Annotated in this window: 64 protein-coding genes, 2 tRNA genes and 1 other RNA gene (2 of these 67 only partly in view); 35 read left to right on the forward strand and 32 right to left on the reverse strand. The window is 56.9% G+C overall.

What is annotated here, in order from left to right; all coding sequences use genetic code 11:
- Positions 1-607, reverse strand: the start of a protein-coding gene (locus DXY29_RS06095; protein ID WP_115023762.1) for an amidohydrolase family protein. Its footprint begins 674 nt before the window's first position; the window shows 607 of its 1,281 coding nt (coding positions 1-607); the start codon lies at positions 605-607; the stop codon falls past the left edge of the window.
- The gene (locus DXY29_RS06100) at positions 604-1,035 is read right to left on the reverse strand and encodes a DUF4359 domain-containing protein (RefSeq protein WP_371411068.1); all 432 of its coding nucleotides are present in this window, start codon (positions 1,033-1,035) and stop codon (positions 604-606) included. Before DXY29_RS06100 ends, DXY29_RS06095 begins: the two co-directional genes overlap by 4 nt.
- Positions 1,036-1,077: 42 nt before the next feature.
- Here DXY29_RS06100 and DXY29_RS06105 point away from each other — a divergent pair.
- Positions 1,078-1,150 (forward strand) — tRNA-His (locus DXY29_RS06105).
- 5 nt (positions 1,151-1,155) lie between these two features.
- Here the strand turns inward: DXY29_RS06105 and DXY29_RS06110 are convergent.
- Together DXY29_RS06110 and DXY29_RS06115 are read right to left on the reverse strand one after the other, a co-directional pair.
- Positions 1,156-2,238, reverse strand: coding sequence for a DUF1611 domain-containing protein (locus DXY29_RS06110; RefSeq protein ID WP_115023764.1), 1,083 nt, complete (start codon positions 2,236-2,238; stop codon positions 1,156-1,158).
- A 40-nt stretch (positions 2,239-2,278) separates the two neighbouring features.
- Complete coding sequence (locus tag DXY29_RS06115) at positions 2,279-3,364, reverse strand: dipeptide epimerase (RefSeq protein ID WP_115024305.1); 1,086 nt, start codon at positions 3,362-3,364, stop codon at positions 2,279-2,281.
- 74 nt (positions 3,365-3,438) lie between these two features.
- Here DXY29_RS06115 and miaB point away from each other — a divergent pair, with 74 nt between their 5' ends.
- The 5 genes from miaB to ftsZ all read left to right on the forward strand — a co-directional run bounded on the left by miaB (position 3,439) and on the right by ftsZ (position 8,431).
- Positions 3,439-4,833, forward strand: a complete 1,395-nt coding sequence (miaB, locus tag DXY29_RS06120; RefSeq protein WP_115023766.1) for a tRNA (N6-isopentenyl adenosine(37)-C2)-methylthiotransferase MiaB — start codon at positions 3,439-3,441, stop codon at positions 4,831-4,833.
- A gap of 51 nt (positions 4,834-4,884) precedes the next feature.
- Entirely contained in the window at positions 4,885-5,937 is a 1,053-nt protein-coding gene (locus DXY29_RS06125) for a D-alanine--D-alanine ligase family protein (RefSeq protein ID WP_115023768.1), read from the forward strand.
- A 23-nt stretch (positions 5,938-5,960) separates the two neighbouring features.
- On the forward strand, positions 5,961-6,371 hold the full coding sequence (locus DXY29_RS06130) for a hypothetical protein (RefSeq protein WP_115023769.1): 411 nt from the start codon (positions 5,961-5,963) through the stop codon (positions 6,369-6,371).
- A gap of 50 nt (positions 6,372-6,421) precedes the next feature.
- Positions 6,422-7,204 carry a cell division protein FtsQ/DivIB gene (locus DXY29_RS06135; protein ID WP_244279326.1) on the forward strand — a complete coding sequence of 261 codons (783 nt, stop codon included), beginning with the start codon at positions 6,422-6,424 and terminating at the stop codon, positions 7,202-7,204.
- Between the two features lie 117 nt (positions 7,205-7,321).
- On the forward strand, positions 7,322-8,431 hold the full coding sequence (gene ftsZ, locus DXY29_RS06140; RefSeq protein WP_115023773.1) for a cell division protein FtsZ: 1,110 nt from the start codon (positions 7,322-7,324) through the stop codon (positions 8,429-8,431).
- A 42-nt stretch (positions 8,432-8,473) separates the two neighbouring features.
- Here ftsZ and ffs read toward each other — a convergent pair.
- An RNA gene (gene ffs, locus DXY29_RS06145) (signal recognition particle sRNA small type) lies at positions 8,474-8,570 on the reverse strand.
- 43 nt (positions 8,571-8,613) lie between these two features.
- Between ffs and panB the strand changes: the two genes are divergently transcribed.
- Positions 8,614-9,423, forward strand: coding sequence for a 3-methyl-2-oxobutanoate hydroxymethyltransferase (gene panB / locus DXY29_RS06150; RefSeq protein WP_115023775.1), 810 nt, complete (start codon positions 8,614-8,616; stop codon positions 9,421-9,423).
- Between the two features lie 453 nt (positions 9,424-9,876).
- On the opposite strand, the gene DXY29_RS13025 is transcribed toward panB, so the two are convergent.
- A complete protein-coding gene (locus DXY29_RS13025; protein ID WP_136987734.1) occupies positions 9,877-10,062 on the reverse strand; it encodes a hypothetical protein in 186 nt (61 codons plus the stop codon).
- Between the two features lie 149 nt (positions 10,063-10,211).
- Here DXY29_RS13025 and DXY29_RS13465 point away from each other — a divergent pair, with 149 nt between their 5' ends.
- Positions 10,212-10,370 carry a hypothetical protein gene (locus tag DXY29_RS13465; RefSeq protein ID WP_170952138.1) on the forward strand — a complete coding sequence of 53 codons (159 nt, stop codon included), beginning with the start codon at positions 10,212-10,214 and terminating at the stop codon, positions 10,368-10,370.
- A gap of 472 nt (positions 10,371-10,842) precedes the next feature.
- Here the strand turns inward: DXY29_RS13465 and hemW are convergent, their stop codons facing one another.
- Entirely contained in the window at positions 10,843-12,054 is a 1,212-nt protein-coding gene (gene hemW / locus DXY29_RS06155) for a radical SAM family heme chaperone HemW (RefSeq protein WP_115023777.1), read from the reverse strand.
- A 39-nt stretch (positions 12,055-12,093) separates the two neighbouring features.
- Here hemW and DXY29_RS06160 point away from each other — a divergent pair, with 39 nt between their 5' ends.
- The 5 genes from DXY29_RS06160 to cbiB all read left to right on the forward strand — a co-directional run bounded on the left by DXY29_RS06160 (position 12,094) and on the right by cbiB (position 16,825).
- The gene (locus DXY29_RS06160; protein ID WP_115023779.1) at positions 12,094-13,251 is read left to right on the forward strand and encodes a PIN/TRAM domain-containing protein; all 1,158 of its coding nucleotides are present in this window, start codon (positions 12,094-12,096) and stop codon (positions 13,249-13,251) included.
- 24 nt (positions 13,252-13,275) lie between these two features.
- The gene (locus tag DXY29_RS06165; RefSeq protein ID WP_115024307.1) at positions 13,276-13,944 is read left to right on the forward strand and encodes an ATP-dependent Clp protease proteolytic subunit; all 669 of its coding nucleotides are present in this window, start codon (positions 13,276-13,278) and stop codon (positions 13,942-13,944) included.
- Between the two features lie 81 nt (positions 13,945-14,025).
- A complete protein-coding gene (locus DXY29_RS06170) occupies positions 14,026-14,628 on the forward strand; it encodes an ATP-dependent Clp protease proteolytic subunit (protein WP_115023781.1) in 603 nt (200 codons plus the stop codon).
- A gap of 62 nt (positions 14,629-14,690) precedes the next feature.
- Complete coding sequence (gene ilvC, locus DXY29_RS06175) at positions 14,691-15,686, forward strand: ketol-acid reductoisomerase (protein ID WP_115023782.1); 996 nt, start codon at positions 14,691-14,693, stop codon at positions 15,684-15,686.
- A 119-nt stretch (positions 15,687-15,805) separates the two neighbouring features.
- Positions 15,806-16,825: an adenosylcobinamide-phosphate synthase CbiB gene (gene cbiB / locus DXY29_RS06180; protein WP_244279327.1), complete on the forward strand. Its 1,020-nt coding sequence runs from the start codon at positions 15,806-15,808 to the stop codon at positions 16,823-16,825.
- Positions 16,826-16,846: 21 nt separating this feature from the next.
- Here cbiB and DXY29_RS06185 read toward each other — a convergent pair whose 3' ends face one another.
- Together DXY29_RS06185 and DXY29_RS06190 are read right to left on the reverse strand one after the other, a co-directional pair.
- Positions 16,847-17,605, reverse strand: coding sequence for a sugar transferase (locus tag DXY29_RS06185; RefSeq protein WP_115023786.1), 759 nt, complete (start codon positions 17,603-17,605; stop codon positions 16,847-16,849).
- Between the two features lie 31 nt (positions 17,606-17,636).
- Entirely contained in the window at positions 17,637-18,866 is a 1,230-nt protein-coding gene (locus DXY29_RS06190) for a glycosyltransferase (protein ID WP_115023787.1), read from the reverse strand.
- Positions 18,867-18,949: 83 nt separating this feature from the next.
- Here DXY29_RS06190 and DXY29_RS06195 point away from each other — a divergent pair, with 83 nt between their 5' ends.
- Positions 18,950-19,207, forward strand: a complete 258-nt coding sequence (locus DXY29_RS06195; protein ID WP_226406380.1) for a hypothetical protein — start codon at positions 18,950-18,952, stop codon at positions 19,205-19,207.
- 167 nt (positions 19,208-19,374) lie between these two features.
- Positions 19,375-19,923, forward strand: coding sequence for a hypothetical protein (locus DXY29_RS06200; protein ID WP_170952139.1), 549 nt, complete (start codon positions 19,375-19,377; stop codon positions 19,921-19,923).
- A gap of 1,148 nt (positions 19,924-21,071) precedes the next feature.
- On the opposite strand, the gene DXY29_RS06210 is transcribed toward DXY29_RS06200, so the two are convergent.
- From DXY29_RS06210 to DXY29_RS06220, 3 genes are read right to left on the reverse strand one after another with little or no spacing between them, the layout of a single operon-like run.
- On the reverse strand, positions 21,072-22,031 hold the full coding sequence (locus DXY29_RS06210) for an endonuclease NucS domain-containing protein (RefSeq protein ID WP_198410535.1): 960 nt from the start codon (positions 22,029-22,031) through the stop codon (positions 21,072-21,074).
- The gene (locus DXY29_RS06215) at positions 21,998-22,705 is read right to left on the reverse strand and encodes a M48 family metallopeptidase (protein WP_115023792.1); all 708 of its coding nucleotides are present in this window, start codon (positions 22,703-22,705) and stop codon (positions 21,998-22,000) included. The genes DXY29_RS06210 and DXY29_RS06215 overlap by 34 nt, the downstream gene beginning before the upstream one ends.
- Complete coding sequence (locus DXY29_RS06220) at positions 22,702-23,349, reverse strand: type I restriction enzyme endonuclease domain-containing protein (protein ID WP_244279328.1); 648 nt, start codon at positions 23,347-23,349, stop codon at positions 22,702-22,704. Before DXY29_RS06220 ends, DXY29_RS06215 begins: the two co-directional genes overlap by 4 nt.
- A 31-nt stretch (positions 23,350-23,380) precedes the next feature.
- On the opposite strand from DXY29_RS06220, the gene DXY29_RS13470 reads away from it, so the two are divergent.
- Positions 23,381-23,545, forward strand: a complete 165-nt coding sequence (locus DXY29_RS13470) for a hypothetical protein (RefSeq protein WP_170952140.1) — start codon at positions 23,381-23,383, stop codon at positions 23,543-23,545.
- Positions 23,546-23,607: 62 nt separating this feature from the next.
- Here DXY29_RS13470 and DXY29_RS06225 read toward each other — a convergent pair.
- The 5 genes from DXY29_RS06225 to DXY29_RS13030 all read right to left on the reverse strand — a co-directional run bounded on the left by DXY29_RS06225 (position 23,608) and on the right by DXY29_RS13030 (position 28,107).
- Positions 23,608-23,694: transfer RNA gene (locus tag DXY29_RS06225), tRNA-Ser, on the reverse strand.
- 25 nt (positions 23,695-23,719) lie between these two features.
- Positions 23,720-25,615: a ComEC/Rec2 family competence protein gene (locus DXY29_RS06230; protein WP_115023793.1), complete on the reverse strand. Its 1,896-nt coding sequence runs from the start codon at positions 25,613-25,615 to the stop codon at positions 23,720-23,722.
- A gap of 6 nt (positions 25,616-25,621) precedes the next feature.
- The gene (gene glyQ / locus DXY29_RS06235) at positions 25,622-26,512 is read right to left on the reverse strand and encodes a glycine--tRNA ligase subunit alpha (RefSeq protein ID WP_115023795.1); all 891 of its coding nucleotides are present in this window, start codon (positions 26,510-26,512) and stop codon (positions 25,622-25,624) included.
- 228 nt (positions 26,513-26,740) lie between these two features.
- On the reverse strand, positions 26,741-27,415 hold the full coding sequence (locus DXY29_RS06240; protein WP_115023797.1) for a hypothetical protein: 675 nt from the start codon (positions 27,413-27,415) through the stop codon (positions 26,741-26,743).
- A gap of 338 nt (positions 27,416-27,753) precedes the next feature.
- Positions 27,754-28,107 (reverse strand): hypothetical protein, encoded by a 354-nt coding sequence (locus DXY29_RS13030; RefSeq protein WP_170952141.1) that lies wholly within the window; start codon positions 28,105-28,107, stop codon positions 27,754-27,756.
- A 382-nt stretch (positions 28,108-28,489) separates the two neighbouring features.
- Between DXY29_RS13030 and DXY29_RS06245 the strand changes: the two genes are divergently transcribed.
- The 4 genes from DXY29_RS06245 (at position 28,490) to DXY29_RS06255 (ending at position 30,987) form a co-directional block, all read left to right on the forward strand.
- A complete protein-coding gene (locus tag DXY29_RS06245; RefSeq protein WP_136987736.1) occupies positions 28,490-29,401 on the forward strand; it encodes a hypothetical protein in 912 nt (303 codons plus the stop codon).
- Between the two features lie 583 nt (positions 29,402-29,984).
- A complete protein-coding gene (locus DXY29_RS13475) occupies positions 29,985-30,134 on the forward strand; it encodes a hypothetical protein (RefSeq protein ID WP_170952142.1) in 150 nt (49 codons plus the stop codon).
- Positions 30,131-30,478, forward strand: a complete 348-nt coding sequence (locus DXY29_RS13640) for a hypothetical protein (protein WP_115023800.1) — start codon at positions 30,131-30,133, stop codon at positions 30,476-30,478. Before DXY29_RS13475 ends, DXY29_RS13640 begins: the two co-directional genes overlap by 4 nt.
- Positions 30,479-30,567: 89 nt before the next feature.
- Positions 30,568-30,987, forward strand: coding sequence for a hypothetical protein (locus DXY29_RS06255; protein WP_115023801.1), 420 nt, complete (start codon positions 30,568-30,570; stop codon positions 30,985-30,987).
- Between the two features lie 181 nt (positions 30,988-31,168).
- Here DXY29_RS06255 and DXY29_RS06260 read toward each other — a convergent pair whose 3' ends face one another.
- On the reverse strand, positions 31,169-31,765 hold the full coding sequence (locus tag DXY29_RS06260) for a site-specific integrase (RefSeq protein ID WP_170952143.1): 597 nt from the start codon (positions 31,763-31,765) through the stop codon (positions 31,169-31,171).
- Between the two features lie 491 nt (positions 31,766-32,256).
- Between DXY29_RS06260 and DXY29_RS06265 the strand changes: the two genes are divergently transcribed.
- Positions 32,257-33,363, forward strand: coding sequence for a tetratricopeptide repeat protein (locus DXY29_RS06265; protein ID WP_115023804.1), 1,107 nt, complete (start codon positions 32,257-32,259; stop codon positions 33,361-33,363).
- Between the two features lie 189 nt (positions 33,364-33,552).
- Here DXY29_RS06265 and DXY29_RS06270 read toward each other — a convergent pair whose 3' ends face one another.
- The 5 genes from DXY29_RS06270 to hisF all read right to left on the reverse strand — a co-directional run bounded on the left by DXY29_RS06270 (position 33,553) and on the right by hisF (position 37,726).
- Positions 33,553-34,926 (reverse strand): tyrosine-type recombinase/integrase, encoded by a 1,374-nt coding sequence (locus DXY29_RS06270; protein ID WP_115023806.1) that lies wholly within the window; start codon positions 34,924-34,926, stop codon positions 33,553-33,555.
- Positions 34,923-35,651, reverse strand: coding sequence for a hypothetical protein (locus DXY29_RS06275; protein WP_115023808.1), 729 nt, complete (start codon positions 35,649-35,651; stop codon positions 34,923-34,925). The genes DXY29_RS06270 and DXY29_RS06275 overlap by 4 nt, the downstream gene beginning before the upstream one ends.
- A 176-nt stretch (positions 35,652-35,827) precedes the next feature.
- Positions 35,828-36,178, reverse strand: coding sequence for a hypothetical protein (locus DXY29_RS06280; RefSeq protein ID WP_115023809.1), 351 nt, complete (start codon positions 36,176-36,178; stop codon positions 35,828-35,830).
- Positions 36,179-36,257: 79 nt separating this feature from the next.
- A complete protein-coding gene (ubiE, locus tag DXY29_RS06285; RefSeq protein WP_115023811.1) occupies positions 36,258-36,959 on the reverse strand; it encodes a bifunctional demethylmenaquinone methyltransferase/2-methoxy-6-polyprenyl-1,4-benzoquinol methylase UbiE in 702 nt (233 codons plus the stop codon).
- A complete protein-coding gene (gene hisF, locus DXY29_RS06290; protein WP_115023812.1) occupies positions 36,956-37,726 on the reverse strand; it encodes an imidazole glycerol phosphate synthase subunit HisF in 771 nt (256 codons plus the stop codon). The genes ubiE and hisF overlap by 4 nt, the downstream gene beginning before the upstream one ends.
- A gap of 56 nt (positions 37,727-37,782) precedes the next feature.
- Between hisF and DXY29_RS06295 the strand changes: the two genes are divergently transcribed.
- From DXY29_RS06295 to DXY29_RS06305, 3 genes are read left to right on the forward strand one after another with little or no spacing between them, the layout of a single operon-like run.
- On the forward strand, positions 37,783-37,998 hold the full coding sequence (locus DXY29_RS06295; protein WP_115023814.1) for a DUF2862 domain-containing protein: 216 nt from the start codon (positions 37,783-37,785) through the stop codon (positions 37,996-37,998).
- An 11-nt stretch (positions 37,999-38,009) separates the two neighbouring features.
- A complete protein-coding gene (gene chlG / locus DXY29_RS06300) occupies positions 38,010-38,963 on the forward strand; it encodes a chlorophyll synthase ChlG (protein WP_115023815.1) in 954 nt (317 codons plus the stop codon).
- The gene (locus DXY29_RS06305; RefSeq protein ID WP_115023817.1) at positions 38,960-41,014 is read left to right on the forward strand and encodes a transglycosylase domain-containing protein; all 2,055 of its coding nucleotides are present in this window, start codon (positions 38,960-38,962) and stop codon (positions 41,012-41,014) included. Before chlG ends, DXY29_RS06305 begins: the two co-directional genes overlap by 4 nt.
- Positions 41,015-41,023: 9 nt before the next feature.
- Here DXY29_RS06305 and DXY29_RS06310 read toward each other — a convergent pair whose 3' ends face one another.
- On the reverse strand, positions 41,024-42,361 hold the full coding sequence (locus DXY29_RS06310; protein ID WP_170952144.1) for a 16S rRNA (cytosine(967)-C(5))-methyltransferase: 1,338 nt from the start codon (positions 42,359-42,361) through the stop codon (positions 41,024-41,026).
- A 3-nt stretch (positions 42,362-42,364) separates the two neighbouring features.
- Positions 42,365-42,706 (reverse strand): MGMT family protein, encoded by a 342-nt coding sequence (locus tag DXY29_RS06315; RefSeq protein ID WP_115023818.1) that lies wholly within the window; start codon positions 42,704-42,706, stop codon positions 42,365-42,367.
- Between the two features lie 198 nt (positions 42,707-42,904).
- Between DXY29_RS06315 and trmH the strand changes: the two genes are divergently transcribed.
- Together trmH and DXY29_RS13480 are read left to right on the forward strand one after the other, a co-directional pair.
- Entirely contained in the window at positions 42,905-43,594 is a 690-nt protein-coding gene (gene trmH, locus DXY29_RS06320; protein WP_115023820.1) for a tRNA (guanosine(18)-2'-O)-methyltransferase TrmH, read from the forward strand.
- 63 nt (positions 43,595-43,657) lie between these two features.
- Positions 43,658-43,831 (forward strand): hypothetical protein, encoded by a 174-nt coding sequence (locus DXY29_RS13480; protein ID WP_166016831.1) that lies wholly within the window; start codon positions 43,658-43,660, stop codon positions 43,829-43,831.
- A 2-nt stretch (positions 43,832-43,833) separates the two neighbouring features.
- Here DXY29_RS13480 and DXY29_RS06325 read toward each other — a convergent pair whose 3' ends face one another.
- Positions 43,834-44,049, reverse strand: coding sequence for a hypothetical protein (locus DXY29_RS06325; protein WP_115023821.1), 216 nt, complete (start codon positions 44,047-44,049; stop codon positions 43,834-43,836).
- A gap of 19 nt (positions 44,050-44,068) precedes the next feature.
- The gene (locus DXY29_RS06330) at positions 44,069-44,890 is read right to left on the reverse strand and encodes an ABC transporter permease (RefSeq protein WP_115024314.1); all 822 of its coding nucleotides are present in this window, start codon (positions 44,888-44,890) and stop codon (positions 44,069-44,071) included.
- Between the two features lie 80 nt (positions 44,891-44,970).
- Here DXY29_RS06330 and DXY29_RS06335 point away from each other — a divergent pair, with 80 nt between their 5' ends.
- On the forward strand, positions 44,971-46,377 hold the full coding sequence (locus DXY29_RS06335) for a sensor histidine kinase KdpD (protein ID WP_115023823.1): 1,407 nt from the start codon (positions 44,971-44,973) through the stop codon (positions 46,375-46,377).
- Positions 46,374-46,727 (forward strand): hypothetical protein, encoded by a 354-nt coding sequence (locus tag DXY29_RS06340; RefSeq protein ID WP_115023825.1) that lies wholly within the window; start codon positions 46,374-46,376, stop codon positions 46,725-46,727. Before DXY29_RS06335 ends, DXY29_RS06340 begins: the two co-directional genes overlap by 4 nt.
- Here the strand turns inward: DXY29_RS06340 and DXY29_RS06345 are convergent.
- Genes DXY29_RS06345 through DXY29_RS06360 form a run of 4 tightly spaced genes read right to left on the reverse strand, consistent with a single transcriptional unit; the run spans position 46,724 to position 48,611 of the window.
- The gene (locus tag DXY29_RS06345) at positions 46,724-47,269 is read right to left on the reverse strand and encodes a prepilin-type N-terminal cleavage/methylation domain-containing protein (RefSeq protein ID WP_115023826.1); all 546 of its coding nucleotides are present in this window, start codon (positions 47,267-47,269) and stop codon (positions 46,724-46,726) included. The genes DXY29_RS06340 and DXY29_RS06345 overlap by 4 nt on opposite strands.
- Positions 47,262-47,789 (reverse strand): Tfp pilus assembly protein FimT/FimU, encoded by a 528-nt coding sequence (locus DXY29_RS06350; protein WP_115024315.1) that lies wholly within the window; start codon positions 47,787-47,789, stop codon positions 47,262-47,264. The genes DXY29_RS06345 and DXY29_RS06350 overlap by 8 nt, the downstream gene beginning before the upstream one ends.
- Positions 47,790-47,793: 4 nt before the next feature.
- Complete coding sequence (locus tag DXY29_RS06355; RefSeq protein WP_115023828.1) at positions 47,794-48,201, reverse strand: type II secretion system protein; 408 nt, start codon at positions 48,199-48,201, stop codon at positions 47,794-47,796.
- Positions 48,198-48,611, reverse strand: coding sequence for a hypothetical protein (locus tag DXY29_RS06360; RefSeq protein ID WP_115023829.1), 414 nt, complete (start codon positions 48,609-48,611; stop codon positions 48,198-48,200). Before DXY29_RS06360 ends, DXY29_RS06355 begins: the two co-directional genes overlap by 4 nt.
- A 75-nt stretch (positions 48,612-48,686) precedes the next feature.
- On the opposite strand from DXY29_RS06360, the gene DXY29_RS06365 reads away from it, so the two are divergent.
- The gene (locus DXY29_RS06365) at positions 48,687-49,400 is read left to right on the forward strand and encodes a response regulator transcription factor (RefSeq protein ID WP_115023831.1); all 714 of its coding nucleotides are present in this window, start codon (positions 48,687-48,689) and stop codon (positions 49,398-49,400) included.
- Here the strand turns inward: DXY29_RS06365 and DXY29_RS06370 are convergent.
- Positions 49,369-50,658: a sensor histidine kinase KdpD gene (locus DXY29_RS06370; RefSeq protein ID WP_115023832.1), complete on the reverse strand. Its 1,290-nt coding sequence runs from the start codon at positions 50,656-50,658 to the stop codon at positions 49,369-49,371. The genes DXY29_RS06365 and DXY29_RS06370 overlap by 32 nt on opposite strands.
- A gap of 76 nt (positions 50,659-50,734) precedes the next feature.
- Between DXY29_RS06370 and DXY29_RS13880 the strand changes: the two genes are divergently transcribed.
- The 6 genes from DXY29_RS13880 to DXY29_RS06400 form a co-directional block, all read left to right on the forward strand.
- A complete protein-coding gene (locus tag DXY29_RS13880; RefSeq protein ID WP_305791055.1) occupies positions 50,735-51,301 on the forward strand; it encodes a type IV pilin protein in 567 nt (188 codons plus the stop codon).
- Positions 51,302-51,639: 338 nt separating this feature from the next.
- Entirely contained in the window at positions 51,640-52,116 is a 477-nt protein-coding gene (locus DXY29_RS06380) for a type IV pilin protein (protein WP_115023834.1), read from the forward strand.
- A complete protein-coding gene (locus DXY29_RS06385) occupies positions 52,117-53,823 on the forward strand; it encodes a hypothetical protein (RefSeq protein ID WP_115023835.1) in 1,707 nt (568 codons plus the stop codon).
- Between the two features lie 155 nt (positions 53,824-53,978).
- Positions 53,979-54,413, forward strand: coding sequence for a hypothetical protein (locus DXY29_RS06390; RefSeq protein ID WP_115023837.1), 435 nt, complete (start codon positions 53,979-53,981; stop codon positions 54,411-54,413).
- On the forward strand, positions 54,410-55,057 hold the full coding sequence (locus tag DXY29_RS06395) for a Tfp pilus assembly protein FimT/FimU (protein ID WP_244279331.1): 648 nt from the start codon (positions 54,410-54,412) through the stop codon (positions 55,055-55,057). The genes DXY29_RS06390 and DXY29_RS06395 overlap by 4 nt, the downstream gene beginning before the upstream one ends.
- A 92-nt stretch (positions 55,058-55,149) precedes the next feature.
- Positions 55,150-55,652, forward strand: partial view of a VWA domain-containing protein gene (locus tag DXY29_RS06400; protein ID WP_244279332.1) — the 5' portion only. The gene runs 1,189 nt beyond the window's last position; only the first 503 of its 1,692 coding nucleotides appear in the window; it begins with the start codon at positions 55,150-55,152; the stop codon falls past the right edge of the window.

Consider the following 55,652-nt stretch of genomic DNA (forward strand, 5'->3'; position numbering starts at 1 on the left):
GAGGGGTGAGAACACCGCCGAGGCAGCCACCACTGGCGGCGACGCGACGTGCCAAATCCTCCGCTTCAGCTGAACACCAGAACTCCAGGGGAACAAGCGCCACCAGCTGAAGATCGATGCGGCTGCGCCAGCGCTGCTGAAGGGTGAGCAGTGCCTCCCAGCTGGGCTCGGCACCAGGACCACCACTGTCGACATGACTACGCATGGCACGCAGTCCATGGCCGAATGCCCTCTCCAACGCTCGCTCCCCGCGCTGGAGAATGGATGCCACGGTTCGGGTGTTGTGCTCCTGCAGGTTGGCGTCCAGGGCACCTCCGTAGCTGCCGCTGAGGTTGGGGTGCTCCTGCCAGGTGTAGGCCTTGTCCAAATGAACATGGCAGTCCACCAATCGCGGCAGCACCATCCGCGATGGTGGCGACTGATCAGCCGTCAGGGGCCTGGGCTCAAGCAGACGTCCCTGATGCCAGGCGAGCCGCACAGGCGTCAGCCCCTGTTTCTGGATTGCTGGCAGGGGTGTCGCAGGGTCGAAATCAACCAGCCCCAGGGGAACCCAAGCCTCAAGGACACCACTCTCAGACTGTGACTGGAGCGACTGGGCATCCGTCACTCCTCTGCACCGTTGATGGCGTCGGTTCTGAGGATCACAAAACGACCTGCCACACCAAGGCTCAGCACATCGAAGCCGGGCAGACGCAGCCCCGGCAACAACTGCTTGCCCTCCATGCTGGTGGAATACAAGCTGGCCACCCCTAAGTTGCGACGGGTGGTGAACTGACCGGCCAGCGCCGCCAGAGCATCCCGCTGAGAGGCAATCAACTCAGGGCAATTGCTAATCCAAAGACGCAGCACCATGGGCAGGTTCGGTGCCTCGCACAGTTCCTGGGTGCCCAACTTGACCAACTGAGCTCCGGCATGGGCCTCGTAATCGTCCATGGACGGATTGGAGAACACCAGCGACAGCACACCGGCCATGGCGACACCCCCCGTCAACAGCGCCAGTGCAGGCACACGTTGCGGACGCGATGAAGGGGACACCAGGCTGGCTGCGGCTCGTGTTGGTAGATTCTCACGGACGCGGCGGGCGTCGCCAAGTGGTTAAGGCAGCGGCTTGTGGCGCCGCTATTCGGGGGTTCGAATCCCCTCGCTCGCCCTTTTTCAACGATCGACCAAGGCTCTCAGCAGAGGTTCGGCACCCCAGCGAATGGGATCGGTGCAGGGCAAACCCAGAACTTGACTCACCCGATCAATCTCGACCGTTGCCTGATGCTCATCAAGGCGTGCCGTGTTGAGGGCGACGGCAGCCACCTTGGCTGAAGCGCCTGAATCATCAGGCCGTGCCCAACTGGCTAAGGCCTCTGTGGTGCTCACCAAGGTTGCGAGGTCGGGAAGAGGAATCTGAGGCAACCGATCGATGCTCTGCTGGCCGGCCCGATGCACCAACAAGAGGGCGGTTGGCTGAGTTCCCCGCAACAGGGGCAGGGTCGCGGTTGAGGCGGGGTGACACAGCGAGCCCTGCCCCTCCACAAGCACGAGGCCCTGCTCTGGCAGAGCATCCGCCGCCCGAAGCACCGCCGCCTCCACCGCTCCCGCCGCGTAATCCACCCGAACAGCATCAAGGGCAACCCCTTCGCCACTGATCAGAATTCCCGCCTGCCCCGTCCCAACAAATCGCGCGGGAATCCCTGATCGCTGGGCCGCTTCCAGCAGAGCCAGGCATGCGCTCATCTTGCCCACCGCCATGTCGGTTCCTACTGCCAAAAGGCGTCGACAGGACAGCGCTGCAGCCCCTGCTTGGCCGATACCGAGAGCCTCCGGCTCCCGTCGGAGATCCCAGATCCAGCGGTTGGGCCAGCAGGCTTCTGCCAATGCCGGATCATTGGCCAGATAGGTATGGAGTCCACTGGCGAGGTGGAGTCCTGCGCGCAACGCCGCCAGGGCATCGTGGCGAACAGGATCCGGCAGCCGCCCACCAGAGGGAGCCAAGCCAACCACAGCTGCCTCCGGGTGATACGGAAGCGCCGCGGCCAAATCCGCCACCACCGGCACGTCTCGCTCGATGCCGGTGACCTGCTGCAGGGGCTGGCCGGCATGGTCTGGATCAATCACCGCGACGATCGGGCCGGCACGGTGGCGCAGCATGGCCAGCCCGGTCTTGCCGGTGAGACTGGCCAAACCGCCGTGCTGGAGCAGCACCAAGCGCATCTCTCGAAATCCTGGCGGCGCCTGAATCCCGCTCATAAAGCTGCTGTGCTTTCACGCACACCGATAGCAGTGCAGCTCAAGGCCTGACTGCCGCGGGGCGAATCCCCAAGCCAGACATCGATGAAGGGTGCAAGCGATCGTCCTGCAGATCCAGACCAGCGAATGGATCGTCAACCAAGTTGAGATGGCTGTCGAGATCGGGCCAACGAATCAGGGGCAGCAACTGGGCCGCAGCACCGTTGAGCAGTGAGCTATCGGAATAACAGCCCACCATCAGGTCCAACCCCTTCCGCTGCGCCACCTGGGCCATCAGCAGAGCCTGACTAAGCCCACCGGTCTTCAGAAGCTTGAGATTCACGCCATCCACCACCGGTGCCAGGCGCAGCAGATCCTCTAGATCCCAGCAGCTTTCATCCGCCACAAGAGGCATTGGGCAGTGCGGATGCAGTGCCGCGAAGCCCGCCGTATCGCACGCCGGATCCAGATCGGGAGCCAGGGGTTGTTCCAGCAGAACCACCTGGTGTGTTGCCAGGGGCTCCAGCATCCGCTTGGCCTGATCCACGCTCCAACCGCCGTTGGCATCCACCTGCAGTTCGATCGCTACGCCCTGCCGCTGGGTTTGGTCCGTGATGGCCTGGGCCACCGCCTCGAGCAGGCTCAGGTCATGGTCCAACCCATCGGGACTGCCCAGTTTGAGCTTCACCCGCGTTGCCGGCAGCTGCGTCCACCAGCGCGTCAGACGCTCCAGCACGGCAGTCACAGAGGCCAGTCCCAGGGTGACGCTGGTGGCGACCCCGGTCGCTCCATCGAGACCCCAGAGGCGCCACAACGGGTGGCCAAGCCGTTGCCCATGCCAGTCCCACAAGGCCAGGTCGATGGCACAACGGGCCGGCGGACTCAAGGGCGTCAGCAGGGGCTCAAACCGTTGCGGACGGTCGGGATCCAAAGCATCCAATTGCGGCAGCAACGCAAGCAGCTCCTCTTCCACCGCCTCGAGCGCAAAGGCACGATGACCGGTCTCGAATCCACCCGTCTCACCGCGACCGATCAGACCATCCCGGTCAAGCGTGAGCTCCAAGCGCACCACAGATGCTGTGGTACCCCTGCTGATCGTGAGGGGCACAGCCTTGGTGAGCGAAAACCGCCTGAGGGCCCAGCCCATCAACACCCGAGCACCAATCCCCAAACTGACACAACACCGCTGTGACTCACACTGAGAAGGCTTGAGCTCGAGTCTTGGTCGCCTCCGCCCCCCTCGCCACTAACGCCACCGCCCAGCCCCAGCGGGGCAGCTACTGGATCACCACTTTCGGCTGCCAAATGAACAAGGCGGATTCCGAACGGATGGCGGGAATCCTGGAGGCCATGGGCTACCGGGAGGCGTCGGCCGAACTGGATGCCGATCTGGTGCTCTACAACACCTGCACCATCCGGGACAACGCCGAGCAGAAGGTGTACAGCTACCTGGGCAGACAGGCCCAGAGAAAACGCAGCAACCCCAATCTCACCCTGGTGGTGGCGGGCTGTGTTGCCCAGCAGGAGGGTGAATCACTGCTGCGGCGGGTGCCGGAGCTGGATCTGGTGATGGGACCGCAGCACGCGAATCGCCTCGAGACCCTGCTGCTTCAGGTGGACAGCGGCCAGCAGGTGGTCGCCACCGAAGACCACCACATCCTTGAAGACATCACCACGGCCCGCCGGGACAGCAGCATCTGCGGCTGGGTGAACGTGATCTACGGCTGCAACGAACGCTGCACCTACTGCGTGGTGCCTTCGGTACGAGGCAAAGAACAATCGCGACTGCCCCAGGCGATCAAGCTGGAAATGGAGGGGCTCGCTGCCCAGGGCTACAGGGAGATCACCCTGCTGGGGCAAAACATCGATGCCTACGGCCGGGATCTGCCGGGCATCACCCCAGAAGGTCGCCGCCAGCACACCCTCACCGATCTGCTCCATCACGTCCACGACGTGGAGGGCATTGAACGGATCCGCTTTGCCACCAGCCATCCGCGCTATTTCACCGAGCGGCTGATCGATGCCTGTGCCGACCTGACCAAGCTCTGTGAGCACTTTCATATTCCCTTCCAGAGCGGCGACAACGACGTTCTGCAGGCCATGGCCCGGGGCTACACCGTGGAGCGCTACCGGCGGATCATCGACCGCATCCGCGAACGCATGCCCGACGCCTCCCTCAGCGCCGATGTGATCGTCGCCTTCCCCGGCGAAACCGATGCGCAATACCGCCGCACCCTCGATCTGATCGAGGAGATCGGCTTCGACCAGGTGAACACGGCGGCCTATTCACCACGGCCCAACACCCCCGCCGCCAACTGGGACAACCAGCTGCCGGAGGAGGTGAAGGTGGAACGCCTGCGCGAGATCAATGCCCTGGTTGAACGCTGCGCCCGCCAGGCCAATGCCCGCTACGAGGGCCGAACCGAAGAAGTGCTGGCGGAAGGCATCAACCCCAAGGACCCATCGCAACTCATGGGGCGAACCCGGACCAATCGCCTGACCTTCTTCAGTGCCACCGGACCGGATGGTCACGTCTATGGAGCCGGCGATCTTGTGCAAGTACGCATTGATGCCGTTCGCTCCTTTTCACTCAGCGGTAGCCCCCTGCCCCGCTGAGCTCAACGCTGATACCTTTGGCGCTCCCACTGCTCAGGGGTCGCAGCAGCCATGCCGTCCAGTCCCATCACGGTCGGGCTCGTCTTTGGAGGCCGCTCTGGAGAACACGACGTGTCAATCCGATCTGCGGCGACCGTCGTTCGCGGCCTGCGCAGCGGACGGAACACAGATCGCTATGTCGTCCAGGCGATTTATATCGACCGTGATGGGCGCTGGTGGGGAACGGATCTCGCCGAGACGACCCTGGCCTCCGAAACCGCTCCGGAGCTCACACCGCCGCTGCCTCCCTCAGGATTCCAAGGATTCCCTGAGGGTTGCGATGCGGTCGACATCTGGTATCCGGTCCTGCATGGTCCCAATGGAGAGGACGGCACCATTCAGGGGTTGTTCCAGCTGACCGGCAAACCCTTCGTGGGTGCCGGAGTTCTTGGCTCAGCAGTGAGCATGGACAAACAAGCGATGAAGTCCGCTTTCGCCAGCGCCGGGCTGTCTCAAGTGCCCTACGTGTCGCTGCTGGCTTCCGAACTCGAGGAGCCCAACAGCCGATCCGCTCTCCTGGATCGGATCGAAACAGAACTGAATTACCCCTGCTTCGTGAAGCCCGCCAATCTTGGTTCCTCTGTGGGCATCAGCAAGGTCCGTTCGCGCCAGGAACTAGAGGCTGGCCTCAACCAGGCAGCAGCGCTCGACCCAAGGCTGGTGGTGGAGCAGGGCGTCAACGCCAGGGAAGTGGAATGCGCCGTGCTGGGGGGGCGCACGCTCGAGGCGTCGGTGGTCGGCGAGGTTCGTTTTGATGCGGACTGGTACGACTACGACACGAAATACACCGCTGGGCGCAGCACCACGTTGATCCCAGCTCCCCTGCCCGATCAAGTGAGTGTCCGCATCCGTGCTCAGGCCTTGCAGGCTTGCGCTGCCGTTGGCGTCAACGGGATGGGTCGGGTGGATTTCTTCTACGACGACAGCACCGATCAGCTCTGGATCAACGAAATCAACACCCTGCCCGGCTTCACGGCGCAAAGCATGTTCCCCATGCTCTGGGCGGCCAGTGGCGTAACACTCGACCAGTTGGTTCACCAACTGATCCAAACAGCAGGAGAATGAACGCAGCGTCCTTCGCCTGACCCATGAGCCACGGACTGCTCTGGTTTCCTCTATTGCTGGCCTTTGTGCTGCTGGCCTCGCTTGGATGGCTGGAACGGCGGCGCCAAAACCTGTTTCGTGCCTGGGCCGAAGGCTCGGAACTGGCCAAGCTCGACGGATGCGGTGGTGCCCGACTGAAAGACGGGGAACTGCACTGGAGCAGCTTTGAGGCTGGCAAGTTTCAGGATCAGGGCTCGTTTGATGTCTGCCGGCTCGAGCTTGTGGAACTTATGTCACTTGCCTCCGGTGATGCCCCCCTGACGGATGAATCCCAGGGGCGCTGTCGGCTGCGACTCATCGGCAAAGGCCTGCAGATGGATGTTCCCTTCTCCGACGCCGACCGCGCTCGCAGCTGGGGTGAGCAATTAATGGCCCGGGCCCGGTGCGACCTTTGAGCCGGGTCATCAGCAAACACAAAGCATCTGAACGGCCCATCTCAGCCCAGATGGCCCGTCGCAGGGAATTGCGCCGTCAACGGCGCCTGAGCCTTTTGGTTCAGTTTTGGCGCCTCGTGGCCATGCTTGTTCTGAGCGGAGGATTCGCTTGGATCCTGCTGCGCCATGGCTGGACCCTGCCTGGCCCTGAGGCGGTGATCCTGAAGGGTGGCGCTGCCCTTGAGACGGACCAAGTCGTCGAGGCGGCCAATCTGCGCTTTCCCCAACCCCTACTGGAGGTCAGTCCCAGGACGCTTGAACAAGAGCTGATTCGTTCCCTGCCGGTGCGCAGCGCTCAGGTGGAGCGCCAGATGCTGCCCGCTCGCCTCATCGTCAACCTGAAGCCACAGATCCCAATCGCCCAGGCTGTGCGTCAGGGTCCCGCTGGGCGGGAACGAGGCTTGTTAGATGCCAAAGGGCAGTGGATGAGCCTGAATGACGCATCACCGCAGCCGCTCACAAAAATCTTGGTGCGCGGTTGGAACGAACAGCAACGCGGCTATGTCGCTGAGCTGCTGCAACAACGGGATCGCTTCGAGGGGATGCTGAAAAGCATCGTGGTGCACCCCGACGGAGACATCAGCCTTGTCACAACGAGCCTGGGCAGGATTGATCTCGGAGGCGAACCATCCCTGCTCAACACCCAGATCGAGACGATCATCCACCTCAACAACACGTTGCCGGAGCATCTACGCCAAGCCCGGAAAAGCAGTCTTGATCTCAGCGATCCCGACCGTCCGGAACTGCAGTTAGCGAATCCACCCGCCCCCCAGAACGCCAAGTCGCAACCCTGAGACCAGAGCGTTGAAAATCTGGAGACCACAACCTCAGCGCCTGGTTTGTGATCTGTTGAAGCCAGGACAGGGCTTCAGGGACATAATGCAACGCAACCAACTGGTTCAGCCTCGACGATGGAGATGGTGAGCGGCTCAGGGTCTTACACGGCAGCTGGAATCCAGCCCAGCCAATCCGCCCGCATCGAGGTCATTGGCGTTGGTGGGGGCGGCAGCAATGCTGTCAACCGCATGATCCTCAGCGATCTTGAGGGCGTTGGCTATCGCGTTCTGAACACGGATGCCCAGGCTCTGATCCAATCCCAGGCCCAGCAACGGCTACAGCTCGGGCAAACTCTGACCCGGGGACTCGGCGCCGGAGGCAACCCCACCATCGGTCAGAAGGCAGCCGAAGAATCCCGCACTGATCTGCACGACGCACTGCAGGGAGCTGATCTGGTGTTCATCGCCGCAGGTATGGGCGGTGGAACCGGAACTGGAGCCGCACCTGTGGTGGCTGAGGTAGCCCGGGAAGTCGGGGCTCTCACCGTTGGCATCGTGACCAAGCCATTCAGTTTCGAGGGCCGCCGTCGCATGCGTCAGGCCGACGAAGGAATCACTCGATTGGCCGAGCATGTGGACACCCTGATCGTGATTCCCAATGACCGGCTGCGGGAGGCCATCGGCGGAGCACCTCTTCAAGAGGCATTCCGCAGTGCAGATGATGTCCTGCGCATGGGCGTCAAAGGCATCAGTGACATCATCACGTGCCCCGGCCTGGTGAATGTTGACTTCGCGGACGTTCGCTCCGTGATGACCGAAGCAGGTACAGCACTGCTGGGCATCGGCATCGGTTCTGGCCGGTCCAGAGCCGTGGAGGCAGCCCAGGCTGCGATCGCAAGTCCACTGCTGGAAACAGAGCGCATCGATGGGGCCAAAGGCTGTGTGATCAACATCAGCGGCGGCAAGGACATGACCCTGGAGGACATGACCACCGCTTCAGAAGTCATCTACGACGTCGTTGATCCGGAGGCGAACATCATCGTGGGCGCCGTGGTGGATGAAGCGCTCGAAGGAGAGATTCACGTCACGGTGATCGCCACAGGATTCGATAACAAGCAGCCCTACCGCAGTGAGCGCAGCCGCTCCATGCCTGCCATGGCGACCCAAGCGGAACCTGAAGAGAACGGCGCCAGAATCCCTGAATTCCTGCGTCGCCGTCAGCAGCAGAACAACAGCTCCGATTGAAAGTCCTGAGGAATCTGACTCTCAATCGAGCGGTCTGAAAGTGGTGACCCGGAATCCACGCCTGCCCTGAGCATCCCGTGTGGCTGCTCCCTTCCGGTTCTGACCAGATTTGGGCGTCGGAGCCGCATGGGTCCGAGTCGGCAGAATGCTAGCAATGAGCCCCCGAGGGGTTCTGAAGCTGCATGCGTCCTTCTGATCTGACCCGCTTCAAGCAGAAGGGCCACCCCATCGCCGTGCTCACTGCATGGGACAGCCTCTCTGCGTCTCTCGCAGAAGCAGCCGGTGCCGATGTGGTGCTGATTGGCGATTCACTGGCCATGGTGGCGCTAGGCCATGCCACAACACTCCCTGTGAGCCTGGATCAGATGCTCCATCACACGCAGGCGGTGGCGCGGGGATTGACAGCCATGCCGGCCGATCAACCCCTGCTGGTCTGCGACCTCCCCTTTCTCAGCTACCAGTGCGGCGAAGACCGTGCCGTGGCGGCTGCAGGCCGACTCCTGAAGGAGTCCAGTGCTGCCGCAGTGAAGCTGGAGGGGGCGGAGCCTGAGGTCGTGACCGTGATCGACCGACTGGTGCGGATGGGCATTCCCGTGATGGGGCACCTTGGCCTCACCCCACAGGCCGTGCATCGTCTGGGCTATCGCCGTCAGGCCACGGATGCCATCAGCCAAGAGCGCCTGCTGGATCAGGCGCGAACTCTGGAACAGAAGGGCTGCTTCTCTCTGGTGCTGGAACATGTCCCGTCGGAGCTGGCGAGCAAGGTGCAACAAGCCCTGAGCATTCCCGTGATCGGCATCGGAGCCGGTGAGAGCTGCGATGGCCAGGTGCGCGTCACGGCAGACCTGCTGGGCCTAACAACAAAACAACCTCCGTTCAGTCCGGCCCTTGTGGATGGGCGCCAACTGTTCATTGAGGCGTTGAAGGGGTGGGTCAACCAGACCCGGAACCAAACTCCACCCATCACAGGAAACACCCATGACAATCAATAATTCCAATCAGAGCCTAAAAGCACTGCGCCACAACGGCTTCGACTCAACGGCTTCGACTGATGCGAAGCCTGGAGATGAGTGGCTAAGTGATTAAAAGAATCGATCCGGTTGCAAGTGAGCTACAAACGAGACATTCGTTCAGCTTCAGTACCTCTAGCCGGCTGTGGTGGTGCCGCACCGATGGTGAAATACAGGGCTGACGCCGTTGTGGACTAATTGATGCCAGCAAGAACGTCAGGGGTTTTCAGCCCAGGAAGGATCAGTCTGTGGGCTGATACTTCAGATGATCTCTTTACGGCCAGCCTTGATTTTCTGCCTGGCTGTAAGCAGGCCATAGACGAGCAACCCGAGAAGAGCGATGTTCATGCCAATGAAAAACATCATGTCCATGATCTTGTGGCAACTTGTTCCTTGATAGGCAGGACATGCAAGCCGGCCTATCCGTCAGAAGACTCATTTCAACCCCTGGATCGCCATTGACGGTTGAGGCATCCACCAGTCCCCCTGCTCAACATGAGCGCCGCCAACGATCAAGAAGTGCCGGCGACGGACGCGGAAGAAGAGGGCTGCAAGCTTGACGACGAGGTTGCTGGGATCCACGAACACCGAACCCCTTGGTACGCCCATACAAACAGCCACGACTCATGGGGCCGGTGGCAACGGTCATCCGTACCTCCGTTGCCTGCTCTCGATTTTTAAGATCCAAGGGTCTGACAGCTGAGCTGCAACCAGACAGTTGAACTATCTCTGGTTCTGAGGGGTTCCGGAGATTTTTTATTTGCTTCCCCATGGATCAAGCTGAAATCAACAATTGGATCTCCATCGCTGAGAGCATGGAAGCCAAGGGCGATACGGAGAGCTGGTTTTACCTTCGCGCTCGCGCAATTGCTGACGGGAAGGCGGATCCCATGCCCAATATTTCAGAGTTGATGAGTGATCCTTCTTGATCTGCCTGACCAGATGATGCACTGCAACGCCAGGCAAAAGATGTGCACTCGTCGAAATTTTTCTTTAGTGGAACCAACTCTCGTTGATCTCTACCTGATTACCTATCAGTGATAGGAGACTTTGATCGAGACCTGATTCGGCTGATTTAAGCGTTTGGGGAGACGCGGGCGAGGGAACCCGCGAACATTCAGCCTCCCAAGCGCTTGCAGTGGTGCTGGCGCCCAGCTCATCTTCACAGTCAACTTGAGGAGATTTGGCTAGTAATTAATGCCTAATTTGGTGCATTTGATACCCAGCGAAGGGTCGCCTGTCAGCGAAGATTGGTTCGAAGGCAGTGGTGCCTTCAATACGTCGTTTGGGGGTGGGCTGAGGGGCCTACCTCTTTTTTTATGAGCATGCTGCGTGAAGCAGCCATACAGACGTGTCTCGCCCAAGTCGCTGACACGAGTCGCAACAGCAGCCGCTTGTTGATCAGATCAATGGATATGACTGACTTGTGGCCTTAGCAGTCCTCTCCGAAACCTCTTCCCACCACAGAATCACCTCAATCAGCACCTGATTGCTGACAGCCATTCCTTCGGGGTCGGTGAGGCACCAACGCCCTGCCCGCTGCTGCAGCCACCCACGCTCAACGAACGGCTGCCAGCGACGGACCAGTGCATCTGCATCAAAGCCATGCAGCGTCACCCCTTCCCGGCGCCGCAGTCCCACCAACAATTGGTCATCCAGTGGAAGACCAACCTCGGCGACGGTTTCCTCAGGACGGCTGTCGAGCCATGCCGCGTAGGCAGCCCGTGTGCGTGGTCGCGCCAAGCGCTCCCCCCAGGGCGCTGATGTCGCTCCCATTCCAAATCCCCACCAACCGGCACCGCTCCAATACACCCGGTTGTGACGTGAGGCATGGCCAGGCCGGGCATGGTTGGAAATCTCGTAACGGCTGAGGCCTGCAGCAGCCAGCCGATGCGTGGTTAGGTCCATCAGCGCAACGGCGAGGTCGTCATCCGGAAGTTTCAGCGCACCAAGCGTGCGTTGGCGATCAAACACGGTGCCCGGTTCCACCGAAAGGTCGTAGATCGAGAGATGGGGGGCCTGACTGGCAATGGCCTGATCCAACTGCTCCTCCCACGCGGCCATGGTCTGACCCGGCAGGTTCTGAATGAGGTCGAGACTCCAGGACTGGAGGACTCCGTCGCGCCGGGCCTGCACCAGCCAGTCGATCGACGCCTGAAGGTCGTGCTGCCGATGCCGCCGCCCCAGCTGTTCGAGCACCGAGTCGTCAAAGCTCTGCCCTCCCAAGCTGATGCGATTCACCCCGAGGGAGAGAACCGCAGACAGCTGCGCGCAGTCAAAGGTGGCCGGATCCATTTCCAGGGTGATTTCCGCACCGGGCTGAAGCCCGAACTTTTCCGCCAAGGCGTCGAGCAGTGCAGCGATCTGATCCGGACACAAGAGCGATGGCGTCCCGCCACCGATGTAGACCGTGGACAGGGGCGGACCGACTGGTGCAGCAGCGATTTCGCGATGCAGAAGGCTTAGGTACTCGCGGATGGAGCGACTGCCAGGCCCCTGGTCGGCACGGGCTTGATCCCCCAAGGGAACAACCGCGAAATCGCAGTAGTAACAGCGCCGGTGGCAGAAGGGAATGTGGAGATAAGCGCTGCGGGGAGGGATGGGATAGGGCATGCTTCTGGCATCCGGATTGAGCTGCCACGACCTGAACCCATGGTGGATCCGCTCATCCTTCTTCTGTTTGTGGTCTCCGGTGCAGCCGCCGGATGGATGGGAGTTCATCTGCTTCCAGACGGACTGGTCACCGAAACCACTGATGCCGAACGGCTCCGGCTGATTCTCAGCGGGTCGGGAGGCGGCATCGGAGTCATTGCCGGCTTGGTGTTTCAAAGGCTCCGAGTGCGCTTGATGCAGCAAGTGCGCACCATGCCCACCGATCTTTTGGTGAGCCGGGCTGTCGGCCTGATCCTCGGGCTGCTGGTCGCCAATCTGCTGCTGTTGCCCGTTCTACTGCTTCCGTTCTCCGGGGGAATTGCCCTGCTCAAACCGCTGCTGGCAGTGGTGAGCAATGTCTTTTTCGGGATTCTGGGAAGCAACCTGGCTGAGGTGCATGGCCGCACGCTGCTGCGCCTGTTCAATCCCGCCAGCACGGAAGCCCTGCTGGTGGCCGATGGGGTGCTCACCCCAGCCACGGCCAAGATCCTCGATACCAGCGTGATCATCGATGGTCGGATCCGCGGAATGCTTGCGTGCGGCTTGCTGGAAGGACAGGTGATCGTCGCTGAATCAGTCATCGATGAAATGCAGCAACTGTCGGATTCCACCAATGTTGAGAAGCGGGCCAAAGGCCGGCGTGGATTGAAGTTGCTGAAAGATCTACGGGAGACCTACGGGCGACGGCTTGTGATCAACAGCACCCGTTACGACGGGAAGGGAACGGACGACCGTCTGCTGCAGCTGGCCTCTGACACGGGCGGAACCCTGGTAACCGCGGACTTCAACCTGGCGCAGGTCGCCCAGGTGAAAGAACTGAAGGTGATGAATCTGAGTGAGCTGGTGATCGCGTTGCGGCCTGAGGTGCAACCCGGCGATGAACTCAAACTCAAGATCGTGCGTGAGGGCAAGGAGGAGAGCCAGGGCGTCGGCTATCTCGACGACGGAACGATGGTGGTGGTCAACGATGCAAAATCGCTGATCGGCCAACGCAAGCCTGTGGTGGTGACCGGTGCCCTGCAAACGCCAACGGGTCGGATGGTGTTCGCCCGTCTGGACTCCAAAGATGCAACAACCGACACCAAGACTTCAACCAAATCGAAAAGTCAGGGAAAACCGGCCAAAACCAGCCACCGCAAGCCCGCTGACCCCGGCTAGGCTCGCCTCACCGCGATGGTGGAGATGACAACTTCGGCCCCGTACTACGGCGACAGCGCCGTGATGCGCACACCACCTCCCGACCTTCCGTCCCTCCTACTCAAGGAGCGGATCGTGTACTTGGGCTTGCCCTTGTTTTCTGACGACGATGCCAAGCGTCAGATGGGAATCGATGTCACTGAGCTGATCATTGCTCAGCTGCTCTTTCTGGAATTCGACAACCCAGAAAAGCCGATTTACTTCTATATCAACTCCACGGGAACCAGCTGGTACTCAGGAGAAGCGATCGGCTTTGAGACCGAAGCCTTCGCCATCTGCGACACCCTCCGCTACGTCAAACCCCCGGTGCACACCATCTGCATCGGTCAAGCCATGGGTACGGCAGCGGTGATCCTTTCAGCAGGAACAAAAGGCCAACGGGCTGCTCTGCCCCACTCCTCCATTGTTCTGCACCAGCCCCGCAGCGGTGCCCGCGGCCAAGCCACGGACATCCAGATCCGGGCCAAGGAAGTGCTGCACAACAAGCAAGCCATGCTTGAAATCCTTTCCACCAACACCGGGAGATCCGTGGAGGAGCTGAGTAAGGACTCCGACCGGATGAGCTACCTGACACCCCAACAAGCCGTCGAGTACGGACTCATCGACCGCGTGCTCAGCAGCCGCAAAGAACTGCCCGGCAATACCTCCGTCTAACCAGCGGCGTCTGACCAGCTGCGTCTGACCAGCGGCATCTGATCCGCCCCACTTGCACTTCTCTTTTCAACGTCCTGAACCATGCCGATCGGTACTCCCAGCGTTCCTTACCGCCTCCCAGGCAGCCAGATGGAGCGCTGGGTCGACATCTACACCCGTCTTGGGGTGGAGCGGATCCTCTTCCTTGGCTCTGAAGTCAATGACGGCATCGCCAACAGCCTCGTGGCCCAGATGCTTTATCTCGACTCGGAAGACAGCAGCAAGCCGATTTACCTGTACATCAACTCCCCCGGCGGCTCCGTCACAGCTGGACTAGCGATCTACGACACCATTCAGTACGTCAAGAGCGAAGTCGTCACCATCTGCGTCGGCCTCGCCGCATCCATGGGTGCCTTCCTCCTGGCGGCCGGAACGAAAGGCAAACGTGTCGCTTTGCCCCACAGCAGGATCATGATTCACCAGCCCCTTGGCGGCACCAGCCGGCGCCAGGCCAGTGACATTGAAATCGAGGCACGAGAGATCCTGCGGATGAAGGAGATGCTCAACCAATCCTTGGCTGACATGAGTGGGCAGAGCTTCGAAAAGATTGAGAAGGACACCGACAGGGACTACTTCCTCAGCGCCGAGGAAGCCAAGGAGTACGGGCTCATCGACCGCGTGATCTCACATCCCAACGAAGCCTGATCTGAACGGGGCAGGCCGCTGCGTAAGCTCGTCCACTGCACTGTTGCGCAAGCCCGCCCCGGATGGCCCAGCTTTTCTACGACTCCGACGCCGATCTCGGTCTGCTGAACGGCAAGACCGTGGCCATCATTGGTTATGGCTCCCAGGGTCATGCCCACGCCCTGAACTTGAAGGACTCAGGGGTCGATGTGGTCGTGGGCCTCTATGACGGCAGCCGGTCGGCCGAGAAAGCCAAAGCCGATGGACTTGAGGTTCTGAGCGTGGCCGATGCCTCTGCCAAGGCCGACTGGATCATGGTCTTGCTGCCTGACGAGTTCCAGAAGGACGTCTACGAGAAAGAAATCGCACCCCACCTCAATGCAGGCAAGGTGCTCAGCTTCGCTCACGGCTTCAACATCCGCTTCGAGCTGATCAAACCCCCTGCCGATGTGGACGTGGTGATGATTGCCCCGAAGGGCCCTGGCCACACCGTGCGCTGGGAATATCAGAACGGTCAGGGTGTTCCTGCCCTGTTCGCGATCGAACAAGACGCGTCCGGTAACGCACGGGGCCTGGCCATGGCCTACGCCAAAGGCATCGGCGGCACCCGTGCCGGCATCCTGGAAACCAACTTCAAGGAGGAGACCGAAACAGATTTGTTCGGTGAGCAGGCTGTGCTCTGCGGCGGTCTGTCCGAGCTGGTCAAGGCAGGCTTCGAAACCCTCGTGGAAGCTGGATACCAGCCCGAACTGGCTTACTTCGAGTGCATGCACGAGGTGAAGCTGATCGTGGATCTGATGGTGAAGGGAGGACTGACCTCCATGCGCGATTCGATCTCCAACACCGCGGAATACGGCGACTACGTCAGCGGCCCCCGGCTGATCACCGCCGACACCAAAGCCGAGATGAAACGCGTTCTGGCTGACATCCAGGACGGCACCTTCGCCAAGAACTTCGTGGCCGAGTGCGAAGCCGGCAAGCCCGAAATGAAAAAGGTGCGCGACCGTGATGCACAGCATCCGATTGAGAAGGTGGGCAAGGGACTCCGCTCGATGTTCAGCTGGTTGAAGGACGCCTGATTCAGCGCGAACACTGAACGCCCGGTGGGATCTCACTCCAGCACTCACCACACCCCCCGCTCTGCTGCCTTTTCGGTAGTGAGCGGGGATTTTTGTTGGCTCCTGAGCGGTCCCCGCCAATGAACTCAGGAGCGATGGGAAGCCTGCTGATCCTCGGGGCAGCCCTCTTGGATCAGCTGATCGGTGACCCGAGCCGGATGCTCCATCCCGTGGTGGTGATGGGCTGGTGGATCCGGCAGCTGCGGTGCAGGGTCGAGCAATGGGCTGGGGAGCATCCCATCAAGCTGCGCTTCGGGGGTGGACTGATCACCTTGATCCTGGTGCCTGGCAGCGCCCTTGCGGGCTGGAGCGTGGAGCGCCTGCTCTGGCTTCCCTCCCCATGGCAGTGGCTTGGCATCGCAGTTGTGACCCTGAGCCTTGCCAGCGCCCTGGCGGCCCGCAGCCTGACGGACAGCGTGCTGGCGGTACTGAACGCCCTTCCGCCATCGGCAGATGGCAACCTCGAACCGGCACGCCAGAAGCTGGGCTGGATCGTTGGACGAGACGTGCAGAACTTGGATCAAGCTGGGCTGCTCCGAGCTGCAGCCGAAACAGCCTCAGAAAACGCTGTAGATGGCGTGTTCGCACCGTTGTTCTGGATGGGCATCGGTGCGTTGCTCTGGATGGGCATGCCCTCAGGCCCAGGACCACTTGCTCTGGCCTGGGCCTTCAAGGCCAGCAGCACGCTCGATTCCATGCTCGGCTATCGCACGGGTCGCCTGCGCTGGCTGGGAACGGCGGGTGCACGCCTGGATGATCTGCTCACCTGGCTGCCCTGCCGTCTGGTCATGCTGACGTTGCCCCTCGTCTGTCCTCCATGGACGCGCTGGGCGCAACGGGTGCAGTTAGCGGAACGGGATGGAGCGGCAGACCCATCACCGAATGCAGGTCGCTCAGAAGCGATTTACGCCCACTGCATCGGGATCCAACTTGGCGGGGAAAACCGTTATGGAGAGCGCCGGGTTCTGAAACCGGTGCTTGGGGCTGGCCAGCCAACGGCCAACGTGCACCTCGTCAGATGTGTGCTCAACGCATCAGGGCGTCTTGAGACCCTCTGGCTGAGTGCTTTTGTGATCAGCCAGCTGGTGATCAGTCTCTAAACACCTTTCAGCAGGAATCAATCAATAAGCGCCCCGATCCATCGGCAGAAGCAACACACCAAACGTGCGCAGGATGATGGCGAGATCGAGGCTGAACGAACGACCACGCGCGTAGGCCAGATCGAGCTTGACGCGTTTCTTGTAGCTCAGATTGTTACGACCGCTCACTTGCCACAGCCCCGTCAAGCCTGGACGAACTGAAGCAACTTCATCCATGTATGGGCCATAACGGCTGAGTTCCTGATCAACGATGGGGCGAGGGCCGACCACACTCATCTCACCGCACAGGACATTCAAAAACTGCGGCAGCTCATCGAGACTCGATCGGCGAAGGAAACGACCCAAGGGAGTAATCCGGGGATCACGCTTCAGCTTGAAGTCACGCTCAAACTCAGCCCGCAGAGATGGATCCGCCTCCAGAACGCGGGCCAAAACAGCATCGGCATCGGCGCGCATGGTGCGGAACTTGATGCAGCCGAAACGTTTGTAACCCCGGCCCACCCGACGCTGGGTGTAGAACACCGGGCCGGGCGAACTGAGCTTGACCAAGCCAGCCAGGAGCAGCAGCACTGGGGAGCCCAGGCCGAGAACGGCCAGAGAAAAAACGATGTCTCCAGTGCGCTTGAACACTCGGCCCCACCGGTTCTGATGGCGAATCAGAGCGACAGCCGGCAGAGCCGAGGGGGGAGCTGAGATCAGCGCAAGATGGGGCTTGTACTTGCCGCGGCGCGCAGGACGTCCTGCTGTCTGAAGCAAAGAGGGCCGAGAGGCCGAGGTCAAAGGCTCAACCTGGGACTCACCACACTCAACGTCACAGGCGGAGTCCTGGCATCTCCGCGGGGTCACTCGCTGCAACGTCACAGCCGCGGCGATGGGCCTGCCAGGCCGCTTGCAGAGCAGATTCAAAGCGTGCGGCGAATGCTTCGGGCCTAAAGCGCTCGGCCCACTGACGGATGGCTTCCGAATCGAAGGAACGCCAGATCCGGCCTTGCTCAAACCACTCCACAGCCTGAACAAGCGACTCGACGGTCTGCTCGGGGAAGAGCACCCCTGTGGGCTCCCTCACCCCGGCCGCTGCACAACGCACCGTGTCCAACAAACCACCACGCCCCAAGCCGATCACCGGAGCGCCAGCGGCCATCGCTTCAACAGGAGCAATGCCGAAATCCTCAAGCCCGGCATAAACAAACCCGCGACATCGGGACATGAGCTCCTCCACCTGTGGCCCGGACTGGCGGCCCAGCAAGGTGACGGTTGGCCCTGCCAGGGCCTCCAGCCGAGCACGCTCCGGCCCGTCCCCGACCACAAGGAGCGGCAGTCCCAACCGGTTAAAGGCTTCCACCACCAAATCCACCCGCTTGTAAGGGACCAAACGGCACAAGCAGAGGTAAACATCGTCCCGAGCTGCATCCCAGCGAAAACGATTCACCTCCACGGGTGGATGGATCACGCTGGCCTCCCGCCCCCAATACTTGCGAATTCGGCGTGCTGTGAAACGGGAATTGGCAATCAGGTGATCCACACGCTGAGCACTGAGTTGATCCCACTGGCGCAGGGCATGCAGCTGCCAGCGAATCAAGGGCCCGAGGCCGCGCCGCGCCAGCGCCGAGCGCTGCAGATAAGCGTGCATCTGATCCCAGGCGTAACGAACCGGTGTATGCACATAACTGATGTGCAACTGCTCCGGCCCGGTCAGCACACCTTTGGCCACCAGGTGGCTGCTGCTGATCACCAGCTCAGCTGCGCCGAGATCGATCTGTTCCACAGCAAAAGGCAACAGAGGCAGGTACTGCTGCACATGGCTACGCCCCCAAGGCAGGCCTTGAATCGGGCTAGTCAAGACGGATCGGCCCTGCAACCAACTGCCAGACCGGCAGGATTCGGCATCAATTAGGGCGGCCAGCTGTGGCTCGCAGCCGCGGCTTTGCAGCAGGGAATCGATCGTCTCAACAACACGTTCAGCTCCGCCGACCGAGCGTGGTGAGAACCACTCGTGAACCAGAGCGATCCGCTGCGGGAATTGGTCCGAAGCCGAGGGCATCCAGCCGGAATGATGCGAACGATACGAAGTCTCTCAGCTGATTGCAGGACCCTGCCGAGGTCACGATGCTGGTCCACATGTCCATGTCCAGCACGAACCTCACCATCAACATCCTCCTGGAAGAGGCGTTGAACGAACCGGACATCGGCACGACGAGCCGGTTCCGTTGGCATGCAACGGCAGTGGGGATCGCTGCGCTCTGCATTGACAGTGCTCCACCATCAACACCCCCCTTTGAGGATGCACTTAAAGAGGGGCTCAATGTGGGCCTCGATCTCAGCCGAGAGGAACGAGAGTTCCATCAAGTGGAACAGGGATTGGTGCTCTTGTTCCACTCCTAGGAAGATCAACTGGAGCCATCTCGAGGCGTTGCAGCGAAGCAACGCCAAAGTCACCGGAAGTCTTCAGAAGGAAAAGACGGCCTCCGACATGCAGAATTGCAGCCGGCGAGAAGGCATAGGACGCCATGAGACTTAAGACCAATGGGCGGCGCGCTCGCCACGTGATCGTGATCGCAGGTGCATCGGGCTCCGGCAAAACGCAGTTGATCCGAAAGATGAGCCAGCCGCCACATGATCCATTCACCTTGAAGGTGCTGAAACACCTGGACTGCGATCCAAATCAACGCCTGAAACGTTCGACCGTTGAACGCATGCAGCGGCTGATGAATCCAGCCAATTTCAAGAAACAAAAAACACGAAAGCTGAAATACTGCTTACTGCTTCATATCGACCTGACCAGCATTAACCACCACAGCAACTTGAAGCTTTTGCGACAGATTTCAACGCGCGCCAAACGCCTCGACATCATTACTCTCTACACCTCACCCAAAGAATGGCGCCAGCGCATCTTTGATCGCCTCCACACCGACAATGAACCATCCATGCGAGCAGCATTGATAGCCCTTTCAGGGAAACTAAGCAGCAATTTATCTAATTTCTTGTATCACAGGGAATACAAGAAGTGGCTTAAAGTGATTCAAGGCTACAACATCCAGACGAACTGCATTGCCAATACATTTGAGCAATCGCTTTTAAAATCTATACCGCCTTCTTGAAAAATGTTTTTCAAGACCAGAAGCGATTCACAAATTTCCCAACTGCTCTACGCCAACCAATAAAAAACGGAGAGGGTGTTCGTAGATTTAGGGATCAGATAGGACTCCTTGGAACCGTTAAGGACGTTTTACTGAAATCGTCTGCCGTTTCCACCAACACTTCCACCAACACATCTGGTGGGAACACCTGGAACCTCAAAAAAAGACCCCCGAGGTGCCCACACCTCAGAGGTCCCGTCCTCTCGTTCTGACGCCCCATCACCTTCCTCCTGGTCTCTGGCGATGAGGAGTGGGAGAACCGTCAGAAGTGGTGGTGAGGACCGTTCATGGTTCGGTCGTCCGTAAGCAATAAAAAAGGCGGCAGGGAATGCCGCCACGAAGGGGACGTATGCGTCGAAGGTGCTGGACTCGCCAGCAGCACCACCCTCCTCAAACCAACAGGGGTGGCGTGGGCGCCGTTTACGAACTGCCAAAAAAAAGGAGGGTCCCTAATCCCTCCCCGTACGACGCATCGTCCCCTCACCGAAGGGAACGAGTCGAAGATGACGGAAGAAATACCTACGAGTCGTCGCCATCACGACAAAACGTCGCTGGTGTGAGGCAACCAAGAAAAAGGAGGGTTCCCTAGTCCCTCCCTCGATGACGCATTCACCCCTTCCGAAGAAGGTTGAGCGGATGATCGCCACGCCACGGACCTGGTGCCATCCGTAGAAGCGCGCATTTGAAAGGGGGGTGCGGGACCCCCCTAAAGGTCGTTGAGACCTGGTTACTGCTTCAGCGGTCTCTGACCTCATTCCCGTTCTAAGGCGCTTCAGAGAACCAGGACATGAGCGGAACTACTCCTCAAGGGCACAAAAAAAGGAGCGGTATCCCTATCGCTCCTTCGGAAACTGAAAGTGCCGCTGGTGGCAACCAAGGAGGAAGCGCCTCCTTCAATGACGCCAAATCTGATGTCCACAACTGGAGCACTGCCAAGCAGGGTCGTCACCGCTGAGGACACACCCGCCCACAACGACCTTGCCTGCCTCCAAATCCTTCTCCAGTTGCGGAGTGAAAACAGGCATCCCCCAAAGGATCTTCGCCACAGGTGCGTGACTGCACTTGGGGCACTTGGAGGGTTTGCGATCTCGTCTATCCACCCTTGAGCGTTAAGAGGCAGGGATCAGGTTGAACTTGACCTCGTAGCGGTAGAACTCGATGCCCTGGGCGATCTGAAGTGCTCTTCTGATCCGCTTGTCATCGTCCAAAGCGATGATCACGCCCCGAACCCGCTGGTGGTCCTCAGCGATCTCCTCCAGGACGTACCCCATGTACCTCTGGATCTGTCCGAACACCGCATCGCTGGCACGTCCCCTCTTCAGTTCGACGACAAGCAACTCCTGCTTGTCCTTGCTGATGGCGAGCAAATCGATTGGACCCGTATCCGTTGGGAACTGCTGCCCGCCTGACTCTTCCGTTTCGTAGAGGTCATGCGTTCTTCCAAGAGGAGTGCTGGACCAGTTGGCGACCAAGAAGTCCTCAAGGTGCTTCTCCAGAGCAAAGACCGTGGCGTCCTCAACGGTTGGGTCCTGACTAACGAGTGCCTGGGTCTTCGCCTCACCCTTGATCAGTTGCTCTAATTCCTCCCTGTATTTGGAGACATTGCTGACCGTTCCGATGGACCCCGCAGAGTTCCTCAGCGATTCGCTCAGATCGGAACGATCAACAAGTTCCTCATGCCAGGCGACAGGACGCTGATGTGGTTGCTCGTTGCCAGCGACATAGCGGTAGTCACCTGTCACTTCACCAACGAAATAACGCCCCTGCCCGTTTGGGGACAGCACGATGTCGCCAACCTGAATCCCCTTTGAGATGGTCCACAGGAATCCACAGGCAAGACCTGCAGATCCTTTGCTCTTCTCTGGGAACACCTCCTGGTAAATCGGTCTGATCTGCTGGGTGAACTGCCTTTGCTCACCACCCAAAAAAATTGTCAGGTCCTGGTCAATGCCGAAGTGAGCACCGATAAAACCCTGCTGACGGCAGACCTCGGCATACATGCTCCCCCTTCCCAACATCACTCGGAAGTAGTCCTTCAAAGCAGTGACCTCCCCGAGATCTTCAACCAATCCCTGTGATCAGCGTATGCAGGGTCAAACCGCCCTACCAACGCCCAGAAGTCCTTGGAGTGATTGGGATGGACCAGGTGGCACAACTCATGGACCACCACATAGTCAGCAATGGCATGAGGTGCCTTGATGATGTTCCAGTTGAAGAGCAACTGACCTCGGGAATCACATGATCCCCAACGGGACTTGAGGTTGCGAACACTGATCCCTGAAGGCGACACGCCGATCTGCTCGGCATAGCGATTCGTCTTATCCGTGAGTCGCTCTAGTGCTCTGGTCTTGTACCAAGAGTCCAGATACTGCTGGATTCGCTGCTGGCGTTGCTCTCCCTGCTCAGTGGGGCGGATCGTTGCTTGGAGGTATCCCCCAGAAAGGCAGACCCCAACTTGATGCCCGTCCTGCACCTTCAAGCGGTAGTTGCGACCCAGGTACGGGAATGACTCGCCACTGACCAATTCCTTGGTCTTCTGGGGTGGCATTCGCTTGAGTTCAGCGACCTTGCTGACGATCCAAGGGCGCTTCTGCTGAAGGATTGCTGCCACCCGCTCGTCGCCAAGATCCTGAGGGACACGCACCTGGAGGTCGCTGCCAACGATGTGGAGAGCAGCAGTTCGCCTTAAAGAACGAACCACCTCAACCTTCAGACCCAGCACCTCCTCGGGGATAGCGGTCATTGGAATCTGACCTTGGCGAGGTCCATGAAGCGATCAGTCACCTCAGCAATGAGTTCCTTGGTTCCAAAAGAGCGATCAAGGATGGACCGCTTGATCTGACGCTTGATGGTTTTCATCTCATCGTCCTTCTGGAAGAACCCAACGATCTGCGTTGCTTCCTGGAACTCTGCGACCAGTTCCTTGGTCAGATCTAGGACCTGCTGGTGGGTCTCTTCGTCCATCGCTCCATCGCCCACTGCCTCTGTGACCTCCTTCATCAGCACCCGATAAAAGGCACCCTCCTCATCTGAGAGACCAAGGTCAGCGTCCTGCTGGGTCTTCTCCTTCTCCATGCCGTCACGGAACAGCAGAAGTTGCTGAACCAACTCTTCCCAGCGGTTCTCACACTTCTGGATGATCTCCTGCAAGCGCAGTGAGAGGGACTGATAGTACTCAGGGTCCTCGTCCAACTTGACCTTGATGTGCGCCTTGATGGCGTTCTCCACCTCTGACGCCTTCGCTCTGTCATTCGTCTGAGCAGCGAGGACCTGCTCAAACTCCACATCAAAGAGTTTGGTGGGAGGGACACGGGGATCAACTCCCGTGGCACGGACATGCTCCTCAATCAGGTCTCGGACCTTTTCACCGCACCCAACGATGTCCAACTGCTCGTCCCGATAGCGGTTGCGGCATCCGATGACGACCTTGCCCAGTGACTTGAGGTCAGCAAGGAAGGGATTAGCAGCAGCAGTGATGGAGATGCGTCAGAGGGGTGATGGATACGGAACCATTGCTTCCGCCATGGGGATGACTGACTCAATGGTTCGGCGGATCCTTCAGCAGCAGCAGCAACAGCAATGAACGACCAGGAGGAGGAGAACCTGTGCCGTTCCATCTACGACGCGATCAGGACTATTTAGATACGGAGAGGGTGGGATTCGAACCCACGAGGGTGTTACCCCTACACGATTTCGAGTCGTGCGCGATCAACCGGACTCTGCCACCTCTCCACACGTCCGAAGACGTGTAGGAACTTTAGAGGCCAATGAACCGCGAGCCAGCCCAATGCTGCAGAAGCCAACGGCGCTGCGGTGCAGAAGGCTTGAAGCCAAGCCATGTTCCAGTGAAAACCTGCGGGGAACCTGAACGCTGTTGCCCCTGCTGAGTCCACAACGCCTGAGGCCTAGGCAGCAACTGCCAGCGCTGCCATCCCGCCCGCAACACCAGTGATCCCGTGCGGTGCTGCGGGCGGTGCACCGACAAGCCATCACTCCGCAGCATCTTGCCTTTGGCAATTGGAGGGCGGCCCTGCTGAGGGGCCTCGACGTGGTGTGCCAGCGCTTGCCAACAGGGGAGCACATCCGTGGCCACGGGATCCAACAACATCACCCAATCCAGGCGGGAGTGACCATGCACCGTGGCGATCCGTTGGGCCATTCGGCAACTCCGATCATCGCCATGGGTGCTCACCAAAGCAGCACGCCCACGATGACGAGCCAGCAACCAGTGGCGACCAAAATGCTCGACCGCCAGGAGGCCATCGGAGAGCTGCAACAAGCCGTGGGCCAGCAAGGCAGTTGCCATTGGGAGCAGGGCCCAGCGCCGGCTCCAAGCACTTGCCCTCAGCAGCCAGGGCAACAAGCCCACAACCAGCAGCGCAACAACCCACCCCTGGGGGCGCCCAGTGAGCAGTTGGGCTCCAGGCCATTGACTGATCCAAATCGAGATGGCCATCACCAGCCCCGCCATCTGCTGCACCGGCCACAGCAGCAGGGGCAGAACGGACGGAGGCAACACCAACGCCAACAGCGCCGACAACATGGCCAGCAATGTCAGAGGTGCCAGCAGCGGAGCAACCAGAAGATTGGCGAGTAAGGCGTAAAGCGGCATCGCACCAAAGTGCAGCAACTGCAGGGGCAGCGTCCAGAGAAGAGCCGCGATGGGGATGGAGAGCGCCGCGGCAACGCCGCGACAGCAATCAGGCAGGCAACCTTGAACAGCCTGCTCCAGGCGTGGAGCCGTAAGGATCAATCCAGCGGTTGCTGCTGCACTGAGTTGAAAGCCGATCGACAGGGCCCAGCCAGGCCGAAACAGCAGCATCCCGCTGAGTGTCAGCAGAAGCACGCCGAGCGGACGGCTGTGATGGCCTGACTCACGAATCAGCAATGCGATCGCAGCCATCAGCACCGCCCGCACCACTGATGGCTGGGCCCCGGCAAGACAGACAAACAGCAGCAGCGAAAGACCAGCCAGAGGGAGCCTCAGGCAAGGGGCCCAATGGCGGGCCAGCATCAGCACACTGCCCAGCAGCACTGACAAGTGAAAACCCGATGCAGCGAGCGCATGGGACAAGCCGGCAACGCGGAACGCCTGTCGCACGTCTTCGGGGAGCTGCACCTGGGCGCTGCCTAGAACCAGGGCGGACAGGAAGGCGCCCCGCCGCGGCCCTACGGCCTTCTGAAGCCGCTGGGCAACATCACGCCGCAGATCAACCAAAGGTGTCGGTGGACGCCGCAGAACCTCGATGCTGTCGAGCCTGAGTCGAGTCCAACTGCCTTGGCGGGCCAGACGCTCCGCCGATCCCGGCAACAATGGGTGCGCACCAGGCATCGGACGCCGCAGAACCCCAGTTGCTTGGACGCGCCAGCCCTGGAGCAGCGTTGAAGCGCAGTTAGGGAGCTGCAACTCAGTGCGCCCCATGGCCCGGTGGCCCTCAACCCGATCCACCTCCAGCAGGACAGAACACCCTGAGGGGAAACGCCGCACGTCGGCGACCAATCGACCACTGATCACCACCGCTACTGACGGCGTCTGAATCAGGCGCGATGGATCAGATCGACTCGGCGTCGGCGCTCCCCACAGCAATCCTCGAAGCACAAGGAGTACCAGTAGGCAGAGGGCAACGCCATCAACGGAAAGACGTCGACTCAGACACCATTACGCCGCTGTCTCGAGAGTTCCCCCCTCCAGCAACGGAAAGCCCAAGGCCTCCCGTTCCGCCAGCCAGCCCTCGGCCACCTTACGGGCCAGGTTGCGGATACGACCGATGGTGGCCGTGCGTTCGGTCACGGAAATCACGCCACGGGCTTCCAGCAGGTTGAAGGTGTGGCTGCACTTCAGAACGAAATCCAGGGCCGGCGCAGGCAGTTTCTGCTCGATCAAATCAGAGGCTTCAGCCTCATAGATGGCAAACAACTGCTTAAGCCGCTCAGGATTGGCGGCCTCGAAGTTGAAATGGCACTGGCCCTTTTCAAACGGCAACCAGATCTCGCCATAGCTGCGCTTGCCGTTCCAGCTCAGATCCCAGATGCTTTCAACGTCCTGGAGGTACATGGCCAGCCGTTCCAGGCCGTAGGTGATCTCAATGGAAACCGGCTTGCAGTCAATGCCTCCGCATTGCTGGAAATAGGTGAACTGGGTGACCTCCATGCCATCGAGCCAGACTTCCCAGCCCACTCCCCAGGCCCCGAGAGTGGGGGATTCCCAGTTGTCTTCGACGAAACGGATGTCGTGATCAGCGGCCTTGATGCCCAGAGCCTCGAGCGAAGCCAAATAGGTCTCCTGAATGCCATCGGGAGACGGCTTAATCAGCACCTGGTACTGGAAGTAGTGCTGAGCCCGATTGGGGTTATCGCCATAGCGACCATCGGTGGGGCGGCGGCAGGGTTCGGGATAGGCCACGGCCCAGGGTTCGGGGCCTATGGCACGAAGCACCGTGTGGGGACTCATGGTGCCGGCACCCTTTTCCGTGTCGTAGGGCTGCAGCAGCAGACACCCCTGGTCCGCCCAGAACCGGTTAAGCGTGCTGATGATGTCCTGGAAGTGCATATGTCGGTCTGTTCTAGTAGTGAAGGGGGTTCTGGGAGATGCGAGTCGTTGATAACTCGTTGATAACCGAGGCAAAACCCCAGTAATTCCGTGGTCTGTTGATAAACGAGTTGATAACCCGCTGACCAACCCCCTCATTTTCCCAAATGAAGGAGTTATCAACGCCGTACCACCCCTAAACATGACGACATCTCTGGAGCAGAAACCCAGAGACACCCAGGAGGACCCTCAATCGCCCTTGTCCCTGGGCGGGGGGCATCCGTGCTTCTGGATCCAGTTGAGTTCCTTCTGGCGCTGCCGCTGCTGCCTGTAGAACTCGCGACGATCCTCAAAGGCAGGCGGTTTATCAACGCTGCTGAACGCCCAGGACTTGTACGCCCTCATCAGATCGGGATCTGGGTTCTTGCAGTTCTGGTCCTTCCCAGTGCATCCATGCCTTAATCGGTCCCACTGGTAGTGCTCTGCGAGTGCAGAACCCTCGTTATCCACCAGGTACTGATGGAGGGTCTTGCTCTCACCACAGCGAAGGCACTTGAAGCGATACCCGTCGGGGTTAGTGGTCCAGAAGAACGAGGAGGTCTGCTTATTGCGCTTGGATGCCCCTGATGGATAGCGATGACTGCAGTACGGACACATCTTGCTCTTGAAAACCTTCAGTCCTCTCGCAGTGATGGTGCATTGGGGTCTCGGATGCAGACTCTCAATAATCTGTTCATCCAAAGAACGGATATAAGGACGCTTCTGATGGTCATCCAAAAAATCTTTTTTGTAGTAGTTGGGGATATTCATTTGTGTTGATTTGTTAATAGTGTGGAGAAAGTGGGGAGTAAGTGTATAAATAACTCTGGCAAGTTTCAGTGATTGAGTTCTAGAGTCCTTAAGGTCCTTAAGTTCACTGTTCAAGGAAACTGGAGAACTAGATCCTCAAGACCACTGTTCAAGAGAAACTCAAATTCCAACAACCATTAAGTTCACTGCTCAAAAGAAGAACAGAAACAAATAAAATGACTCCTCAAGAGTCCTGAATCAAGTCATACAAGGCAATCTGACCTAAATACACTTAAGAAGAGCAGGGATACTAATGAGCAACATCATCCAGAAAGCACCGAAGAAGAAGCACATCAGTTACTCCTCCAGAGAGGAATACATCACTGACCTTGAAGAGATGCTCATGCAGAAGTACAGAGTTGGATACTCTGCTCTGCACAAGCGTCTAGTTGTGGAAAAAAGCAATCAGTTACTCAACTTGAATAATTGAGTATTTTATTTTTGATCTCATCCTGATCAGCGCAATATGAACACTTAAAATACCAATCGCCAGAGGGTGTATCAGATATATGATCACCTACTTTAAGAAACAAATGATCCAACACCATAAAATGATAATGCTCCTCTTTATCAGAAGGTTCATGTTCAAATAAACCGCTATGGGCGATAAGTTTGTAGACATCACAAGGGTCTTTGTATTGTTCTTCAGGATCATCTTCATCTAATCCAAAAACAGCAGCGATATCAGATCCAAAGGCACTCCAGTAAGTCTTCACCTTAAAGATGCTGGTTGATTGTTCATCGCATGGGAGTTCAATGCGATGCATGTATTGAACAACTAATTCCATAAGTAATTTGAGTAAGTTTGTTGGACGAATCAAAAGTATTCAGCTCGGTTCTATGAAGTGCTGCTCTATTCGCCTTGTTTGTCCCGAAACTGCAGGGCGGATGAACCCTTTCGCTTCATGGACCAAAGCATAGCACGACATTCTCTTGCAGAGACCGTCATGTGCTGGGTCCGAGACAGTCTCAATATAAGGCAACATTTCTGCACAGAGACTGTCGTATCTCTGCACCAAGACCTGTCCTGCAAATAAGAATGCAGGTTTTTTAGTAGTTGCTGTCTGGGGATTGAGGTTCCTCTAGGAACGACAACCAATATCAGAGAACGTCATTGATCAAGTGCAGAGAACGTCATACCTTGAGGTCATGAAGAAAGCAGATGCAGCAACCTCGGTCACGGGATTCCTGGAGATCCTCGCTGCAGGATCCATGGATACATCTGAAGGGGTTCTTCTCATCGGCAAAACGATCAGGAGCGCCAAGGAGACCCTTAGTGACCCCGATTTCAAAGACCTCCGTGATCGGTGGGGCAAAGGGCAGAAGATCTGGTCAAAACTCCTTCAGATCGGACTTGATGACCGTCTGCCTCCACTGAAGGAGCACTTACCCACCTCCTACACAACGATCCACCAGGTTCACTGCCTTACAGACGAGGAACTGAAGGAAGCACTTGATAGTGGTGCTCTTCACCCGAAGGTCTCACAAGGAGTCCTCGCTCGTTGGTTGAAGGAATACCGCTTCCAGGGATCCACGGGAACAGTCCCAACAGAGTTCAGACCAATCAGCACAGTCTTGGGTCCGCCCGACCTGGATCCAGAGCACCTAAACCGCTTTAAGGACGACCTAGACAAACTCGCGACGACCTACGGGTTCAAGGTGGTTCATGAGGAGGAGAACTCTTCAGTCGCACTGCGCCAGAGGAGGAACAAAGATCGCTCCAACGTCATGGTGGGAACACTCATGAAGGATCTTCGGAGCACCTGGGACGGTGCTCCAACGGAACTGAAGACCCTGTTCAAACTCAAGTCGCTAGATGAACTAGTTCAAGGTCAGATGTCTGACTTCACAGGGTTCTTGAACCGAGTGAGGAGAGGACGAGATCAGTTCTGGACGTTTCATGCTCATGACTACATCCACAAGATCGCCTTGGAGTACCTGAAGACCGAGAGCAGAGGTCAACGCTTCAACTACCGCAGAAGGTTGCGGGAAGTTGCTGAACAACACCCTCACGTCGCGGAAAAGGTCCAGGTCACCCTTGAGGACTGGATGAAATATTGAAAGTAAAACCGTGATCCTGTTACCAAGACCACGGTTTCACGGGGGTTAAATAAATGCCCTTTTAAATTAGGTTGAGGACGGTACCCAAGACTCCATTTCATGAAGACTACGCCCTCTCAAAGGTAAAACTACATAAATACAATGTAGTCCTACCATATTATTTATACAAGATTATTTAAAACTGGGGTTATGAGTTGAGGACATAAAAAATGACCCCTAATTACCAGAGGGGTCACCATGTCCACATCTCGCAAGAGAAGAAAGTATTCGTACTCTTATTTAGTAGAAGTTCGCGCAGACTACGCGGAAAAACTTCAGGATCCGCAATGGTCCTGGTTACACAACTTTTTTGAAGAATGGGGGCGCGAACTAGATAAGAAAATACAAACACTTCAATACACAGAATTATGCACGCACTTCCAACAGGAAAAAATATTAGCATCCATTTTACAACAGAAGAACTTGCCCTCTTAAGTGAATTTGATAAATTCTGCAAGAAGAATTACACCACTAAATCTGGGTGGGTCAAGCGAAATATTCACAGACAACTCAAACAAGAACAAGAATACAAAGCAAGTATCAAATGAAGAACATTCCCGTTAGCGACACAACCATGTCCATGCTCCTTGAAATTGGGAAGAGGCACGGTAACAAGAAGATCAGTCCCATCATTGAAGACCTTATTGAGGAGATTTATCTGAAGATGAAAAGAACAGGGGGAAAAGTATTGTGAGTACACCCGACAGAAAGGAGAAGGACTATAAAAAACGAATTAAGACCATGAAGGGCAGACGGCAAACACACGACCCAACGCTTGTAAATCCACCAATGGGGGACCGACCAAAAGATGATTCAAACCTGATTCACGTTGGGGGTATTGCAGATTTCCATGAGGAGAAGCGCAGACTTAAAACCTTCAAAGAGTTGCGTCAAGAAATGCATGAAGCATGGTTGAACGAGAAGAAGAATCAGAAGAAGAGAAAGAGCAAGAACCCAAGTACAGAGGGCGATGACCCAAGATCAAAGAAGATACGAGACCTCAAAAATAGAGATGACTCCTGGCGTGGATTACGGTAGGAGTAAAAAAGAGAGAGCGTCTTTTTTGGACGCTCAAATTATTCAATTATTTCTTTAATTTAAACTAAAGTATTTTATATTCAAAAACTATGGCGAACAAGCACGACAAATGGTACAAGGTTGAGGTTAACCTTAATTACCATCATTCACCAGAAGAAGTTTATCTGGGTAAATGCTGGACAGTTGTTAACAGAACATATGACGATGGGAAACCAACAGTTCATGATCGTGACTTCTTTGGACACCTTGGAGCAGTAACGCGAAACCGATTTGAAGTTAAATTGCAAAAAGAATATGGCGTTAATGTACTTGCAGACTTCAGAGAAATTACTAACAGCAAACCCTGCTTACTCTGGGAGTATGAATCTTACGAACAGTTGACCCAACAGGAAAAGGATTTATACAACGAAGTTGAGTGGGAATGGGACAAGGTTCTCAAGCGATCAGTTGTAGAAGAAGTTCTTGTCCCAGTGAGCAACAAAAGGAAGCGATCAACGGTACTCAACTGACGTGATCGTTATCTCCTGGGAAAATCCATGACGATCACGAAGTTTTTTCATAACAGCACTTTCAGTTTGACCAGCAAACTGCCCTGAAAGACTCATAGTCCAGGAGCGGCGGGAATAACTGTGTTGGGTGCTGATGACGTAATCAACCTTGGCGACGAAACTAGGCATTGATCATTGGGAGTTAGGTGGACGCCATGCGTTGGCGGAATTTGCTCACGACCTCCTCCTTATCCACTTCCAAGTACTCCTGAAGGGATTGCAGCGAGCGGTGCCCACTGATGTGCTGGATCTCTCGCAACGACCAAGCATCGCGATACAACTCCGTCAGTTGAGTACGACGGAAACTATGTGAGGAGATTCCGCGAAGGTTGTTCCAATCACAGACATGACGAAGCGCCTTATCAAAGGACTGCACCGTCAGATGCTTCCTGCATCCACGGTCTTGTGTGGGTGACTCGTTGAAGAACAAATAGTCAGAGGGACCCAGACCAAGGCAACGAGCACGCAGAAGCAACTTCTGCATGAGGTGGGCAGGCAAGTAGATCTCTCGGGTTTCCTTGGTCTTGGTGGTCTGCCTCTCCAGAACAACCATCTCCCGATCGGGAACCAGATTCCGCACTCGGATAGTGAGAACCTCTTTGATCCTGCCCGCAGACCAGTAGAGGGTCTCGGCAATCAGGCGGTATTTCTCGGGCAGTTGCCGAAAAATCAATTCCCGCTCTTCATCAGAGAGGACCTTTGCCTTGCCCGAGCGGTTGACCTTGTGGAAGACAGACACGGCGCGAAGGGCGCGAACAACCCAAGTATACGACGTTCTCTGCAATAGAGGGTCATGCTCTCCGCACTTGGTTGAACTATCCCGAGAAAATCAACCAAGGATTCCAGTTGTGGTGGGCACTTTGGGTTTGACGGATTTGCTGAGACGAGAAATGAGACAAGTGGACGACATCGCTTGAAGTCACTTGTCGTTGGTATATGAGTACTACTATTAGGTTTTCGCCTAACGCCCGATGACTGATCCAGAGGAATGGGGATACCTGCCTTACGGGCACCTAACTCGCGCTGGCGAGGGTGCTCAAGCATGTCTCTACTGTTCGCACTACGAGCACTACCCGACGCTCTTGAGTGTGCCGCTGACGATCTGCCGCCTCCACCAGGGCATCGTTCCGAACCACAGGGCGTCTTCAGTGGTTTGTCATGGTTAGAAAGCGGAAGGAAATTCAACACACATGTAAAATGAGAAATAAATTTTGTTTTACAATCTAAAAAATGGATGAGGAAAATTTTTACAGGCAAAACAAAGGATTACCAGAGAGGCAACCGACTTGGAATGCATTTGGAATTGCACCAGTTCTTGCTTCCTCAAACAAAAGATGGGCAAAATGGTTTGCAAGAATCATTCTATTAATACTTTCCGCAGCAATAATGACAGCAATCTTTGCACCACGAAGGGAAGAAAGTTACAACAGATATGTTTTGAGTGGAGAGTCAAATTTCAATACTGGCAATTTTAATGGAGCAATAAAAGACTACACGGCAGTAATTAAAATTAATCCTCAAAATGCAGACGCATACAACTATCGTGGTACTTCAAAATATGAATTAAAAGACTACCAAGGAGCAATAGACGACTACACGCAAGCAATTAGAATAAATCCTCAAGATGGAAATGCTTATTTCTATCGTGGTACTTCAAAATTTGAATTAAAAGATTACCAAGGAGCAATAAACGACTACACCCAAGCAATTAAAATCAATCCTCAAGACGGAGATTCCCACGTATGGCGAGGTGACGCAAAATACGAATCAAAAGATTATAAAGGAGCAATAAAAGACTACACACAAGCAATTAGAATAAATCCTCAAAATGAATACAGTTATTACAGTCGCGGACTCTCAAAACATGAATTAAAGGATCGCCTAGGAGCAATAAATGATTACACACAGGCAATCAAGATTAATCCTCAAGACGATGTTTATTATTACAGTCGCGGCAACTCAAAGTATGTACTGAAAGATTACGAAGGGGCAATAAAAGACTACACGCAAGCAATCAGAATAAATCCTCAGGATGATGCTTATCACCTTCGGGGTAAGTCAAAATATGAACTGAAAGATTACGAAGGTTCAATAGTTGATTACACTCAAGCAATTACAATAAATCCTCAAAATGATAATGCTTATTACCTTCGGGGTAAGTCAAAATATGAACTAAAAGATTACGAGGGTTCAATAGTTGATTACACTGAAGCAATAAGTATAAATTCACAAGATGCCAATTTTTATTACGCCCGGGGTAATTCTAAAATTTCATTGGGAGATCAGCAGGGGGCATCAATTGATTTCAGCAAAGGGCGTAGTATTCTTCAAAGATGATTTAACAATTGATTTGAAGTAGGCATTCTTCTTCCTGCTGAAACAAGTCAAGTGCAACGATGTCATCATTGCCAAAAAACACAAAACATCCATCATAAAAGTAAATAAAACTGATGCTTAACACCACTTATAAAATTGACAAAAACAAAACCGATGAGAAATCAGCAATTCAACTAATCTTTAATTTCTTTAATCATCAACCAACTTATAAGCGCCATATGGGTTCTGATCCTTTCTGCCGTAACGACGCTTGGTAACTTCAGGAATCCTGTTCCTCATTTGTGCGCGATCATAAAAACGTCTCATAACGCTATAACTATGACCAGTCAACTTACAAACGTCGTCAGCAGCTACGCCCTCCTCCAGCAAGTTAGTGACGAAACTACTACGAGTTGAATAGAGGGTATATTCATCCTCAAACTTATCTCCTATCTTTAATTTTAATTCTGACCATGCCTTACTGAACATAGTGTACGAATAAGGTTTATTAGTTTTTGGGTTTAAGAAGACTAGGTCATTACCTTTGAGTGGTGGATACCCATTCTCCTCTCGCCAGCGGACAGCGAAATCCCGCCAACGCTCAAAGTGTTCTGCAGCACGACATGGAACCTCGCGAGGGACCTTTGTTTTAGTTTTAAGGATGTTTACCAACGAGATAGATTTATCCTCTACCTCCTTCTTCTGACTCTCCGACCAACGGGTTTGAGGAATAATCTCAATATTCTCCCAGAGAACACCACGCTCAAGAACTCCCTTCTTCTTATTAAAGCGACCAATGAGTTCAGAGGGTCGGTTGCCCAAGTTATAAGAGCAAAGCATGTAATGCCTGAAGCATTGACGCCAGTAAAGGACTTCAGGTCTGTTCACACCTACCTTTGATTCAGACCAACTCTTCAAATAGCGCCATATCATCTCCCACTGCTTTACTGGAATCGGAGGGTTTGCAGACAGATCATCATATTCAAGAGTTTTTAACTTGATCACTGGTTTCTTAACAACATATCCCTTTGGTATTAGATAGTTATTAAACCACTCATTGATCAAACCGATTTCAGAATTAATAGTTCCATCTGTTGGAGGTTTCCGTTGGTTCGGATTAGAACCGCGATAGAACTTCCACCCTTCAAGAGTTCTCCAATAACGGAAGTCATTAAATGTATCTGACTGAAGATCAGTAATCCTCTTAACACCACGACTCTTAAAGTAGTTGACCAAACTATTGGTAAAAAATGATTTCTTACTGCGCCATGTAGATTCTTGAATCTCTCCAGTTTCAACACGCTTGCGGTTCTGCTCAATCCAGTCATCCATCAAAACCTGAATTGACTTTGAGGTAATACTCCCGCCATCAGTTTGAATACTTTTTAATTTGCTCCAGTAAGTCCATGCTTCTTCTTCAGCAACACCCTGATCATCAGTCTTAAGCGAACGCTTGATATAAGTCCGCTTACCACCATCATTCACATACTGCCTGTAATACCAGATACGAGGAGAATTAGCAAAGCGACAGATCTCAAACTTGCCTCCCGCCAAAGAAATCTTTTCAATACATGCTCCGCTCATAAATCCTCCTCAACCTCACAGACGGACATATTGTGATACTCATTATCTTTAATTAGATAATGCGACACTTTTACTCTGTCCTCATACTCACCATTATCTAGTCTTCTGGGACGATGCGTTTGCTGGATAAGATAATACTTACCCCTGTGATTGAAATTTGCATGTTGACCTCTGAAAAACCATTGCCCAAACTGTTCATTACCATCAACAACCATTAATCCATGACGGTAACCACCATCAATAAAGTCTGAAACCCAATACTGGACTGATTTCCCAGCAGTTCCACCAGTACAAATCAATCGCCTGGGTTCATCACGCTGAACGTACTTTCTCAATGCAGATGGATCTGGAATTCCTCTGGTGTTCTCATAGTCCCTTTGTTCCCAACTGTTCCATGCTTTGCAGTTGAAATGCTGACCGCCCACGGTGACGTACTGCATTCCTTTGGTGATCCAAAGAACCTCCTGACGCTCCTCAATGGGATAGGGATATACGGCAAGCAACCTGCCCGTTCCCATTTGGTCGCCGTACCGCAGTCGGGACACCAAGGTCTGCCCGTTATCGCAGCGGTAGAAGAACGGGGGGAAGTTCCGTGTGTACCTCTCATTCGCCTCTGGAGAAGGAATCAGCAGCAGTAGCGGGGGTACGACACCCAAGGAGACCGCAGATCTCTGCACGACCGCTGCAAGCGCCTTGAATCCATCAACAGCACGACGAACGACCACCCCGAAGACTCGTCAGAAAACCCATCAACGGACAATAACGTTGATAAAGCGTTGATAACAGGGTTTGCTAGGGCAAATTTCCCAGTCCCTCACACAATCTGAACCAGGGTGGTAGTTATGTCCTGAAAATGCACTGGGCCGGGGCTACCTGAGTTCCGATTCTGCCCAGTGACCGGTCAGCCCTCCAAGGCCAGGCAACGGCGCAGGTGCGCAATGGCGTGATGGCGATGCGGATTGCTGCCGCTGGGGCCAATCATTCCGAGCCAGAAACTGCCGTCCCCTTGAAAGACCAGGACAGGCTTTGCCCCTCCCTTTCCATGGCAGTCGAGCAGGGACATGCAGAGTTTTTCGGCCACTTCCGGGCCCTTGGGTCGCTGACGCAGGCGGCGCAGCAGCGGATCCACCTGAGAGAAAGAGACGAAACAGGTGCGATCGGAATCCGTGATCAGGATCAGACCATCCAGCCACTCGACCTCTTGGAGCAGCTCTTCGATGCGGGGCAGCAGCTTCGGCAGCGGAAACGCCAAACCGGACCCTCCCCTTAACTTTCTCTTTAGCTTTTCTACGTCAGCGACGGGGCGCGTCGCAAGCGACACAGCCAAAGATTCACGCCCTGAGGGTCAAAACCCCCATCTGTCTTCCCACAACAGCGCGATGGACCGCTTCAGCAAATCCCGCCTCCTGTGCCAGCCGTTCCTGCTCAGACCCATCAGGGAAGCGCTCCAGGCTTCTCTCCAGGTAGGCGTACTCCTCGCGCAAACCCACTGAAGCGGCGGCGGGCACCACCAGGCGGCGCAGATAGAAGCGTTGAAACGCAGCCGCCGCTCCGCTCTGCGGCAATCGATTGAAATCCAGCACCCCTGCGCGTCCCCCTGGCTTCAGCAGCCGTCGCAGTTCCTTCAGCCCCTGCAAAGGGTCCGCCAAATTGCGCAGCCCGTAGGCCATGACTGCGCCGTCAGCACAGGCACTGGTCAATCCGGTTTGCAGGGCATCCCCTTGCTGGAAGGACACCGGCAACCAAGGCTGCTGGCGTTGGCGCTGGCGGGCCCGCTCCAGTGGAGCCGCGGCCGCATCCAAACCGGTCACCGCGCCGCCGGGGCGCACACAGCGCCCCAGCTCCAAGGCCAGATCTCCCGTCCCACAGCACAGATCCAGCCACTGTTCACCAGCAACTGGCTTGAGGGACCGCACCAGCTGACGTTTCCACTGACGATGCAGCCCAAAACTGAGCACGTCGTTCAGGCGGTCGTAGCGCGGAGCCACCGCGTCAAACAGCTGTTCAACTGCCGCGGAATCACCAGGCTTCATGGACGAATCGTCAGGCCACGGGAAAGCAGATCCTGCTTGATTTGTTCCACCGTTAGAACGCCATCGTGCAAAAGAGAAGCCAATAACGCTGCAGAGGCATGCCCTCCCTCGGAGCCCACATCCAGAGCTTCAGCGATGTGATCCATGCAACCAGCTCCTCCGGAAGCGATCACCGGGATGGGGACGGCATCGGCCACGGCCCGGGTCAAGGCGAGGTCGTATCCAGCCTGGGTTCCATCGCCGTCCATCGACGTCAGCAGGATCTCACCGGCCCCGAGGCCCGCCACCCTCTTCGCCCACTCCACAACATCGAGACCAGTGTTCTCACGTCCTCCCTTCACATACACATCCCACCCACCTGCATCGCGCCGACGGGCATCAATAGCCACAACAATGCACTGACAGCCGAACTGATCCGCCCCCTCCCGCACCAACTCAGGCCGACGCACCGCCGAAGAATTGAGGCTCACCTTGTCGGCACCGGCCCGCAACAGCTCGGTGATCCCCTCAACGGTGCTGATCCCACCGCCCACTGTGAAAGGAATCGTGACCGATTCAGCGGTGCGACGCACCATGTCGATCAGGGTGCCGCGCCCCTCGTGGCTGGCCGCGATATCGAGGAAAACCAATTCATCAGCCCCTGCACGGCTGTAACGGCAGGCGAGTTCCACCGGATCACCGGCATCGCGCAGGCCAACAAAATTGACACCTTTCACCACCCGTCCACTGGCGACATCGAGGCAGGGAATCAGACGCAGAGCAACCATCGATTCGGCGCAAAAGCGACTGTTAAGGTTGCGCCACTCTCCAAGCCTCGCAGGCCATGTCCCAGGGTGACGTCATCTCGATCGGCTCCAAGGTTCGCGTGACCCGCGTGCGGGATCGCATTCCACAGGCGATGGTGGACCTTCTCAAGAAGGACGCCAACGGCACGGTGAAGGATTTCCGCACTGTCGACGGCAAGGGAATCGGTGTGGTGGTCGAGCTCAGTGATGGCTCCACCAGCTGGTTCTTCGAAGACGAAATCGCCGCCTCCTGAGGACAGTCTCCGTGAGCGACGCGCGTCAGCTGCTTGGGATGAAAGGTGCCTCCGGCACCACCAACATCTGGAAGCTGCGGCTGCAGCTGATGAAACCGGTCACATGGATCCCCCTAATTTGGGGCGTGATCTGTGGGGCCGCCGCCAGCGGCAACTACCAGTGGCGTTTGGATCACGTGCTTGCCGCCTTCGCCTGCATGTTGATGAGCGGCCCCCTGCTCGCGGGCTTCACCCAAACCATCAACGATTACTACGACCGCGAGATCGACGCGATTAACGAGCCCTATCGGCCGATTCCTTCGGGAGCGATTCCTCTGGGCCAGGTCAAGCTGCAGATCTGGGTGTTGCTGCTGGCAGGCCTTGGGGTCTCTTACGGACTCGACCGCTGGGCTGGGCACAGCACCCCAGTGGTGTTTCTCCTGGCCTTGGGTGGCTCTTTTGTGAGCTACATCTACTCAGCACCTCCGCTGAAGCTGAAGCAGAACGGCTGGCTGGGGAACTACGCCCTTGGGGCCAGCTACATCGCCCTTCCCTGGTGGGCCGGTCAGGCCCTGTTCGGTCAACTCACCTGGGGCACAGCGCTCCTCACCCTCGCCTACAGCCTCGCTGGACTCGGCATCGCTGTTGTCAACGACTTCAAGAGCGTCGAAGGCGACCGCGAGCTCGGCCTTCAATCCTTGCCTGTGGTCTTCGGGATCGAACGTGCTAGTTGGATCAGCGCGGGAATGATTGATGTTTTTCAGCTGGCGATGGTTGCCGTCTTGATTGGGATCGGCCAACATTTCGCAGCGGTTCTGTTGGTTCTCTTGATTGTTCCTCAGATCACCTTCCAAGACATCTGGTTGTTGAGAGACCCCGTGGCCTTTGACGTCAAATATCAAGCCAGCGCCCAGCCGTTCCTGGTGCTCGGAATGCTGGTGACCGCATTGGCTGTGGGCCACAGCCCCCTGACCCAGGTGATGTGAACCGTTCCCGCCTGCAATGGGCTCTGATCGCAGGCACTGCAGCTGCGGTGGGAGTGGGGGCTGCACTGGGCACGAGAGCTCTGACAGAGCTGGTGGATGCCACTCTTCCAGATGCCCGGGGAATTGCCAGCTTCAACCGACCGGGAACGATCACCCTGCTCTCCACCAACGGCAAGGTGATCCAGAAGCTGGGGCCAGCGACCCGCGAGAAGGTCAAGCCCGGCACGATGCCGCAAACGGTGGCAGAAGCCTTCATCGCCGCGGAAGATCGGCGCTTCTATCAGCATGACGGGGTGGATGGCTGGGGGATTGCCCGCGCCATTGTCACCAATGTCCGCCAGGGCGCTGTCCGGGAAGGGGCGAGCACCATCACCCAGCAACTGGCCCGAACCGTCTTCCTGAGCCAAGACCGCACCATCACACGCAAACTCAAGGAAGCGGCTCTGGCGATGAAGCTGGAACGCCAGCTGAGCAAGCAGCAGATACTCGAGCAATACCTCAATTACGTCTACCTGGGATCCGGCGCCTATGGCGTCGCCGATGCGGCCTGGATCTATTTCTCTAAAACCCCAGATCAGCTCACGGTTCCGGAAGCGGCGATGATCGCTGGGCTGCCCCCGGCACCATCGATCTATTCCCCCCTGGTCAACCCTGATCTAGCGAGGGAACAGCGTTCGATCGTTCTCGATCGGATGGCGCAGGCCGGGTTCATCTCCACCAGCGAAGCGGAGCGCGGTCGCAACAGCCCCCTGGGGCTTAAGCCTGCAACACCAAAATATTTCAACAGTGCAGCGCCCTACTTCACCACTTGGATTGCCCAAGAACTGCCCAAACTTTTAACTCCCGAACAACTTGAAGTTGGTGGGGTCAAAGTTCGCACCAGCCTCAATCTCGACTGGCAAAAAAAAGCTCAGCAGGTTGTTCGAGCCAATGCACCATTCGACACTGAAGGGGCGATGGTTTCGATCGATCCCGGCAACGGACTGGTGAGAGTGATGGTGGGCGGGAAGGATTTCTCCAGGAGTCAGTTCAATCGCACCATCCTGGCGCTGCGCTCTCCAGGTTCAACCTTCAAGCTTTTTCCTTATGCAGCAGCCATTGATCGGGGAATGAAACCCGAAACCAAGGTGTTTGACGCAAAGCGTTGCTGGAATGGCTACTGCCCCAAAAACTTTGGGAACAAGTACTACGGCAACATCTCCCTGGCCGATGCTCTGAAGAATTCACTCAACACGGTGGCTGTTCAACTGCAAGACATCGTTGGGTTTGATGCCGTCATTGACATTGCCAACAACTTCAACATCGGCACCGAGCGTCCTCTCGGCAAGTACTACCCCATGGCTATCGGGGCCTACGAGCAAACCATCCTCGACATGACTGCGGCCTATGCAGGCATGGCCAATCGCGGTGTGTTTTTCACACCCAGCCCCTTTGAGGAAATCCGCGGACCCAAGAATGAGCTTCTTTGGAGTCGGCGATTGAGTGGAAACAGAGGACGACGAGCGGTTGATAGTGATGTCGCCGACACCATGAACTGGATGCTGCAGCGGGTCGTGACCGGCGGCACGGGCATCGCCGCGAGACTCGATGATCGGCAGGTTGCCGGAAAGACAGGAACGTCAGAGAACACCCGCGATCTCTGGTTCATCGGTTCGATTCCTCAGCTCACAACTGGTGTTTGGTTCGGATACGACGACGATCGAGCCACCAAAAGTACGAGCGGCGAGGCCGCATGGGCTTGGAAACAATTCATGCTTCAGATCAAGGACGAGATTCCCGTCCGCGCCTTCCCTGACAAACCCAAGCTGAAACGAAAAATGCGTCTGGCGGTCGATCCAAAAACGATCGCCAAACCGCCCAAGACAAAACCCAAACAAGAGCCGAAGGCCACCTCCGAGCCTGAAGTACCTCAACCGACTGCAGAGACTGAACTGGAACTGCTGAACCCCACTCCCGTGGCATCTCCGCGTCGCCAGACGCCTTACCTATGGAGAAACCGCTCGCAAGACGACAACGTTGATCGCCAAGGACGCCGCTGGACCCGGGATTAATCCAACGGCCTAAACCCGCTGAAGCACAGCGGAATAGAACCCATCCCCCCCGCTGGCTTGATCCGGCCAGCGCTGGCTTTCCTCCTCCAATCGCAGCGAGGGGTGACGCTTCAACAAGGCCTGCACCTGAGCATGATTTTCATCTGGATGAATGGTGCAGGTGGCATAAACCAACGATCCAGCGGGAGCCAGCAACGGCACAAGCCCATCCAGGAGAGCCTGTTGTTGGGGCAGAAGGCCGCGGATGGATTGCGGCGTCACCCGCCAACGGGCATCGGGGTGACGGGCCAAGGTGCCAAGCCCAGAGCAGGGAGCATCGATCAGGATCCGCTGGAAAGATTCACGCCATTGGGGATGCTCTTCCAACAAGTTGGTGGCATCCGCTGCAAGCGCATGAATGGAAGCAAGGCCTAGCCGAGCTGCATTGGCCGCGACGCGCTTGAGCCGTCCAGGAGACCGATCCACAGCCCAAATCTCAGCCTGATCTCCCACCAATTCCGCCAAATGGGTGGCTTTCCCGCCCGGCGCAGCGCAGGCATCGAGGATCCGGTCCCCAGGCTGGGGTTGCAGCAGAGGCGCAATCCATTGCGCCGAACAATCCTGAACACACCAATGGCCCTCCGCATAACCGGGCCAGTGGCGCAGGTCGCCGCTGTGACCGGAAATGCGAAGGCCATCAGGACAATCAACGATGGGTTCACAGCTGATTCCTACCGCTGCCAAGGCCTGCTGCACCTGCTGCGGGCTCGAGCGCAGCCGATTCACCCGTAAATCCAGATCCGGCACACGGTTGCAGGCGCTCGCCACTGCCTCGGCTCCCTCCGAACCGCGCCAGTCGAGCAACAGCTGGGTGAACCAATCTGGAAGGGAATGGGCCTGGGCCAGCTGAGCCGCCTCATCATTCGGCAGCTCAAGGGTTTCGCCGGCATCCCGCGCCCGCAGCGCCGCCCTCAGAACCCCATTCACCACGGGAGCCAGCCGTGCCAGCCCCTTGCTGGTTTTGGCCAATTCAACGGCGGTGTTCACCGCTGCTGAATCTGGAATCCGCTCCATCAGCAGCAGTTGATAGAGACCCACGTGCAACAGCCAGCGCAGCTTGGGCGGCTGCTTCGACGCGGGAACTTTGCCCAGCCGATCCAGCCAGGCATCGAGGTAGCGGCGTTGACGGATGGCGCCATAAGCCAGCTCGGTCACCAAGCCTCGATCCGAGGGTTTGAGATCCCGCTCCCGCAGCAACCGCTCCAACGCCACATCGGCATAGGCCCCAGCCGCAACTGCCTGCAACACATCCCAGGCGAGGCGGCGCGGCAGCAGTCCAATCGGAGCCGAATCAGCCAAGAACACCACGCATCAAGCTCCAGCATGGGCGTCCGGGTGCCAGAGGAACTGGCGTAGGGGCAAGCGTCCTTCCGCATCCACCGGAATGCCTTCTGCCATCAGCAACTCCCGCTGCATCCAGTCACTTCCCTCACGGCTGAGGCTCATCGCGATCCGACCCTGAGCATTCACCACGCGGTGCCAGGGAACGGTGGATGGGAGCTTGAGGCGACGCAGCGCCCAGCCAACCTGTCGCGCGCAGCCGTAGGCACCGATCAAATCAGCGATCTGGCCATAAGTCGCCAAGCGACCGTGGGGGATGCGAGCCACCTCGCTCCAAACACGCTGATCAAATGTGGATGAAGACGACTCCATCAATCTGCGTGGCTTTGATGGGAGCTTTCATGCATCAGAACCCAGACATTCTCCGGCGCTGCCGGAGACGTACGGTTCAACAGAGGGATCCTTAAGCGGGGTCTGGATAACGACAGAACCGCAGACTTCTTGATTGTCTTGCCAGGCTTCCAAGCATGAAAGGGCCCCCAACTGTTGCTCTAACCCGATTCATCGCCCATGCCCCTGTTGCCGCGACGATTTGAGCGGCTGAAATCCGTGCTGAACCACCGCATGGCGGACCTCACGGTGCTGCTCGAACACGTGGAGAAACCCCACAACCTCTCCGCCATCCTGCGCAGTTGCGATGCCGTCGGGGCGCTTGAAGCCCACGCGGTGAGTTTCGACGGGCGTCCGCGCACCTTCAACAGCACGGCCCAGGGCAGCCAGAAATGGGTCCCCCTACATGACCACCCCGATACCGAAACAGCCATCCGCTGCTTAAAAGAGCGGGGGTTCCGCCTCTACGGAACCCATCTCGGAGTCAATGCCAAGGACTACCGAGAGTGCGACTTCACCGGACCCACAGCCTTCGTGCTCGGGGCGGAGAAATGGGGCCTGACCGATCAGGCCAGGGATCTGATGGATGAAGCGCTGTTCATCCCCATGCGCGGCATGGTGCAGTCACTGAACGTGTCGGTCGCCACCGCCACCCTGCTGTTTGAGGCGCTGCGCCAACGCCAGGTGGCCGGCCTGGCGCCGACCCAAGGCGAAGGGCTTAAGCCGGAGCAGTACCAACAATTGCTGTTCGAATGGTCCTACCCCGAGGTTGCTCGCTGGTGCCAAGAGCAGCAACGGCCCTATCCCGCCCTGAGTGAGGAGGGCGAACTGATGGAAGAGCTGCCTCGGACTGTGAAGCTGCGCTGCTGATCCGACAAAACACTTGTATCTCCGCGAACCCTGGGCCATAACCAAAGCAGCGGATTGTCAGCAATGGACAACAAACAGCTGCACCAGTACGCGGTCACGTATCACTGCGGCCACGAGTGGGGCGAGGAAATGCTCCAGTCCGATGATCTCAGCCATGCCGTGGAAGCAGCCCACGCCATCTTCCCGAGCTCCTGCCGGATTTCGATCCGAGAGGTGAAGGCCCCGAAACAGGCCTGAGCTCAACGCGGCCGCCGCGGCACCCCAGGCAACTGAACCGCGGCGATCAACACCGCCGTCTCCAACAACAGATTGCGGCTGACCAGCACCACCACCAACACCAAGGTGGTGGCCAGGATCCGCTGGAGCAACGCGATCACATCATCCATGCTGTCGCTGCTCTTCTTCCAGAGCAGCGCGGCCATGCTCAGCAACATCAAGCTGATCCACCAGGCCATCACACCCGTGCCGATGGCATCAGTCTGACGCGGGCCGGGCTTCGCCGCCGCTCACCCAGGCTTCGATGCCTTCGCCAAGGAAGGACAGCCCCAGCACCAGAACAAACATCGCCAGGCCGGGGAACAACGCCGTCCACCACACCCCGGTGGGCACCGCGGCCAACGCCAGGTTGAGATCCCCGCCCCATTCGGGCACGGTCTCCGGCAGGCCGAGGCCGAGAAATCCCAGTCCCCCCAGCACCAGCACCGCATCGGCGGCGTTGAGGGTGAGCAGCACCGGCACGGAGGTGATCACGTTGCGGAACAGATAGCGGCGCAGAATCCAGAGCGGCCCCGCCCCCAGGCTCTGGGCGGCTTCCACAAACAATTCGCTCTTCACCTGGGCGGTTTGGTTGCGCACCACGCGGAAATACTGCGGCACGTAGACCACACAAAGCGCAGCCGCGGCATTGGGAATGCCCTTGCCCAGCAGAAACGCCAACACCACCGACAGCAAGAGCACCGGCAGGGTGTAGAGCGTGTCCATCAGCAGCACCATCAGGCGATCGACAGCGCCGCCGAAGTACCCACTCACCATGCCCAGGGGCACTCCCACCAGCAGGGCCAGACCCACCGCCAGAAGCACCACCTGAAGCGCCACACCGCTACCGGCCATGGTGCGCACACACACATCCCGGCCCAACCGGTCGGTACCGCACCAATGGGTCCAGCTGGGCCCGGAATAGATCGGATTCTCCAGGCCGGCGTTGGCATCCGGCAGGATCCCAGCAGCCACCAGCAAGGGCGTGATCAACGCCACCAACAGGTAGATCCCCACGATCACCAGGCCCCAACGGGCCATGCGGGTGGAGAGGCTGCGGGTCACGGGCTAGTTGGCCTCAGGCAGATGCATTGTCTCCCGAACCGCGGAAGAATGAAGCCATGGCGTCCCGCTACCGCTGGAGACAACGGCTGCTCGGCAGCCTCCAAGGCCAGCTGCAGCTGGCCACCTATCTCGTGGTCTTTCTGGGATTCACCGGGGCGTCCTCGGTGGGCCTGTTAATCGGTCAGCGCAATCTGCTGGCCAACGACCGGCAACTGGCCCTCCAGAGCATCGATCTCTGCGACAAAGCCATCAGTGGTCTGCAGAGCGACCCAGCACGGCTTGAACAGGAGTTGCTGTTTCACTCCAGCGTGAACACCACCCTTTGGATCGAACGCAACAACGGAACCCTGGTGCGACCCCGCATCCACCAATCCCTTTCGGACGCCGCGATCCAAACCGCGATGGCGTCCAACCCTGGCCGTGCGCCCGGGCTGCAGCGCACGATCGACATCAACAATCAACGATTGCTGACGGAACTGATCAAACAGTTGCCTGATGGCTCACGTCTCTGGATGGCTCAGAGCGTGAGCAGCAATCTCCAGGCGCTCAACAACTACCTGGGCTTGATGATCATGGTCTGGGGCAGCTGCCTGGCCATCACCCTGCTCAGCGTGAGCTGGGTGGTGCGGCGAGTGGTTCAGCCGCTCGACCAGCTCAATGCCGCCACCTCCCAACTCACGGCTGACACCTTGGCCAACGCGACCTTGCAGCTGGGTGAGGGCCCGATCGAGGTGATGCAGCTGAGCCGCACCTACAACAGCCTGTTGGAACGGCTGGCCCAGTCCTGGAGTCATCAACGCCAGTTCGTGAGCGCCGTGAGCCATGAACTGCGTACGCCCCTCACCATCGTGCAGGGCTATCTGCATCGCACGATCAAACGAGGCGACAATCTCAGTCCCAGCCAGGTGAAAGGACTGCAGACCGCCGAGGAGGAAAGCATCCGAATGCGACGGCTGCTGGACGATCTGCTGGACCTCTCCCGCGGCGACTCCGGCCGCTTGGCCATCGCCAATGAACCAGTGCGCCTCGCCGACCAACTGGAACAGGTGGCGGATCTGGCCCGCAACACCTTGAGCCGCCCCCTGCTGCTGGAGCTTCCTGAGGATCCAGCGGCCCGGGATGCCATGGCCCAGGCCGATCCACCCCGGCTGAGGCAAGTGTTGCTGGATCTGATCGAGAACGCCGACAAGTATTCCCCGAACGAGAGTCCGATCCGCCTGGTGCTGCGGCACAGCGGTAGCACGTCCTTGATCGACGTGATCGATCAAGGCATCGGCATCCCTGAGTCCGAGCAGAACACGGTGTTTGAGCGTTTTCAGCGCGGCAGCAACGCACCGGCCAAAACAGGCTCCGGCTTAGGTCTATCTGTTGTGAAGCTGCTGGTGGAGGGCATGGGCGGCAGGATTGAACTGCAAAGCCGCCTTGGCGAGGGCAGCTGCTTCACCGTGATCCTGCCGTCATGATTCCGTTTCTGGTGTTCTGTTCGCTGCTGATCCCGGTGAACCTCTGGGCAGCCATCACCCCGCACATGCACAGCGATGTATCGATGCGCATCCTGCATGGGGTCTGCACCGTGGTGTTGCTGCCACTGCTTTGGACGCTGTGGGATCAACGGCGGCTGCTGCAGCCTCTGCCTGCGCTGGTGTTGGCCATCTTTGCAACGGTGATGGTGGTGGTGAACAGCTGGATCACCGCCATGGGGATGGGCGTGGAGTTCGGCTGGTTGGACCACCTCTTCCTGGCGCTCTCTGAAGTGGCGTTGACCGTGTTCTTCCTGATGGCACCGGAGCCGAAGCCGATCCCTGAGCCCTAGCCGACGCCCTGGGAACGGACCCGGCCTCCATGGCGAGTGCGTTGTTCCAACTCCATCTGCAGCACCGGCAGCCCCGACGGCTGATGGAGTGCAAAGCGATCCACAGCATCCAAGACCACACGGTTCTGATAGTGGCTGCCGCTTCGGATCCCGCCGTGGAGATCAAAGGCAGGCCCGCAGCGCATCAACACATCACCGCGCCAGATGGCCGATGGCGCGGGTCCAAGGCTGTACACAACAGGGTCCGAGCCGTTCCGTGGCGTGATGGCGAGTTTGGGTTGCCGACCGGCCAAAGCACAGGGCCAATGTTCTGAAGCATCAGGGTCGACCCGCCAACTGGAGCCCCGCGCCAGATCACTTTTCACCAACTCCAGCGTGCGCCGTTGCCATTGCTTCAGCTGCATACGCTTGGCCAGCGAGCCTCCCTGGCGGGTTTCGGCGACCAAGAGCTGAAACGCCACGCCGCAAAGCAGGCACCCCAACAGAGCCGCCAGCATCAACTCCACCAGGGTGAAGCCTTGTGCAGCGCGGGGCTTACGCATCGCTGGGTTGGCAGAGGGAACTGCTCAGGGAGCCGCCGGGATCGCCTCGATAAACACCGCTGCGGCTGATGCCCAGGGGCAAGCCGATCACCAGGCATAGAGCCTGAGCCTGGCCGGGATGGGACAACACCACCAGGCCTCCATCGAGCACCAAGCCATTGGTGCTGAAGCGAACGGCGTCAGGAAGGTTGCTGCGCAGCTCCAACGCTCCTGCACCGCTCTCCGCCAAGGGCGTCACTCCGACCCGACACGCAGGCAGATCGCCCGTCAGCGGTGCCATCCAACCAGTCGCGCTGAGCTGCAGGGCACAGGGGTGGTGGTCCCGTTCGGCGGCCATCCGGCCTCGGTCGAGCCCCACCCGCAAGCGGCGCAGGCCACTCTCCAATTCCAAGCGCCGTTGCACGGCACTGGAGCTGGGAATCGCCAAGGTCGCCAAAATCCCCAGCAGCGCCACCACCAGCAGACACTCCACCAAGCTGAAGCCATTGGGCCGAGTGCTCCTCGACCCGTCAGAGCGCATCAGATCACAGGGCATCGTTGGCCTCCCGGGGGCAATGCCCCAGCCCCGCTGGGGTGAACAACTGACTCCGCTTGAACGGGATGGAAGCTTCAGAGGCCGTCAGCTCGATGACGAGCCAGAGGCCATCCCCTGAGGGTTGAAACTGCCATGACGCCTCGAGGTCGGCGTCTTTGGGCAAGCCCTCCAGAACCCCGACCACAGCCTCGGGATCCCAACGGCAATCCACAGCAGCAAAGGGAGCACTGGTCAAAGCACGCCGACTGGCCAGGAGCCGTTGCTCCAGCAACCGCACCTGCTGATCGGTGCGGGCCGATGTGGAGGCGGCCTGGCTGGTGCGCGACCAGCCCTGAAGGGACACCTGGCTGCTGATCCCCAGGATCACCGCGGAGACGACAACTTCCGCGAGCGTCATTGCAGCAGCTTCAAATCGAGCCGGCTCTTAGAGCCGTCACTCCAATGCAGTTGCAGCGTTCCAGCCATCGCGCCGTGGGGTTGCCACTCCCGCAGTTGCCAATCGCGATCAGCAACGCGGCCCGATTGAAGCAGCCCAGGGTTCATCCCAGGGCAACGCTCTGAACCCTCCCACTCCGAGGAGGGCAAGGCCAACAAGCAGGCATGGTCACCAACAGCGTGCTGTTGAAAGGCCATCGCGACCGACCGCTCGGCATCACGGGTCTGGGCGATGGCCAGCGCCTGACGGCTGCGCTGGCGCGCGTGCAGAGCGAGGGTCTGCAACGACAAACTGCTCAGCAGCAGCAGTGCCGAAGTGGTGAGCGCTAGGGGCAAGGCAAACCCCCGCTGCTGTGGATCGGGCAATCGCATCCAACATCAACCAACACTGGATGAAGCATTCCCCGCAGGTGGGCCGACTTAGCCTGAAGTGGTTGCATCCAGCCCGTGAGCCCGGAGCCGAACCGGCTGCTGATCGTCGATGACGACCCGGAACTGCTGCGGTTCCTGATCGACGAACTCAGCAGCGCCGGCCATCAGTGCATCGGCTGCGACACCGGCCAGGACGCTCTGCTGCGTTGGCGCCAGGAACAGTTCGATCTGGTGGTGCTGGATTGGACGCTGCCGGACTTCTCGGGAGTGGAGCTCTGCCGCCGGCTGCGCAGCAGCGGCAACACCACACCGGTGTTGATGCTCACCGCCCGCGACGATGTGGACGAGCGGGTTCAGTCCCTCGATGCGGGGGTGGACGACTACCTGACCAAGCCGTTCAACCTCAAGGAACTGCACGCCAGGGTGCGGGCCCGGCTGCGCCGTGGCGGCTACGAACAGGAGGCACGAGGAGAGGCCAGCGGCATTGCCCTCGGAGATCTGCTGCTGGATCCGATCGAACGCCGCGTGGAGCGGGGCGAGCGCAGCATTGCTCTCTCCCAGCGGGAATTTGAGCTGTTGCTGTTCCTGGTGAGAAATGCGGATGCTGTGCAATCGCGCCAAACGATTCTGGATGCCGTGTGGGGTGCGCCGTTCGTTGGCGACCCCAACACCCTCGACGTCTACATGGGCTACCTGCGCAAGAAGGTGGAAGTCAAAGGGACTGCGCAGTTGCTCCACACGGTGCGCGGCGTGGGCTTCATGGCGCGGGTGGGCGATCCGAAATCCTGAAGCGCAACTGCAGATCGGCTCCACCGCCCGGAGCATCGCCAATCAGCAGCTCGCCCTGCATCGCTCGCATTAAGTCGTTCACGATCGCCAGGCCCAGGCCACTGCCCTGGATGCCACTGGCTGTGCTCCCGCGGGCAAAGCGTTCCAACACCTGATCGCGTTCTGCGACGGGAATGCCGGGCCCTTGATCACGCACATGCAGAGTGACGCCATTGGGGGATGCCGAGACCCCCAACTGCACCGAACCCTCGGAGTAGCGCAGGGCGTTGTCCACCAAGGCGGCCAGGCATTGGTGCACCCGATCGGCATCAGCGCGGATACAGGGCAGATCTCCTTCCACAGACGGTGCCAATTGCAGACGCTCCGGCGCCAGACCCTGCAGGCGTTCGAACGCTTGCAACAGCAACGCCTCGGGATCGAGATCGTCCACAGCCAAGGCGAGTCGCCCGGCATCGACGCGGGCAAAGTCGAGCATCACCGCGATCAGTTCACCCAGCCGTTTGGCTTCAGCAGCGATCAACGCCACTGCCGCTGGTGAGTTCTGCGAGGGCGCAGCCTGAAGACGCTGGGCATGGCTGGAGATCACGGTGATCGGCGTGCGCAGTTCATGGGCGACCCCATCAACGAAGCGACGTTCGCGCTGCCATGCCGCCGCCAAGCGGGCTTGCAGCTGATTGAAAGCTTGGACAATCGGCTGCAATTCGCGTGACTGTCCCAAGGGATCTAAAGATCGTTGACCAAGCGAGTCGGCGCTCATAGAGGAGAGCTCATCAGCCAGCAACTGCAAAGGCTTGATAAGACCACGCCACAGCACCAAACGGAACAACAACGACACAAGCAAGAGAGACCCACCCCCTGCGGCAATCAGAAGGAGTTGATCCCGGCGTTGGGCTTGGATCGACGCCGTGACGTTCTGGCGCACCTCCAACACCGCGTGGCTGACACCAAGAGCAGGAAGTGTGCTTCTACTGGTCAACCAGTAGGTCTCGTCAATCCGACGCAACGTCGGAGATTGATCGGGAACATCATCAGGGACCAAAGCCGCTTGTACACCGAAGGCATGGGGCAGAGGCAACGAAAGTGCACCAGTGCCTAAATCCCTGCGAATCTGATCCACCAACCGCTGGTGGCGATCCGACCGTTCAGCATCCGCCAAGAAGGAACCAAAAGCGAAGAGCGCTGCATATCCCGCCACGACCGCCAGCAATGACGTGGATTGCAACCAGAGACGCAGGGACGGAAGAGAGCGGAGCGCCACGTATCTGAGAGAAAACCTAAGAGCGTTCTTAGAGAAGCTTTAGCCAGAACTTCTTTGCAGGCCAACAAGACAAGTCATGGTTGTCATGTCGGCACCAACGGTGCACATCAACAACCAAAATCCATTAACGATGACTTCCCTCAATTCCAAGCTGCAGCTGGCAATGCTCAACCGAAAGAAGAGCCGCAACCCACTCGAAAAGGGCTTCACGCTGGTGGAGCTGATGATCGTGATTGTGATTGTTGGCGTTCTTTCAGCCGTTGCACTGCCAAATTTCCTGGGGCAAACCAATAAAGCCAAAGGCACAGAAGCCCGTTCTCAAATCTCAAGCATCATCAAAGGTGCAGCGGCGTCATACCTGGAAGGAGGAGACACCAAGGTCAATACTGATATCACGAATGGCACCGCTGGAAATGGCCCATGCTCACTGTGGGGCGCTCCAGGAGCCACGGTGACAAAATTTGATTACACATGCGTCAATGGAGCTAATGGACTGAAGGTCACCGCAACAGGCAACGCCAATGACACCAACCTGCAGAGTGCAGTGATCGTTCATGATGTTGACCTGTCGACAGGAATTGTCACACCAAACAACACCGAGACGTCTCAAATGTTTGGAGGAGCATTGGCCGATCCTGTCTGAAGATAGAAGACAAAATGCCGCACAAGCCCACCACAAGGTGGGCTTTTTATTGCACAGAAACAACATGATTCAGGGAGAAAGGATCATCAAAACCAGCCCAAAGCGACAGACAAGATCAAGATGCATGCTTCACGCAATGCACATTAACGCAACCGACAAGCCTTCAAAACCATGGCTAACAACAGAAGACTGATCACCCGCAACCAAGGGATTATCAATACCAGGCGAACAACAAAATAAACACTTAATTTTTTTCAGAACCAACCAACCAAAGTCTCAGAGAATCAACAGACAGCAACCAAAAACAAATGAGAAGATAGGGGAACTGGAGGGGGCTCATGAAGATTTTACGGAACACAAACAAAAGATCTGCAGGATTCACCCTAATGGAGATGCTCGTAACTGTTTCACTTGTTGGAATTCTCAGCTCAGTGGCTCTACCGAACTATCTCAATCAAATGAACCGAACAAGGCAAAATGAAGCAGCTTCAACAATCTCCCAGATCCAAACCACCATCGCAGCCTATGCCGATGAATTTGGACTCTTACCAACAAGCTGGGCTGAACTCAACGACACCAGCGCAGTCATGACAGACAATGGACCAGCGACAGCGAATAACTTTGAGACCATCACTCTTGCTGGCGGGTATTACAACGTGACCATTTCAAATACTGACAACCTCTTCACCATCACAGCCACACGCTCTGAAACCCCCAATCTCAACATCATTGCCTGCGTGAATCTCAGCAATGGCGCCAGTAGCATCAATCAAGGTACACAAGCCGCCGCCGCGACAGCCCCAAACTGCGGATAAATGAAATTCACACCCCACGCATACAAACAGCATTCACCACAGAAAATCCCAAAGCAAGAGCAGGGGCTTTCGATGCTGATTGCCTTGATGATGGGATTGGTCTTGATGGCGGGAGTCACCGGATTGCTGCTGCGACAACTGATGGGGCGCAAGCTAGGAGCGTCGGAAAGCTATCAGCAAATGGCCGAAACAGCTGCACTGAATGGATTTAACCGAATCCTGAGTGAACTGAATAACAACGACAACACTGCTTACAAGGGATACCTCTTGACTCTGAACCATCATCAAGGAGATACAGAGATTCCCGGGAGCGAAGAATGGGGATGGAATCCAGCCAACCAAACAAATTTTCCACTTCGGGAACCGTGTACAGATCGGAGCAGGCTACCGGATGCTGCACCAGCCAACAGTGAGACGAGCAATCGTCCTTACGTGGAATTAACAGAACGAACAACCAGCCAACGTGAGGACGGAAAAGGCAATATTCAATTGCAGTATCGATTGAGGGGATACACAACCACGGCAACAGCGACCAACAATGGAACAGGCGAGGGACGGTTCCAAATCGAAGGCCTTGTCGTACGCGCGGGTGATGCTGCCGGTACGGGCTACCTTGCAAGAACCCTTTTACTACGTTCTCTGTATGTGAATTCGATTGTTGCGGGAGAAGGTGATTGGGCTGTATTGGCAGGACAAACACTGTCACTAGGTGATACCAAAATTCTTCAAAACAGTGGCCAAACAGGCGAAGGAAAAGTATTGCTGAATGTGAGTACAACCAATCAATACAGCACGAGTACTGGCTGTTCGTCGTCCAATCTCCTGGACGATGTCAATGCAAGCCTGACCAACAACAATCTTGAAGGCAAAATCGTGCCGATCATGGGACAAGGATTGCCTACATCAATTTTATGGAATCAAGGCTTCACCCAGGACAAAGTGGTTGGTTCCAGCGAGGTCAGAGTTTGGAGCTTTGATGACTCAGGAGGCTTGGACGAATGCGGAGGTATCGCTTGCAGTCGCGATGTCAACAGCGCAACGGCAAGCAACCGAAATGATCTTGAAGAGGATGCAGGTTCTGTGATTCGATTAAGTTTCGATGAACTCTGTGAAGGCACTGGGGCTGATTGCCACATCTATGTGGAGCACATCAACCTCACTAAAAGTCGTCTGCTGATCGAAACGAGTGCTGACCGCCCTGTTGTCTTGCATCTGGAGTATCCCAACACCTCCACCACTGCCCCCTCGCAATCCGGCATTACAGGAAGCATTAATCTTGAAAGTGGCTCACAAATCTGTGGAGTCAATGTTGGCAGTAGCACCTGCAATGGGAAACCTGAACAGCTCGTCATCCTCTCGTCTACTCCGAAACCAACAAGCATCCGCAGCTGCGCAGCAACACCACAAAATGAACGTTACGTTCTGGACTTTGATGGCAACAGCCTTCCCCATGCGACTGTGCATCTAATCCCAGGCATCGTGAAGACTGGAAGCAGCACTACGCAGCTGAATGGGCTCATCTGGGCCGACGTAATCTGTACCGATGCGGGCCCCTTTTCCTTGATTACTGACACCTCTGGAGGAAGAAGTGTTGTACGTGATCTAAATGAACAGTGGAACTGGGAAAGCCAGAATTTTCCAGGATACGGACAAATGGTAACCCGCGGAGTACGTGGAACCGGCCTGGATACATTCCGACGTTGGTAAGCCAAAACTCACTCATCACTCAGAATACAGGGAAGAAAATCATTTAGAAAAGAAGGGAGGCAGTTTGTTGTTGTTATTAGCCATGCCATAGCGTGATCAACAAGAAGCGCTATCGACGCCACAATCGATCCAGACAGAAACCGAATGGGTTTTCAATGGTCGAGGTGCTGATTGCAGGGCTTCTCCTGGCGTCTGCCTTAGCAGCCGTAAGCAGGATCTCTGTTGCAGCATTGAGTGGCAGTGCTCGATTATCAGATCGAGCAAGAATCGAAGCAGCCATCAACGACAATATTCAAACCATGCAGAAAGAAGATTCCTACTATACCGATAGCTTTATTGTCCAACAAGGAGGAGATGAAGCATTCCAAAATGCCTGCTCCAATCCGCCAGAAGCACTCAGCCAACACCTCCAAGCGGTTGCACCTCAACCACGCGAGACATCGATCCAACGGACATTTGATGTGAGCTCGGTGTCCGGAATTTTACGAATTATTTATAGCTTCGATGGCCCAGAACAACAGATAAAAACAGAAAAAAGAATAATTGAAATGTCTCCAAACTTTGCCGCCAAATGCTACAGCACAACATGACAAAAACAGAAAACGGCTTTTCGCTACTCGAAATGCTTGTGGGAATAGCAATTATTACAATCGGCTTATCAGCCACAATTCCCTCTTATATGCGGAACATGCGCCAGGGAGAAGTAGATCGCTACACCCAACAATTGGAGGCAGGATTTTTCGGACTTAGAGCTAAGCTTGGTCGACAGAAGACCAGTTGCACGTTGAAATTCGACCAGAATGGACTGGATAATTTTGTTGCTCCAACTGACTTGGTAGAAATGCAAAAATACCCTGGGCGAATTGAATGCTGCAACAGTGATATTGAAGCAGCAGGCCAAGCCAGCGGGTGTGCCAATGGGCCGGAAATTGGTGCATTACTAGCACAAGGCCAACCAGCAGAAGAACAACCCAAAATCATCCGCGAGCGATCCTTACGCCTCCTCGACCAAGAAGGAACACCAGAATCGCAAGCGGTGGAGGTGGCTGTGAATCTCCGTCGCTATGAGCTCACGCCTCCGGGAACGAGCACGATGTCGGATGACCTGATTTTTCTAATCCGATCGACCAACACCCAGGGACAACGACTGCGCACACGCTGCCTGCAAATATCAGGAACTGGAACTGTCATCCGCGCCAGTTGGGACGCTTCATCATCAAGGTGCGAGAAATAAAAATCTCACCCACTCCTCATAACATCATCATCCCAAACTCATATCATCAACTTCAAAAACAACGATAGTAAAAGGATCAAGCTATACGGGTCATGAAATCAAGAACCTTGCTTGCCCATATCCCTCAAAAACCAGAGAAAAATGGCTTTGCAGGCATGAGTGAATTGGTGATTGCTGCAGGGGTCGGAACACTCTTAATCATGGCCTCTGGGGTAGCACTGCAATCCACTGGAACACTTATTAAGCAGTCCGAAGAAAAAACAACACTCCGTCAAAACTCAACCAATGGCCTGCGATTACTACGTTCAGAAGTTGAACGAAGCATGCACCTTGTGATCAACAAGACAGAAGCCTTTACAGAAGAGCAAGCCCATATCAATCTAAGCGACAGTCGGTATACATCACTGCTAGATGAATGCAATCAGTTGGCTGGGGCCCGACCCTTCAAACCGCTTTTCGGAGTGAAAATGGTCGAGCTCAATAAACCCGTTTTATACGGCATGAGTTTGAGATCAGGTGGTTACACCATTGAGCGATGCGGAGCACCACTGGATCCGGATGGAAAATACAACGAAACGGCGAATGTTTTCCTTTC

The organism is Synechococcus sp. UW69, assembly GCF_900474185.1.
Taxonomy (GTDB): Bacteria; Cyanobacteriota; Cyanobacteriia; order PCC-6307; family Cyanobiaceae; genus Parasynechococcus.

Coding starts and splice junctions, on each gene's coding strand:
- DXY29_RS06110 (WP_115023764.1), bottom strand. CDS start 2,238: ATGAGCGGGATTCAGGCGCCGCCAGGATTTCGAGAGATGCGCTTGGTG.
- DXY29_RS06115 (WP_115024305.1), bottom strand. CDS start 3,364: ATGGGCTGGGCCCTCAGGCGGTTTTCGCTCACCAAGGCTGTGCCCCTC.
- DXY29_RS06125 (WP_115023768.1), top strand. CDS start 4,885: ATGCCGTCCAGTCCCATCACGGTCGGGCTCGTCTTTGGAGGCCGCTCT.
- DXY29_RS06130 (WP_115023769.1), top strand. CDS start 5,961: ATGAGCCACGGACTGCTCTGGTTTCCTCTATTGCTGGCCTTTGTGCTG.
- DXY29_RS06135 (WP_244279326.1), top strand. CDS start 6,422: ATGGCCCGTCGCAGGGAATTGCGCCGTCAACGGCGCCTGAGCCTTTTG.
- ftsZ (WP_115023773.1), top strand. CDS start 7,322: ATGGAGATGGTGAGCGGCTCAGGGTCTTACACGGCAGCTGGAATCCAG.
- panB (WP_115023775.1), top strand. CDS start 8,614: ATGCGTCCTTCTGATCTGACCCGCTTCAAGCAGAAGGGCCACCCCATC.
- DXY29_RS13465 (WP_170952138.1), top strand. CDS start 10,212: ATGGATCAAGCTGAAATCAACAATTGGATCTCCATCGCTGAGAGCATG.
- hemW (WP_115023777.1), bottom strand. CDS start 12,054: ATGCCCTATCCCATCCCTCCCCGCAGCGCTTATCTCCACATTCCCTTC.
- DXY29_RS06160 (WP_115023779.1), top strand. CDS start 12,094: ATGGTGGATCCGCTCATCCTTCTTCTGTTTGTGGTCTCCGGTGCAGCC.
- DXY29_RS06165 (WP_115024307.1), top strand. CDS start 13,276: ATGACAACTTCGGCCCCGTACTACGGCGACAGCGCCGTGATGCGCACA.
- DXY29_RS06170 (WP_115023781.1), top strand. CDS start 14,026: ATGCCGATCGGTACTCCCAGCGTTCCTTACCGCCTCCCAGGCAGCCAG.
- ilvC (WP_115023782.1), top strand. CDS start 14,691: ATGGCCCAGCTTTTCTACGACTCCGACGCCGATCTCGGTCTGCTGAAC.
- cbiB (WP_244279327.1), top strand. CDS start 15,806: ATGAACTCAGGAGCGATGGGAAGCCTGCTGATCCTCGGGGCAGCCCTC.
- DXY29_RS06190 (WP_115023787.1), bottom strand. CDS start 18,866: ATGCCCTCGGCTTCGGACCAATTCCCGCAGCGGATCGCTCTGGTTCAC.
- DXY29_RS06195 (WP_226406380.1), top strand. CDS start 18,950: ATGTCCAGCACGAACCTCACCATCAACATCCTCCTGGAAGAGGCGTTG.
- DXY29_RS06215 (WP_115023792.1), bottom strand. CDS start 22,705: ATGACCGCTATCCCCGAGGAGGTGCTGGGTCTGAAGGTTGAGGTGGTT.
- DXY29_RS13470 (WP_170952140.1), top strand. CDS start 23,381: ATGACGACCTTGCCCAGTGACTTGAGGTCAGCAAGGAAGGGATTAGCA.
- glyQ (WP_115023795.1), bottom strand. CDS start 26,512: ATGCACTTCCAGGACATCATCAGCACGCTTAACCGGTTCTGGGCGGAC.
- DXY29_RS13030 (WP_170952141.1), bottom strand. CDS start 28,107: ATGCATCGCATTGAACTCCCATGCGATGAACAATCAACCAGCATCTTT.
- DXY29_RS06245 (WP_136987736.1), top strand. CDS start 28,490: ATGAAGAAAGCAGATGCAGCAACCTCGGTCACGGGATTCCTGGAGATC.
- DXY29_RS13475 (WP_170952142.1), top strand. CDS start 29,985: ATGAAGAACATTCCCGTTAGCGACACAACCATGTCCATGCTCCTTGAA.
- DXY29_RS06255 (WP_115023801.1), top strand. CDS start 30,568: ATGGCGAACAAGCACGACAAATGGTACAAGGTTGAGGTTAACCTTAAT.
- DXY29_RS06265 (WP_115023804.1), top strand. CDS start 32,257: ATGGATGAGGAAAATTTTTACAGGCAAAACAAAGGATTACCAGAGAGG.
- DXY29_RS06270 (WP_115023806.1), bottom strand. CDS start 34,926: ATGAGCGGAGCATGTATTGAAAAGATTTCTTTGGCGGGAGGCAAGTTT.
- ubiE (WP_115023811.1), bottom strand. CDS start 36,959: ATGAAGCCTGGTGATTCCGCGGCAGTTGAACAGCTGTTTGACGCGGTG.
- hisF (WP_115023812.1), bottom strand. CDS start 37,726: ATGGTTGCTCTGCGTCTGATTCCCTGCCTCGATGTCGCCAGTGGACGG.
- DXY29_RS06295 (WP_115023814.1), top strand. CDS start 37,783: ATGTCCCAGGGTGACGTCATCTCGATCGGCTCCAAGGTTCGCGTGACC.
- DXY29_RS06315 (WP_115023818.1), bottom strand. CDS start 42,706: ATGGAGTCGTCTTCATCCACATTTGATCAGCGTGTTTGGAGCGAGGTG.
- trmH (WP_115023820.1), top strand. CDS start 42,905: ATGCCCCTGTTGCCGCGACGATTTGAGCGGCTGAAATCCGTGCTGAAC.
- DXY29_RS13480 (WP_166016831.1), top strand. CDS start 43,658: ATGGACAACAAACAGCTGCACCAGTACGCGGTCACGTATCACTGCGGC.
- DXY29_RS06325 (WP_115023821.1), bottom strand. CDS start 44,049: ATGGCCTGGTGGATCAGCTTGATGTTGCTGAGCATGGCCGCGCTGCTC.
- DXY29_RS06330 (WP_115024314.1), bottom strand. CDS start 44,890: ATGGCCCGTTGGGGCCTGGTGATCGTGGGGATCTACCTGTTGGTGGCG.
- DXY29_RS06335 (WP_115023823.1), top strand. CDS start 44,971: ATGGCGTCCCGCTACCGCTGGAGACAACGGCTGCTCGGCAGCCTCCAA.
- DXY29_RS06340 (WP_115023825.1), top strand. CDS start 46,374: ATGATTCCGTTTCTGGTGTTCTGTTCGCTGCTGATCCCGGTGAACCTC.
- DXY29_RS06345 (WP_115023826.1), bottom strand. CDS start 47,269: ATGCGTAAGCCCCGCGCTGCACAAGGCTTCACCCTGGTGGAGTTGATG.
- DXY29_RS06350 (WP_115024315.1), bottom strand. CDS start 47,789: ATGCGCTCTGACGGGTCGAGGAGCACTCGGCCCAATGGCTTCAGCTTG.
- DXY29_RS06355 (WP_115023828.1), bottom strand. CDS start 48,201: ATGACGCTCGCGGAAGTTGTCGTCTCCGCGGTGATCCTGGGGATCAGC.
- DXY29_RS06360 (WP_115023829.1), bottom strand. CDS start 48,611: ATGCGATTGCCCGATCCACAGCAGCGGGGGTTTGCCTTGCCCCTAGCG.
- DXY29_RS13880 (WP_305791055.1), top strand. CDS start 50,735: ATGGTTGTCATGTCGGCACCAACGGTGCACATCAACAACCAAAATCCA.
- DXY29_RS06380 (WP_115023834.1), top strand. CDS start 51,640: ATGAAGATTTTACGGAACACAAACAAAAGATCTGCAGGATTCACCCTA.
- DXY29_RS06385 (WP_115023835.1), top strand. CDS start 52,117: ATGAAATTCACACCCCACGCATACAAACAGCATTCACCACAGAAAATC.
- DXY29_RS06390 (WP_115023837.1), top strand. CDS start 53,979: ATGGTCGAGGTGCTGATTGCAGGGCTTCTCCTGGCGTCTGCCTTAGCA.
- DXY29_RS06395 (WP_244279331.1), top strand. CDS start 54,410: ATGACAAAAACAGAAAACGGCTTTTCGCTACTCGAAATGCTTGTGGGA.